Below are 56095 nucleotides of genomic sequence, written 5' to 3' on the forward strand. Positions count from 1 at the left end.
GTGCGGTGCCGCGGACTCGATGAGGGTGGTGAACAGCGAGACCGTGCCGTCGTGGTTGTCGACCAGTTCCAGCAGCCGGGCGTGCTGCGGATAGTCCACGTGCGAGGCGGTGTTGACCTCCCAGAAGGACCGGGCCGGCGTCGGGTGGGGATGCGGAGTGATGCGGTTGACATGGCTGTGCCCGTTGATCCACGCCACCACGTTCGGGAACCGGTTCAGCAGCGCGATGACCTCGGCGCCGTCGTGCCGCGGCGCGTCCGTACGGGCCGCGTCCGGGCGCCGGGTCATGCTCGGACTGTGGTGGTGGCTGAAAACCAGTACGTGGGCGTCGGTCGCGCCCGGGTTGCGCACCGCGCGGCCGTCCGCGTCGTAGTAACGGGAACTGTGCGCCGCCAACGTCCGCTCCAGCCACCGCAGTTGCTCGGTGTCCAGGGACCCTTCGAAGTGGCCGCTGCGATACGTGGTGTCGAGGCTGATGCCGAGCACGTTCTCCGCCACGGGGAACGTGTAGTACATGCGCTCACCGTCGAGGTGGTTCTCGCTGTAGCCGTGCCCGGCCGGCCCCGCGCCGGCGTGGGCCGGATCCAGATGCGCGCGCAGATACGCCTCGGGAGTCACCATCCGCCGCCGCTCATCGGCGACCACACTGCGCGCCCCGGCGGAATTACGGCGCAGAATCTCCTTGAGCACCGTGCTCTTGGGGTCGTCACCGGTGTTGAGCACCTGGGCCAGCGCCGCCACATCGGCGTCCGGGACGGAGAAGATCTTTCGGCCCCCGATGAGGTAGTCGCACAGCCAGGGATCGGCCGGATTCAGGCACCCGCCCGGCAGGTCGTCGTGGTTCCCGGGCGTCGAATACCAGGGAATGCGCAGCCCGGGGCTGGTCACCGGGCGTATCGCGGCATCGAGGAATCCGGGGATCTCCGGAAGCCCGCGCCGCTTGTCCTGGTCGCGCAGACCGGCGTCCGGATGCCAGTAGAGCGGGAGCCCGGAATTCTGGACGCCCTCGTACGAGGTCGGGGCCCCGGTATTCGGCGTGATACGGCCCCCGCTCATCAGCGTGAGGAACCACTCCAGCTCGATCATCTCGTGATTGTCGATGTTGTCGCCGGTGGACATCGCGAAGGCCGGCGCCCGCCCGGTGTGCGGTCCGCCGCGGATCGCATTGACCTGTTCCACCAGCGAGACCGCACCGGTCACCGACAGCGCCTCCTGCACCCGCCAGGACCCCGGTGATCCGGCGCGCAGGAATTCGGTCCGCAGCGGGCTCTGGACGTCGGCCACGTGGAGATCGGTGAGCTGGACGAAACAGGCCAGCGGGGTCCGCCGGTCCTGCCGCCGGGGCCCGGCCGCGGCCAGTTCGTCCCGTACGACCAGGGGCCAGCCGGGCCCGGAGGTCAGCCGCCGGTAGCCGTTGGTGCCGGTGAGTCGGGCGGTGGTCTCCAGGGTCGTGACGCCGTACGGCGCCGGTCGCCCGGGCCGGGCCGACGACGGCGCCGTACCCGTCCGCGCGGGTGCGGGGTCCGCGGCGGCGCTGCTCCGGCGCTGGCCGGGCAGTGCCCATGCGGCGCCGGCCCCGGCGACGGCGGCACCGGAGGAGAAAAGGAATCGACGACGGTTGGTGGGGGTGTGCAAACCGGCCATGGGGCCCTCCGTAGACGGCGGCCGGAATGGCGGGCCACCGCGGTGTCACCAAACGGAACCTCTCGTTCCGAAGAGTGCGCGGTATGCGTGGCCGGAAGTTGAACGGGCCCGGAACGCGGACCACCGATCGCCCGTCGATTCGGAGACGCAAAAATACCCCGCGACGAATTGACGTCCGGGGTATTTCTCTGCGTATATTGAGGGCTTCTGTGTCTTGGTTGCGCAAGAACACTACCCAACGTTCCAGAGCAAACTTTACTTGAGCGGAGTCGAATTGTCAAACGAGGAATTGCGGCAGGAGCAGGAATTCATCGACCTGCTCTACGAGCGCCTCGCAGAAATGCGGGCCGAAGCCGAGACCGAGGTACGAAAGGCCCTGGCGCTCGCGGGGAACAATGCCCAGGCGCGGCTGGAGCGCGATGTCGCGGTGGCCGAGCAGTCCGGCGTACTGGCCGCCGTCGACGCCGGGGAGTCCGGGCTGTGCTTCGGCCGGCTGGTCTTCCGTGACGGCCGCGACCACCACATCGGCCGGATCGGCATCCGCCGCGACGACGCCGACCGCACCCCGCTCGTCCTGGACTGGCGGGCCGAGGTCGCCCGCCCCTTCTACCTCGCGACCGGCCACACCCCGATGGGCCTGCGCCGCCGACGCCACATCAGCACCGAGGGCCGCCGGGTGACCGCACTGCACGACGAGATCCTCGACCTCGCCGACACCGTCCGCACCGGGCACGAGGGCACCGACGCGGACGCCGTGCTGCTCGCCGCGCTGGACAGCGCGCGCACCGGCCGGATGCACGAGATCGTGCAGACCATCCAGGCCGACCAGGACCGCATCATCCGCGCCCCGCACCACGGCGTCCTCGTCGTCGAGGGCGGCCCCGGCACCGGCAAGACCGTCGTCGCCCTGCACCGCGCGGCCTATCTGCTCTACGCCCACCGGGAACAACTCGCCCGCCGCGCCGTGCTGATCGTCGGCCCCAACCCCGCCTTCCTCAGCTACATCGGCGAGGTGCTGCCCGCGCTCGGCGAGACCGGGGTGCTGCTGGCCTCGCCCGCGGAACTCTTCCCGGGCGTGACCGCGACCGGAACCGATGCGCCCCGGGCCGCCGAGGTCAAGGGCGGCGCGGCCATGGCCGAGGCGCTCGCGCGGTTCGTCCGCGACCGGCAGGCCCTGCCCGACCCGGAGATCGTCATCGAGCACGACGACGGCGAACTGCGGCTGGACGCACAGATGGCGGCGGAGGCGCGGCACCGGGCCCGCGAGACCCGGCTGCCGCACAACCTCGCCCGCCCGCACTTCGCGTTCCGCATCATCGACGCACTGACCGCCCAACTGACCGACCGGCTGGGCGCCGACCCCTACGGCGGCCCGAACCTGCTCGGCGCCGACGACATCGCCCAGCTCGGCAAGGCCATCGCCACCAGCCCCGAAGTGCACCGGGCCATCGCCGAGTTGTGGCCGGAGCTGACGCCGGAGCAACTCGTCGCGGACTTCCTCGCCGAGCCCGTCCACCTCCCGGAGGCGGACGCCGAGGCGATCCGGCGGACCGGCGGGGAGTGGACGCCCGCGGACATCCCGCTGCTCGACGAGGCGGCCGAACTCCTCGGCGAGGACGACTCGGCGGCCCGCGCCGCCGCCGAGGCCGAGCGCCTGGAACAGATCGCCTACGCACAGGGCGTGCTCGACCTCTCCTACGGCTCCCGCACCCAGGAGTTCGAGGACCGCGACGACGAGGATTCCGAGGTGCTCGCCGCGCACGACCTGGTCGACGCGGAACTGCTCGCCGAGCGGCACGAGGAGGCCGACCACCGCAGCGCCGCCGAACGCGCCGCGGCCGACCGCACCTGGGCCTTCGGCCACATCATCGTCGACGAGGCACAGGAACTCTCCGCGATGGCCTGGCGGTTGCTGATGCGCCGCTGCCCGACCCGCTCGATGACCCTGGTCGGCGACCCGGCCCAGACCGCGGAACCGGGCGGCTGCGGCGCCTGGGAGACGATCCTCGCCCCGTACGTCGACGACCGCTGGCAGCACACCCGGCTCGGCGTCAACTACCGCACCCCGACCGAGATCATGGAGGTCGCGGCGCAGGTCCCGCGGTCCCTGGACCCGGACTTCGCACCGCCCCGCTCGATCCGTTCCACCGGCGTACGGCCCTGGGCGCAGCGCACCGACGACCTGGCGGGCGCGGTGGCCGAGGCGGTCGCACGGGAGAGCCGGGAGGTCGGCCGGCTCGCCGTGATCGCCCCGCGCTCCCGCCACGCGGAACTGCTGCCGCTGCTCCCGTCCGCGTCGGCCGGCCCGTCCCCGGATCTGACCAGCCCGGTGGTGCTGATCGACCCGCGGCAGGCGAAGGGGCTGGAGTTCGACACCGTTCTCGTGGTGGAGCCGCAGGAACTGGGGGCCAGCGATCTGTATGTCGCGCTCACCCGGGCGACCCAGCGGCTGGGGGTGCTCCACACCGGGCCCCTGCCGGCCGGGCTCGCGGCGGCGCCGCTGGTGGAGACCGTCCCGGCCGACCGGTGACGCCCGGCGCGGACGGTGTGGAACGGGGGGAGCGGCGGCGGCCTGCCCGCGCCGGTCCACCGTCCCACGCCGTTCCCGCGCGCCGGTAACTCCCCGTCAGGCCCGCGGACCACGGCATGAACGCCGCCACCTCCGGCCAGGCACTCTCCGCCCCTCGCGCACCGGCCGGCGAGCGGGCCGTTAGCGGTCACGGTCCCGTTCCGCGGAGGGGAAGTCTCGGCATGCCCGGACCGCTCGGGAAGCATCCGCACCATGCCCCGCGGACGAGGCGTCCGCACCACGCCCCGCGGACGAGGCGTCCGCACCACGCCCTGGCCCTCGTGCTCGCCGCCGCGGTCGTCGCCCTGCCGGCCGGCCCGGCCGGACTCGCCGCGCCGGGCGCCGCTGCCGCCGGGACCGCGCCGGGACCCGCCGCCGAGCGCCCGCCCGCCGCCTCCGTACGGCAGGCCGTCCACCAGGTCGTCCAGCTGGTGAACGGGGAACGGGCGGCCCACGGGTGTCCGCCGGTTCGGTGGCACGCGGCGCTGCGGCGGTTGGCGCAGCGGCACTCGGACGACATGGCCGCCCGCCGGTTCTTCGGCCACACCGATCCGGACGGTGCCGATCCGGGAGCCCGGATCTCCGCGGCCGGCTACTCCTGGTCCGCGTACGGCGAGAACGTCGCGAGGGGCCGGTCCACCCCGGCCGCCGTCATGACGGACTGGATGAACAGCCCCGGCCACCGCCGCAGCATCCTCCGCTGCGACCTGAAGGACATCGGCGTCGGCATCCGGGAGGGCACCGGCGGGCCGTGGTGGACGCAGGACTTCGCCGCCCGCTGAGGTTGAGCGCGGTACGGAGATCGGCGGTCCGGTCCAGCGAGGCGGTGATCCGGACGTCCAGCAGCCGGGCACCGCGGGTGAACACCTTGGTCGCGAGGGCGGTGTTGAGTCGCTCGGCGGCGGCCGCGGACAGGGTGACCGGGGCCTTGAGGCGCAGCACCCGGGTCCTGGTGTTCAGTGCGGACCTGAGGTCGGCGCGCGGGAAACTGCCCAGCCCGATCCGGGTGCCGCGGCCGGTGCCGGCGCTGAGCGTGCCCTGGCCGAGGTCGGCGGTGAAGCCGGTGAGCCGGAGGGTCCGGTGGGCCTTGGCGTGGACGAGGGCCACTCCGGCGGCGCCGAACCGCAGTTCGCCGCCGGCCTTGCCGCCGCTGTTGGTGACCGCACCACCCGAGAGGCGCAGGCTCAACGTGCGGCTGCCGTCGCGGGTGAGGTGCGGGCCGGACTTGCCCTTGGCACCGAGGGCCTTGGGGACCACGCCGTGTGCGGCGAGCCGGGCCAACAGGGCGGACGGGACACGGAGGCGGGCGGTGCCCCGCACGACGGGAACCTCGGTGCTGCCGGCGGGCCGCACGGCGGCGGTCCGGGCCCGGGGCGGGGGCGCGGCGCCCGGCGGAGGAGCGGCGCCGGTGAGTGCGGTCGTCGTGAGCGCGAGAGCTGCGGCGGTGGCGAGACGGCGAGCGTGCATGCGGGACCTCGCTATGTCGGTGATGTACCGATCTGCCACTCTATGTTCCGATCGGACGGCAGTCGTGACCGGATGCCGCCGTGCGGCTGACGGCCGGTCAGTGGCGGCCGGCCGGAAGGGCCGCGGCGTCCTCGACCGCGGTGGCGGCGGCCGCGGTGAATTCCGGGTCCGCTCCAGGAACCGGATCGCGACCGCGGTCAGGAGATGCGGTCCGGCGAAGATCCACTCGGCCGCAAGTCTTCTCGCATTTTGTGCGAAATCAAGTTTGCTCTGCTAAAAAAGAGCGCACATCCTCGACCCGTCAGGGAGCCGTGCCCGCCATGACCGCCACGCCCGCGAAGCCCGCGATCCCCGCCACCATGCGCGCCGCCGTCCTGCACGGCCCCGAGCAGCTGAAGCTCGAAGAGCGCCCCGTCCCCACCCCCGGCCCGGAGGAGCTCCTGGTCCGCGTCGAAGCGGTCGGCACCTGCGGTTCCGACGTGCACTACTACCGGCACGGCCGGATCGGCGACTTCGTCGTACGGGAACCCCTCGTGCTCGGCCACGAGGCGGCCGGCACCGTGGTCGCCTGCGGGCCGGGTGTCGACCCGCGGCGGACCGGCCGGCGCGTCGCCGTCGAGCCCGGCACCCCCTGCGGCAGCTGCGGCGAATGCCGGACGGGCCGCTACAACCTCTGCCCCGGCATGCGCTTCCTCGCCACACCCCCGGTCGACGGCGCCTTCTGCGAATACCTCACCGTCCACCAGGACTTCGCCCACGACGTCCCCGACTCCCTGACCCTTGAGGACGCCGCCCTCCTGGAGCCGCTCTCGGTCGCCGTCTGGGCCTGCCGCAAGGCCCGCGTCGCCCCCGGGGACCGGGTGCTGATCACCGGCGCCGGCCCGATCGGCTTGGTCGCCGCCCGGACCGCACACGCCTTCGGCGCCCGGGAGGTGCTCGTCACCGATGTCGTCCCGCACCGCCTGGAACTCGCCCGCGCGGCCGGTGCCACCGCCCTCGACGTCTCCCGCACCCCGCTGCCGGAGGCCGGCTTCACCCCCACCGTGCTGCTGGAGTGCTCCGGCGTCCCCGCGGTGACCGGCGAGGCGATCCGCACCGTCGGCCGGGCCGGCCGGGTCGTGCTCATCGGCATGGGCGGGGACGAGATCCCGCTCCCGCTCGGCCGGGTGCAGAGCCACGAGCTCGAACTCACCGGCACCTTCCGCTACGCCCATACCTGGCCCACCGCGATCGCGCTGGTGGAGTCGGGTGCGGTCCGGCTCGACTCGCTGGTCTCGCACCGTTACGGTCTTGCCGAGGCCGAGCGCGCACTGACCGTCGCCACCAAGGACGCGACCGCCGTGAAGGCCGTCATCCATCCGCAGCGGTAGGCGCGCCGCTGCCGTTGTGCGACCGGGAAAGGGGCGGCCCCGATGGCTTCCGCACGGTCGTCGCTGGCCGAGGTCGACCGGCGACGACAGGACGTACTGGCCTTCGTCGTCGAACGCGGAGAGGTCCGGATCGACGAACTGGCCAGGCACTTCGGGGTCAGCCTCGCGACCATGCACCGCGACCTGGACCAGCTCGCCGAACGCCGGCTGCTGCGCAAGGAACGCGGCCGGGCCGCACCCTTCCCGACCCTCACCATGGAAACCGCCACCCGCTTCCGCATCGGCGTCCAACGCCCGCTGAAGGAAGCGCTGTGCGCCGCGATCGCCGACGAGATCCGGCCGGGCAGCACCGTCGTCCTCGACGACTCGACCACGCTGTTCCCGCTGGCCGCGCGGATCGCCCGGACCGAGGCGGTCACCGTGGTCACCAACTCCCTCGGTGTGGCCCGGCTGTTCGACGAGACGCCCGGCGCCGAGGTCACCCTGCTCGGCGGCCGCTACCGCGGCGAGTTCGGCTCCTGCGTCGGCCCCGACGTGCTGCGCGGCCTCGGCCGGCTGCGCGCCGACCTCGCGGTGATGTCGGCCGTCTCCGTCCTCGGCGGCCGGCTCTTCCACCCGATCCGCGAGTACGCCGACATCAAGGAGGCCATGCTGGACTGCGCCCAGCGGTCCCTGCTCCTCGTCGACCACACCAAGTTCGGCAAGACCGCCACCCATGCGTACGGCGACGCCGGCCGCTACGACCGCATCGTCACGGACCGCGGCACACCCGCCGCCGAAGTCGCCGCCCTGCGCGACCGCGGGGCGACCGTCGAGGTGGTGGACGCCTGATCCGTTCCCGAGGGGAGCGGAACCGCCGTCACCCGCCGGGGCGGGGACTCTCCCGGGGTGCCGGTTCCCGGCTGCCGGTGCGGGTGGCGCCGATGCCGGCGAGGACGACGCAGACGACCCCGGCCGCCGGGCCCGCACCGGGCAGCTGGCCGAGGGCGACGGCGCCGATGACCAGCGCGATGGCCGGTTCCAGGCTCATCAGGGTGCCGAAGGCGGTGGTGGACAGCCGGCGCAGGGCGAGGAATTCGAGGCTGAACGGGATGACGGGGTGCAACACCGCCAGCGCCAGCCCCGTGAACACCAGCGGCCAGGTCACCGACGCCAGGCCGGACGGTCCGGCGAACAGCGTGGCGACGACGGCGGCCACCGGCATCGAGACCGCCAGGCCGTTCAGACCGGTGACCCGGTCGCCGACGCGCTGGGTCAGCAGGATGTACCCGGCCCAGCAGGCCGCGGCGGCCAGCGCGAGCCCGAGGCCGACCGGGTCGCTCCCACCGTGCCAGGGCTCGGTGAGCAGCACCACCCCCACCGCGGCCAGCGACGCCCAGAGCTTCCGGCCGCCCCTCGCCCCGAACATGGCCACCCCGAGGGGCCCCAGGAATTCCAGTGCGCTGGCCGTTCCCAGCGGGATACGGGCGACCGCGCACATGAACAGCAGCATCAGCCCGGCCGTCACCACGCCCAGCACGAGGCAGGCGAGCAGGTCCCGGCCGGCGAAGTCGGCGCGGCGCGGGCGGACCAGGACCAGCAGGAGCACCCCCGCCCACGTCAGGCGCAGCGCCGTCGTGCCCACCGGCCCGAGCTGATCGAAGAGCTGCACCGACAGCGCGAGGCCCAGCTGGACACAGCTCATCGAGGCGAGGGCCATGAGGACACCGGCGTCGGTCCCGTGGAGGGAGCGGCGCCGGGCGGTTCCGGGGGAGGTCAGGGCAGGTGGCGCGGTCATGGCCGTCAGTAGACGGTCTCGGCATCGTTTCCGTCCACGTGCCGATCATGGACATTCCGTTCGGGAAAGCTGAACAATGGGCGGGTGGAGACGAGGCGACTGGAGCTACTGGCCGAATTGTCCCGGCTCGGGTCGATGCGTGCCGTCGCCGAAACCCTCGGGACGACCACCTCGACGGTCTCGCAGCAGATCGCCGCGCTCGCCCGTGAGACGGACACCACGCTCATCGAGCCCGACGGGCGCCGGGTCCGGCTCACCCCGGCGGGCCGGCGGCTGGCCGAACACGCCGTGACGATCCTCGCCGCGGTCGAGGCGGCCCGGCTCGACCTGGGTCCCGGGGCCGAGCCCCATGGCACCCTCAGGGTCGCCGGATTCGGCACGGCGATCCGTAGGTACCTGCTGCCGATCGTCACCGAGCTCGCGGCGAGCCACCCCCAGGTGCGGATCCTCATCCGCGAGCACGAGCCCGCCGAGGCCCTGCGGGCCCTCGCCGCGGACGAGACGGACCTCGCGCTGACCTACGACTACAACCTCGCACCGGCCACCCTCGACCCGTCCGTCGGCGCCACGCCGCTGTGGACCACGGAATGGGGCTTGGGCGTCCCCGCCGGCACGCAGGTGCCCGACGGCACGGCCCTGGACGTCGTCACGCACTTCCGCGTCGAGAACTGGATCGTCAACTCCCGGAACTCCGCCGACGAGGTGGCCATCCGCACGCTCGCCTCGATGGCGGACTTCATGCCCCGGGTGACCCATCAGGCCGACAGCCTCGACCTGGTGCAGGCGATGATCGCCACGGGGCTGGGCGTCGGGCTGCTGCCCGGGGACCTCGCACCGTTCCCCGGCGTCCGCATCGTCCGGCTCGCGGCCCCGGAGGTCGTCCTGCGCGCCTACGCCGTCGCCCGCCACGGCAGCCGCAACTGGCCCCCGCTGGCGCTGGTGACCGATCTCCTCGCCGGCCGGACCGGTACGGACCCCGGCCCGCCCGGCCGGTAGCCGCCGGGCGGATTCCGTACGGTCGCGTGCCTTCGGGGGAATGCGGGCCCGCGGGCGTTCGGGATCCGCTGCCGGGTGATACCTCCTTTGGGTAGGCACGGGCGCGCGGAGGGCGGTGGCGGCCAGGTGCGGAACCGACCCGGCAGCAAGCGGGGGAGTGCGTCCGCCGCCGCTGGGAGCGGCGGCCGGCGGCGGGGCCGGGCCACGGTCCTGCGGACCGGCGGCGGCCGGCGGGTCGTGACTGTACGCCGGACGGCGGGCGGGGGACCGGAGCGCGGTCCGGCCGGACCCGCCGGGGTGTCCCCGGTGTTGCAGGCCGCCGCCGCGTACGGGTGGCGCCTGATCGTCGTGGGCGCGGTCGTCTACGCCGTCTTCGTGGCGCTCGGCAAGTTCCACCTGGTGACCCTGGCGGTCTTCCTGGGGCTGGTCCTGACGGCCCTTCTGGAGCCGCTGACCAGACTGCTCAACCGCTGGATGCCCCGGTCGGCGGCGGTCGCGGCCGGTCTGCTGCTCGGCATCGTGCTGCTCTTCGGTGTGCTGAGCCTGATCGGTGCGAACGTCGCGGGGGAGTGGGCGGGGCTGCGCCGGGAGTTCGACGGCGGTGTGGCCCGGATCGAGCGATGGCTGGAGGGGCCGCCGGTCCACCTGAGCCGCGACACCCTGGAGCAGCTGCGGACGTGGGTCCGGCGGTTCGTCTCCACGCACCGGTCGGCGCTGATCAGCACCGCGCTGAGCGGTGTGGACCGGCTCGTCGAAGCGGCGACGGTGGGCGTGCTCGCGCTGTTCTGCTCGGTCTTCTTCCTGCACTCCGGCGGCCGGATGTGGCGGTGGTTCGACGGCCAGCTGCCCGGCAACCGGCGCCGCCCCGTCCACCTCGCCGGGCGGGCCGCCTGGACGACGTTCACCGGCTACACCCGCGGCATCGTCGTGGTCGCCGCGATCAATGCCGTCCTCGTGGGCACCGGGCTGTTCATCCTGGGTGTGCCGCTCGCCGTCCCGCTGGCCGTATTGGAGTTCTTCGCCGCCTTCATCCCGCTGGTGGGCTCGCCGATCGCGCTGGCCGTGGCCGCCGTGGTGGCGCTGGCCGCCAAGGGCCCGTTGATCGCGCTGATCGTCGTGCTGCTGATCGTGGTCATCGGCCAGATCGAGGGGCATGTGCTGCACCCGCTCGTGATGAGCCGCGCGGTCCGGCTGCATCCGGTCGTGGTGGCGCTCTCGGTGGTCTGCGGCGCGGTCACCGCCGGTGTGCCCGGCGCGATCGTCGCGGTGCCGCTCGTTTCGGTGGTGTGGTCCGTCTACGGGGTACTGCGCGCGCTCCCGGCCGCGTCCTTCCGGGCCCCCTGAGCGCGGCGTGCGCCCGGACGCCGATTGCGACTTCCGCACCGTCCGGGGCACTCTTGCGTCATGTCATACGTGCGGCTCGAAGCCTGGATCGGTGGGGAATGGGTGGAGGTGGACTCGGTGAGCGTGAGCCTCGTGGAGTCCGCGCTCACGCTCTCCTTCGAGCACCAGCGGACCGAATCCGGCTACCGGGACCTCATCTGGGAGCCGCTGGAGAAATTCCTCCGCGAGTACCGCGACGAACCGCTCGTCGTCGTACCGCGCCGGCGCAACCTTCCGGTGATGTTCGGCCCCGGCGCCGCGGGGCCGTTCCGGCTCGCCGAGGTGTCGGACGGCTGATCTCCGCTGACTCCCTGTCAGCGGCGAGGGCATCTCGCGGCCATCTACGGCACGGCAGGGGGAAGGCTCTTTCAGGGGCCGAGTGTCGTGCGTCAAACCGCGCATGCCGGGGCGGCAGCTACGTTCTCACCGTATTTCCGTCAAGTGGATCGTCGGAAACGAGCAAAACTGGCAACTATTTGACCGGACTGTCGCGTCCTCCGTGCAGAGTCATCAGGTGGGGGCTCCCGTCACCGCACCGCCACGACGGCGGGCGGTCACCGGGTCTTGTAAAGGAGAAAGTATGCGACCGTTTGCGTTGAGCTACGCCCGGCCGGCGGTGACGCCGTCGACCGCGGCTCCCTACACCTATGACGCCACGCGCCAACTCAACGTACTGCCCGACGGGCGCCCGGCCACCTCCAGCCGGGCGGTTCTGCTGGCCACCGGTACCACCGCGTCCACGGCCGGCTCCAAGACCCACTTCGACGACTGAGCGTCCATGACCGTCCTGGTCCTCACCTGCGAGGAGGACTTGACCGCGGACATGGTGGTCACGATCCTCCACGACCGCGGGGTCCCGCTCGTCCGCCTCGACCCGGCCGACCTGCCGGGCCGGGTCGCCCTGTCGGCGGACTACGCCCATCACGCCTTCCACGGCTACCTGAAGGCGGACGAGCGCATGGTGAGCCTGCGCAGCCTGCGGTCGGTGTGGGTCCGCCGGCCCGGGGCCCCCGGCACCCGGGCCGCGGAACAGTCCGCCTGGCTCGCCACGGAGGCCGAGCACGCCCTCTACGGCATGCTCGGCTGCACCCCGGCGCGCTGGATGAACCACCCCGTCGCGGCCGCGCAGGCCCGCTACAAGCCATGGCAGCTGTACCTCGCCCAACAGAGCGGCTTCACCATCCCGCCCACCCTGATCACCACCTTCCCGTCCGTCGCCCGGCAGTTCGCCGCCACCCACCGCGACCTCGTGGTGAAGTCGGTCTCCGGCAAACACCCCGGCGAACCCCCGATGGTGCTGCCCACCACGCGCATCGGCCCGGACGTGGACTTCACCGGAGTGGCCGCCTCCCCCACGCTGCTCCAACGCCACATCCACAAGCAGGCCGACATCCGGCTCACCTGCGTCGGCGGCCGGCTCTTCGCCGCCCGCAAGCAGGCCGATCCGGACGAGGTCGACGGGCGCTTCACCCAGAACGCCGCCTGGAAGCCCACCGAGGTCCCCGACACGATCCGGCGCTCGGTCGCCGCGTACCTGCGTCTCGCCCAACTCTCCTACGGCGCCTTCGACTTCGCCGAGGACCGGGAGGGAAGCTGGTGGTTCCTCGAATGCAACCAGGGCGGCCAGTTCGGCTTCATTCAGCTCGACACCGACCAGCCCATCGCCCAGGCCATCGCCACCTGGCTGGCGGAGGAACCGGAGTGACCGGCCCACGGGCCGTGTCCCGGTGCCGGAACGAAAGGGCTCAGCGGCTCGGCGGCACCCGGCCGAGCGTCCGGCCCGCCGCTTGCCCCTTGCCGCCCGCCGCCCGCCGCCCGTTGCCGGTCCGGGCCCGGCCCTTCCGTACGGCGATTGTCGTCCGTCCGGTGCGGCGCGTGGGGTGGAACGGTACGGCGAGTGTGCCGGTACGGGGTGCCGCCCGGTGCGGAATTTCCCGCGCAGGTCGTCTAGGGTCGTCGCGGCACCGACGAGGGGAGCGGGAATGGCCGGCTGGCCGGCGACACTTGACCGGGCGGGCATCACGGACCCGTCGCTCCGGCGCGACTACACCGAGCAGCGCCGTCTGGTCGCGCGGTTCGCCCGCGCCGAATACATCGCGGTGCGGCTGTTGCTCCCCCCGTCGCTCGTGCCCGACGTCCTCGCCGCCACGGCCTTCATGCACCACACCGACGACCGGATCGACCAGGGCCCGGTGGCGGAGCGGGTCGGGGCGCTCGCCGCATGGGACGGGCAGGTGCGGGCGGCCCTCGCGGGCGGTCCCACGGACGAGCCGTTGTTGCGCGCGCTGCGGCACACCATCACCCGACATCCCCAACTGGAGTCGTACGTAGGGGAGTTCCTGGCCGGGGCGGGTGCGGACGTCGACTGGTCCGGCTTCGCCACCGAGCGGGACTTCCAGGACTACATCGACGCCTATTCGCTGCCCGCCTTCATGCTCCTCACCTGCCTGCTCGCGCCCGACACCGGCACGGAGGCGTACGTGGCGGGCTGCCGCAGCTTCATCGAGGCGATGCAGCGCCTCGACTTCCTCGACGACATCGCCGAGGACCTGTCCCACGGACGGCTCGGCATCCCCCAGGACACCCTGGCCCGGCACGGGCTGACCGACCGCGACCTGGCCGAGGCCGGTCCCGCCGCCCGTACCGCCTTCGCCGCCCTGGTGCCGGAGCAACTGGCGCTGGCTCGTACGGCGTTGACGGCCTCGTACGACCTGGTCGAGCGGGTGGCGGCGCCCGGCCGGCCGCTGGTCCGCGCGCTGCTCACCCTGCAGGAACTCCGGGCCCGCACGGTGGAACGGAAGGGCGCGGCCCTGCTCGGCGGCGCCACCCGCCCGCCGCTCGCCGCCGCGCTCGGCGTCCTGGCCCGCGAATACCGGGCGGCGCGCAGCCGGCGGCTTGCCGTACGGGTCTGAGGCCGGCCGCAGTCCGGGCGGCTACCGCAGCAGCCATGCGCCGGTCATCCTCATCACCTCCGCGCGGCTGCGCGGGCCGTGGTCGGCGGCGATGAAGTGGTTGCCGATCCGCAGGGAGAAGGCGAGCAGACTGCGCGCCTCGACCTCGTCCTCGTCGGCGCAGAGCGCGCCGAACAGCGAACGCAGGTACGCCATGCGCCGGTTGTCGACCCGCCGCAGCCGCCGGGCGACGGCCTCGTCGCGGCGGGCCCAGTCGCGGACCGCGAGGTCGGCCGCGGTGCCCCGCAGTGGCCCCTCCGTGGACGACGAGGCGATCGCGAACAGTCGCTCCAGCTTGTCCCTGGCGTCCCCGCCGCCGCTCTCGACCTGCTCGATCACCCCGTCGGTGACCGCGCGCTCCCAGGCGTCGAGCATCTCGGTGAGCAGGGCGTCGCGATTGCTGAAGTACCCGTAGAAGCCGCCCTTGCTGACGCCGAGGGCCTGCGCCAGCACCTCGATGCGGACGGCTTCCGGGCCGCCCGCGGAGAGCGCGCGCAGTCCTTCCTCGATCCACTTGCCGCGCGGTGTGCGGGTCGCGCCCATGCGGTGTCTCCTCTCGTCTCTCGCACTATCTATACGGTGCCGTACAGACCGGTGTTAGGCTAGATCTGTACGCCACCGTATAGATAGGGGCCTGCCATGAGACTCCCCAGTACAGCGCACACCTCCCGCCCCTGGCGCATCCATGAGATCGCCGGGGACTTCCAGGTCGAGGACGTATGGGCACTTCCGACACCCGGCGGTCCGGACGATCTCGCCCGGCTGGTGCGCCAGTTCACCGGCGACACCCCGCGACGCGGGGCCCACCCCTTCTCCCTCGTGCCGCGGACGCTCTTCGCCGCACGCTGGGCGCTCGGGCAACTCCTCGGGTGGGACAAGCCGGTCGCCGGTCCCGGCAGCCGGAAGTGGACGTTGCGGGACCGGTTGCCGGCCGACCTCCGCGACGGCCCGCGGGGACCCGATCTGCGTGCGGTGCCGTTGACCTCGGTCTACCTGACACACGACGAATGGGTGGCCGAGATCGCCAACCGGACCGTGCGGGCGATCATGCACATCGGCTGGGTCCCGGACGGCGCCGACGGCTACCGCGGCCAGATGGCCGTCCTCGTCAAGCCCAACGGGCTGTTCGGCGCCCTCTACATGGCGGCCATCAAGCCCTTCCGCTACCTGGGCGTCTACCCGGCGATGCTGCGCGGGATCGGCCGGAGGTGGCAGGAGGGCTGACCCTCCGGACCTACGTCTGACACTCCGTCAGTCACTGGTGCGCGGCCCGGCGGTGCGGTCCCGCCGGGCCGGGACGAGCGCACCGAGCATCAGGACCGCGGTGAGCGCGAAGGCCGCCGGGTAGCCCGTCCAGCCGGCGAGCACCCCGAAGCCGGCCGCACCCACCCCCATGCCCGCGTCGTACGCGACGTTCCACAGCGCGCTCACCGTGCCGTAACCGGAAGCGGGCACGCGGGCGTACATCTGCGTCAAGGTGGCGTTCTGCGCGATGCCGAATCCGGTACCGAAGACCGCGGCACCGGCGAGCACGGCGAGTTGACTGCCCGTCAGCGCGAGGCCCAGCGTCCCGGCGGCGGACAGCAGCACACCGGGCAGCACCAGCCGGGCGGGCCCGTGCCGGTCGCCGTACCTGCCGGCGAACCAGCGCGCGACGACCGCGGCGAGCGGCTGCACGAACAGCGCCACCGCGACCACCCCGGCCGAACCGGCCGCCACGGCGAGCGGCAGGAACGTCACGATGATCCCGGCCGCCAGCGCGGTGGTCGCGAAGACCGCCGCGGGCCGCAGCAGCGCCCCGTCGCGCAGCCCGGCGACCACGCCCACCGACGGCCCCGCCGCCACCTCCCGGTCGGGCAGCCCGGGGACCGCGGCGACCGACACCAGCGCGACCAGCCCGGCGGCCACCGCGACCGGGCCGTACCCCACCTGCGCCACCAGCCACACCCCCAGCGGTAGACCGCACAGCGACGGCACCGCCGCGACGATGCCGACCAGCGCCAGCCCCTCCCCGCGGCGCGCCGCCGGTATGAGCGAGGCGGTCAGCGCACCGCCCGCGACGACGGCCGCCGCGAACCCCAGCCCGCGCAGGAAACAGATGACGACGATGCCCGCCATCCCCGCCGAGAGGGGCAGCACCAGCGCGGGCGCCCCGAGGAGGAACAGGCCGCCGCCCAGCACCAGCCGGTACCCGAAGCGGCCCACAAGGCGGGGAGTGGCCAACTCCCCCAGGACCGTGGCCAGCATCAGCGTTCCGGTGGCCACCCCCGGCGCCCCGCCGCCCCCGCCGGACGCCTCGGCGTACCGCGGCACGACCGGCAACAGCAGGAAGAAGCTCGCCGAGGCGCCCACCATGCTCACGAAGCGCAGCAGCAGCGCACGGGTCACCAGCCGCGGCCGCACACCGGCCGTGGCGTCCGGGCAACGGGGGTCCATCGATGTGGTCATGGGGCGACGCTAAAGTCCCGGTGGACCGCCGGTAAGCTCCAATTCCGTGTCGCCACAGTGGTCCGGTCTCTCACCCGCTCTCCTGATAGCCGTCGACCGGCACAGCGGCGAACCGCTGCGCTCCCAGGTGGAACGCCAACTGCGGGACGCCATCCGCACCGGCCGGCTCCAGGTCGGCGAACGGCTGCCCTCCTCCCGCCAACTCGCCCGCGAGGCCGGCCTGTCCCGCGGTCTGGTGCAGGACTGCTACGCCCAGCTCCAGGCCGAGGGCTACCTCGTGACCCGGGTCGGCTCCGCCACCAAAGTCGCCGCCGGGGCCTGCGCACCACCGTCGCCGGCCCCGCCGCCCCGCCCCGAACCCCCGCGCCTGCTGGCCGACTTCCGCTGGGGCGTCCCCGACCTCCGGTCCTTCCCGCTCGGCGACTGGCTGTGGGCCCTGCGCGAGGCGGGCCGCACCCTGCCCACCGCGGAACTCGACTACGGCGACCCGCGGGGCAGCGCCGTGCTCCGCGACGTCCTCGCGGCATACCTCCGCCGCGTACGGGCCGCCGCGGCCGCCCCCGAACGGCTCGTGATCTGCTCCGGCTACGCCCAGGGCCTCGACCTGGCACTGCGCGCGCTGGCCCGTGCGGGCATCCGTACCGTCGCCCACGAGGACCCCGGCTCGCCGGCCACCGTCACCGCGGCCGCGGCATCGGCCGGACTGTCGGCGGTGCCCGTACCGGTGGACGAGCAGGGCATCGACGTCGCGGCGCTGGCCGCCACCGACGCCCGGGCCGTCGTCGTCACGCCCGCCCACCAGTGGCCGACCGGAGTGGTCCTCGCCCCCGAGCGGCGGCTGGCCCTGCTCGACTGGGCGGAGCGCCGGAACGGCATCGTCATCGAGGACGACTACGACGCGGAATTCCGCTACGACCGGGAGCCGGTCGGATCGTTGCAGGGACTCGCGGCCGACCGTGTCCTGGCCATCGGCACCGTCAGCAAGTCCCTCGCCCCGGCCCTGCGCCTCGGCTGGCTGCTCTGCCCGCCCGCCCTGGCCGGACCCGTCACCGCGCTCAAGCACCTGGCCGACCGCGGTTCCCCCACGCTCGACCAACTGGCCCTGGCGAGGCTGATCGAGTCCGGCAGGTACGACCGGCAGCTGCGCCGGATGCGGACCGTCTACGGGGCCCGCAGGGACGCACTGGTGGCGGCACTGGCCGTCCATGCCCCCGGCGTCGCGGTGACCGGGCTGGCGGCCGGCTTCCACGCGGTCGCCCACCTCGCACCCGGGACCGACGAACCGGCCCTGCTCGCCGCCGCCCGCACCCGGTCCGTCGGCCTCTACGGCATGGGCGCCTGCCGCGCGACGCGCGCCGCCGCACCCGCCCAACTCGTCCTGGGCTTCGGCGACCTCGGGGAGCGCGCGATCACCGCCGGTATCGCCGCGATCGGTGACCTGCTGAGCTGCCCCGACTGAGGGCGGTCGACCAGGAGGACTTCCTGCCCGTCCGTCGACCGGACCGCACTCTTCCTGATCGGACCGCCTCGAACGGGGCATCCTGATACGAGACCGCCTCGGTAGCATTGCCGGGCGGCGAGGAAGATCGCGAGCGGCCGGGGGCCGGCTCGCGCGGACCGGACCGGGGCGGTGCCGTCCCGGTAAGTCGTCAGAAGGGACTGGGGTTTGCGTACCACCGAGGCGGCAGCACGGGAGCGCATCGCGGCGGCGCTGCGCACGGAGGCCGACGACATCGCCGACCGCTGGGTGCAGTTGCAGCTGGCGCGGGCGGCCTCGGGGAGCGGGGTCGGGGAGAGCGCACTGCGCGAGGAGGCCGATGCCCTGCTCGGGGCCCTGCGCGACGGACTGGAGGGCGACCTCCCGGTGGAGCGGGTCTTCACCGGCCACCAAGCGTTGCGGCAGGCGGTGTCCGACCTCTCGCTGCGCCGGGCCCGCAACGGCGTGAGCCCCACCGTCACCTCCCTGGCGGTGATGGCGCTGAAGGAGGCGCTGCTGGAGGCCGTACAGCGGCAGACCCGGGACGGCGACGAGCTGTTCGCCGCGTCCCTCCTCGCTAACCGCCTGCTGGACACCGCCGGTGCGCTGTCCTTCGAGACCTACGTCGACGGCCGGGAAGAGATCATCGGCCGACAGAGCCGGCAACTGCTCGAAGTCTCCACGCCCGTGGTGCGGTTGTGGCGCCAGGTGCTCGCCGTCCCCCTCATCGGCACCCTGGACACCACCCGCACCCAGGTCGTGATGGAGAACCTCCTGGAAGCCATCCAGGAGCACGAGGCGCTGGTCGCGATCATCGACATCACCGGTGTGCCCACGGTGGACACGGCCGTGGCCCAGCATCTGATGCAGACCGTCAACGCGGTACGGCTGATGGGCTCGGACTGCGTGATCAGCGGGATCCGGCCGCCGATCGCCCAGACCATCGCCCAGCTCGGCATCGACCTGTCCACCATCCTCACCCGCGCCACCCTCGCCGACGCACTGGCCGCCGCGATCCAGCTCACCGACGCGGCGCCGGCCCTCACCGCGCCGGGAGCGGAGCGATGAGCAGCCCGCCCACCACCGGAGTGCCCATCCTGCGCCTCGGGGACGTCCTGGTCACCGGACTCCTCAACGAGCTCGACGACGAGACCGCGGTGCGCTTCACCAGCGAGCTCACCGAGCGGATCGCCGCCGAAGAGGCCCGCGGGGTCCTGATCGACATCTCCCGGCTGGAGATCATCGACTCCTTCGTCGCCCGCACACTGATGGAACTCGCCACCACCGCCCGCCTGTTGGGCGCCCGGGTCATCGTGGCCGGCATGCGCCCACCGGTGGCCATCACGCTCGCCGAACTCGGCCTGCAGCTGACCGGGGTGGAAACCGCCCTCAACGCGGAACAGGGCATGGCCGCCCTGGGCTGGCACCAGAGCCCGGCGCCGCCCGGGGAGGCACGCCATGACCGGCGCCGGTGAGCCCAGGGGGACGACCGTGCTCGGGGACGAGGAACGCCGCGCGGCCAATGGCAAGGCCGCCGCCCGGCCCGCGACGTACGCCGTGCGCAGCGAACAGGACCTGCTGACGGTCCGTCATGCCGTGCGGGCCGCCACCCGCCGGGCCGGCTTCAGCATCGTCGACCAGACCAGGGTCGTCACCGCCGCCAGCGAACTCGCCCGCAACGCCTACGTCCACGGCGGCGGAGGAACCCTCACCATCGACTACCCGACCCGGCGGGACGCGGTCGGCCTGCGGCTGACCGTCACCGACGACGGCCCCGGCATCGACGACGTCCCCACCGCGCTCGCCGACGGCTACACCACCGGCTCCGGCCTCGGACACGGCCTCGGCGGCGCCCGGCGGTTGATGGACGAGTTCGACATCCGCACCGAAGTGGGCGGCGGGACGACCGTGACGGCAACCCGGTGGGCCGTACGGTGACCGCCCCGCCGCCCACGGCGTGCGTCCCCATCGACCACTACAGCGCCGTCCACCTCGCCGCGGAGACCGCCCGCGTGCTGGCCCGGGACGGCGCGCTGCCCGCTCCGCTGCCCGACCAGGCCGCCGTCCTCGCCTCCGAGCTGGGCAGCAACCTCGCCAAACACGCAGTGAACGGCGCCCTGTACGTGCAGCGGACCCCGCTCGGCGACGGCGTGGAGATCCTCGCCGCCGACCGCGGACCGGGCATGCCGGAGCTCGGGCGGTGCCTGGCCGACGGCTACACCACCACCGACAGCCTCGGCGCGGGCCTGGGCGCGGTCGGCCGGATCGCCACCGCCTTCACCATCCGCAGCGCCGCCTCCGACGGGACCTTCGCCTGCGCCCGACTCACCCCGTCCGCACGACTCGCCACCGACCTGCACGGACTCGGGGCGGTCTGCCTCCCGGCCGCCGGCGAACGGCTCAGCGGTGACGCCTGCGCCGTCGCCGACGGCCCGGACGCCCGCACCGCCCTCGTCGTCGACGGACTGGGCCACGGCCCGCAGGCCGCCGAGGCCGCACAACTCGCGGTGCGCACCTTCCAACGCGAACCGCACGCCCCGCTGCCCGACATCCTGCACGCCCTCCACCGCGCGCTGCGCCACAGCCGCGGTGCCGCCGTCGGACTGCTGCGGCTGCACCCGGACCGCGCCGAGTACTGCGGAGTCGGCAACGTCCGCGCCCTGGTGGTCACCCCGGACGGCGTCCACCACCAGCTCACCGGGCAGCCCGGCGTGGCCGGCCTGAACCTGCCCCGCGCCCACCCCAGGAACCTCCCCATGACGGACGGTGCCACCGCCGTGCTGCACACCGACGGCCTGGACCACCGCTGGACCCGCACCCCGCCGCCGTTCCTGCTGCGCCTGCCGCCGCCCCTGCTCGTCACCGCCCTGGCCCACGGCCACCGCCGTACCAGGGACGACGCCACCGTCCTTGCCGCCCACCGCTACCAGAGACCCTCGTGACCCCACGCGTACTCCACACCCTCCCGGCACTCCAGCAGGCCGTCCGCGGGCTGGCCGAATCCAGCGAACTGCCCGTCGAGACCCGGGCCCGTCTGGTGCTCGCCGTGAGCGAATCGGCCGGTGCCGCGCTCGACGCCGGCCAGGCGGTGACCCTGGAGGTCACCCGCGACAACGGTCGCGGCCGGCGCTCCGCGCCCGCGCTCGTCCTCACCCTCCGTACCCCGGGCGGCGCCCGCCCGCCGCGCGCCGGGCACTCCCCGCTGCCGGCCCGCACCGGACCCGACGGCTCACTGACCTGGCGCGTCCCGCTCACCGAGCCCGGCGGTGGCCCGGCACCGCACCGCCCGCCCGGCACTTCGGACACCGCAACGACCGAGACCGCCGCGCTGGAGGAGGAACTGCGGGCGGCCCTGGCCCGGGTGGACGCGCTGGTGGCCGAAAAGCGCCGACTGACCGAGGAGCTGGAGGAGACCAACACGGGGGTGCTTGCCCTCTACGTCCAGCTCGAAGAGCGCGACGAGCGGCTCCGCAAGGCCCACGGCCAGACGCTCCGCGAACTCGAGGACGCCCTGCGGCCACCACCGCTCACCCTCGACGGTCTGGAACTCGCCGTCCACTACGCACCGGCCGGCACCGACGCCCCCACCGGCGGAGACCTCTACGACTGGTTCCTGCTGCCGGACGGCACCGCGCACATCACCATCGTCGACGCCCTCGGCCACGGCGTGCGCAGCACCCGCAGCGCGCTCAACGTCACCCACGCGGTCCGCACCCTGGCCCTCGAAGGCCATCCGCTGGAATCGATCGTGGCGCGCACCCATGAGATCCTCAGCCCTTTCGACCCCGAGCTGATGGCGACGGTGCTGCTGGCCCGGCTCCACCCCGCCACCGGCGAACTGCACCTGGCCAACGGCAGCCACCCGCCGGCGCTGGTGATCCGGCGCGACGGGACCGCGGAATTCCTGGAGGTACGCGGCCGCGGCGTGGGCTTCCCACTGCCCGGCAGCGAACGGCTGCTGCGCACCCGGCTGGACGAGCAGGACCTGCTCGTGCTCTACACCGACGGCCTCACCGAAAGCCGCCGGGACCCGCTGGAGGGCGAACAACGGCTGATCGAGAGCGTCTTACGGCACCGGCACCGCCCGACACGGGAGATCCCCGGTGCCCTGGCGGAGGACATGCACGCGGTCATCCTGCACTCCGACGACACCCTCGCCCTGACCCTCCGTCGGACCCCGCAGCCGGGATAGGCAGGATGCCGTTCGACGCTCAGCGGTGGGCGTTCACCGGTCCCGTCGGCGGCACGGCATCAGTGCGTGCACCGTCTTGCCCTGGTCCGTCAGGCACACCGACGTGGCGATCGCGAGCCGCTGCACCATCGGCCAGCCGAACCCGCCGCAGTCGCCGTCGACGTCGGGCACCCGCCCCACGGGCGGACGGCAGGACGCGTCGGTCACGCCCACCGCGAGCGCGTCCCCGCAGACGGCCAGCCGCAGCGAACAGGAGGAACCGGCCGCGTGCCGTACGGAGTTGGTGACCAGCTCACAGACCACGAGCACCACCGCCTCGGCGGCGCCGTCGTCCACCGGGGGCCGCAGGCCCGCCAGGAACTTCCGGGTGACGGCGCGTGCGGTGGCGGCCGCCCTGGGCCGCCGGGCCATCGTCGTCACCTGCGCCGACGGCAGGGGGGCCGACGGCGTCATGCCGTGGTGCCGGGCCGTGGTGCTGCTCAACAGGATCACCTCGTTCGCGTCGTCCTTGAGACGGGCCACCGGGCCGCCACATCGTCATCCGCGCACGTCTCCGGTCCGCCGGCCGTTGACCGCCGACCATCCCGTGTATCGCACACGGAGAGTCACTCCTCTCGTGCGTCCGTCGCAGCAGAGGTCATGACTACCGCCCTGACCTGCTGTTCCGTCAGCCTCCTCGATCGCAGATCCTTCCTACCCTGGTCACCCTGCGTTAATCCGCCCGACGGTGACGGATCGCCGGAACCTCCGACCGCCGGGTACAACCGCCGTACGGGCCATGCCCGCTGATGTCTCACCAGAGTGTGTCGATCGTGCCGGGATACAGGGCGAGACGGGTGTGCCGGAACGCGGCGCGGTGCCGTCGGGCCTCGGCGGAGAAGAAGTCGGCCATGGTGACCTTGTCGAAGGGCGGCCGGTCGCTGGGCAGGGGGCACCGCGGAGTGCCGCCGATGAGATGGGTGCCGGGCAGCAGTCGCCAGCCCGCGCTCCGGTAGAAGGGCTCCAGCGGCCGGTCACAGGTGAACACGCCCAGATCCAGGCCGGCATCGGCCATGGCGGTACGGGCGGCGGCCACCAGCCGTCGGCCGTGTCCCCTGCCGCGTGCGGCGGGCCGGGTCACGACGGTGCTCAGCCCGCCCGCGCGGTAGCGCCGGCCCTCGTGCACCAGCGGCTTGGACAGCACGTCCAGCGCCGCCACCACGACGCCGTCGTCGTCGACCAGCAGCATCGAGCGGGGACACAGGGCCGGATCGTGGGTGGGGGCGGTGCCCGGCTCGGGCGAGGGCTCGTCCGGGGGCCATGCCTGGCGCTGGAGGTCCAGGACCTGTGTGCGCAGCGCGGTGGGGGTTTCCGCTTCCGGGAAGGACAGGATCTGCATGTGGTGATCGTGCCTGCCCGCACCCCGCACCGACAGCGCATTTCCGCGCGGGCGGCTCAGGCCCCCAGACAGTCGACGAACGACACCCGCCCGCCGGCACCCTTGATGAAGTCCCGGGTGGAGTGGTTGCGCAACAGGCACATGTCGTAACGGGCCTTGGGGCCGCCGTCGCCGTCCTCCTCGTAGAAGTGCTGCCCGGACAGCTGGCACGAGTCATACCGCACCAACGGGCCCCGGGGGCCGATGCGGTAGCGGTGCGGACGGCTGGACTCCGCGAACGGCTTGAAGGCGTGTGCGGTGTCGTCGCAGTCGTTGAAGTGCACCGTGCCACTGTCCCAGGCACAGTCGATCACGACGGTGTCCGGGCTGCGCACCTCGAAGCGGATGTCCTCGGCGTGGAAGCGCTGGACGGAGTCGTGGTGCGGACCCCGCGGAAAGCGGAAGAAGGTGCTGGTCCGCCCGTAGTCGGCGGAGTCGCCGGGGCGGCGGCCGGTGATGATGTACGAACCGCCGCGGCAGGTGACCGACCCCCCGTAGGGGAATTCCAGGAAGTTCCCCCAGGAGTACTCGACCTTCATATCGGTGAACCAGTAATTGAGGAACTGGTCCTGCTGCGACCGGTCCGGCGACTTCTGCGACAGCCCGGAGTAGAGGAACGCCTTGCGGTAGGAGCCGCCCACCCGGCACGCGTCCCAGCGCATCTCGGAGTTGGTGTTGCTGCCGTCGAGGGCCAGCCCGTAGGTCCACTCGCCGGTCCACTCGCAGTCGGAGAAGCGGTAGTCCTGGGCCTGGCCGGTCGAGAACGAGTAGAAGAACGACGCGCCGGGCGTGCCGGAGCGGAACGCGAGGTGCTCGAACATCACATTCGCCCAGCTGTCCTCGTTGCGGCACAGATAGGCGTCCTCGGAACGGGACGGCGCGAAGATCAGCTGGGTCATCCGCTTCCCGGCGCCGCGGAACCGCAGGCCGTTCGCCTTGAGCTTGCCGGGCGGGGCGTTGAGCAGCGCGTGCGGCGCCCGGATGAGGTACGTGCCGGCCGGAATGTCGATCACGGTCCGGCCGATGTGGTCCCAGACCCGGCCGGCCGCATAGGCGTAGGCGCGGGCGAACGCACGGCTGTCGTCGGTCCGGCCGTCCCCCTTGGCGCCGCAGTCCGCCACCACGTCGATGACGTCCTTGCCCTGGGGCTTACGGCCGGAGACCAGCGGCTCCTGGGGCGCGTTGTCGGACGGTTCCCGGTCGGGCGCGGAGTCGCAGCCGGCCAGGGCGGTCGCCAGTGCGGCGGCCGTACCCGCCAGAACCGTCCGGCGGCCGGCGCCACCGTTTGACGGAGAGGTCCTGCCTGCCATGATGTGCTCCTCCGGGGGTCCATTTCTTCAAGTGGGGGGACATGAGTCAGTTCGGATATGCGCTCAGGGAACTGTCGGCGGCCCAGAAATCCGCGAAGGGGGTGTCCCTGTATTCGCGTTATGTGAACCGGCCGGCCGGCCGGATACTGGCCGCGGCGGGCTACCGGCTGAAACTCACGCCCAATCAGGTCACGCTCATCAGCGCGGCGGTGACCTTCACCGGAGTGGTGCTGATCGCGGCGCTCCGGCCCTCGCCCGCCGCGGCGCTGGGCATCGTCGCGGCACTGGTGCTGGGTTTTGCGCTGGATTCGGCCGACGGCCAGCTCGCCCGGCTGACCGGGACCGGCAGCGCGGCGGGGGAGTGGCTGGACCATGTGGTCGACTGCGCGAAGATGCTCGCCGTCCATATGGCCGTACTCATCGCCTTCTACCGTCACTTCGGATTCTCCGACCCGGTGTTCCTGTTGCTGCCGGTGGCCTTCCAATTCGCCGCGGTGATGGTCTTCTTCGGCGGAATCCTCACCGAACAGCTCAAGCGCGCCGAGCGGCTGCGGACCGGCGCGGACCGGGCCGCCGCGGCACCGGTGTCCACCGTGCGCGCGGTGGCCCTGCTCCCCGTCGACTACGGCGTGTTCTGCGTGGCGTTCCTGCTCTTCGGCAGCCGTGACCTGTTCGTCGCGGCGTACTGCGCGCTGCTCGCCGCCCATCTCCTCTTCATGGTGGCGTTCTTGGTGAAGTGGTACCGGGAACTGTCCGTGCCCCTTCGCTGACGACCTGCGACGAGGCGGCGGGGCATTTCCCGGAAGATTTCCGGGAAATGCCCCGCACACCTCAGCCGGCCTCGCTCACGCCGAATTCGCCAGCCCGTCGAGCGCCTTGCGCAGCAGTGTGCTCGACGTGTGCACGGTGTACGGGAAATAGACCACCTCGACACCGACCGCCGCGAAGTCCCGCTCGAGCTTTTCGCCCTTGCTCGTTCCCCGCCAGTCGTCGCCCTTGAAGAGGACGTCGAACCGGACCTGCTGCCAGGTCACCAATTTGTCCGGCACGGTTTCCACGAATGCCGCGTCCACGAACCGGACGCTGCGCACGATCTCCAGCCGCTCGGTGAGCGGAATGACCGGTGCCGTGCCCTTGGCCTGTTCGGCCATTTCGTCCGAGACGACCCCGGCCACGAGATAGTCGCACTGGCTCCTCGCATGCCGGAGAATGTTCAGATGCCCTATGTGGAACAGGTCGTAGACCCCGGGTGCGTACCCCACGCGGTGCGTCATGTGCTCCCCACTCGGCGAACGGTCAGTTCCTGGCGGTGACGTTGACCGGCCCGTTGCGGCCCGAGACGTTGGTGCCGTCGGTGACCTCCAGCGAGTAACGGTGCGCCGAACCGGGCTGCACGGTGTCCGTGTAGCTCATGTCCGGCCGGTTCCAGTAGCGCGAGTCCTTGGTGAGCGAGGTCAGATACACCCCGTCCCGGTAGAGCTTGTACGTCAGCGCGCCGTTGTCCCGGTCCCAGGAGGCCTTCCAGGTCAGCGTGATCTTCCCGCGGGCCGGGCTCGACCCGCTCATCAGCGGCACCTGCGGCGCACCGGTGTCCGGAGCCGCCGCGAACCGCGTCAGGCCCTGCTGCGGCGCGTCGTTGACGGTGGTGAACTCGCCGCCCGCCCACAGGATCCCGTCCGCCATGGTCAGCGCCCGCGGGCCGATCTGCTCACCGATCCCGTCATTGGTGTCCGGGAACCACGGCAGGATCGTCTTGTCCGCGATCGACTGGGCGAGGAAGTGCTGGCGGTTGCCGATGTCCGGGAAACCGCCCGGGGTGTCGGAGCAGTTGTGCGCGTGCGAGCCGCTGTAGAGGACGCCCTTGTACGGCAGCACGGCCTGGGTGGCGCCCAGGCAGGTGTCCTTCCAGATCTGCCCGCCGTCCGACAGCCGGCCGGCGATGCGCCCGTCGAAGACCCCGCCACCGGTCCCCTCGGCGCCCAGATAGAAGTTGGTGCCGTCGTTGACGAGCGCCTTGACCGCCGACCTGTTGGGGATCCAGCCGGTGAAGGTGTTGACGACCTTGCCGGTGGTCGCGTCGAGTCCGGCCAGCGCGTGCACGCTCAGCAGACTGCCGTTCACCGAGGTGAACCGGCCGCCGATGATGACCTTGTTGAGCTTCGGGGCGACGGTGATCGCGTTCACCCCGGGCGTCGGGTCGTTGGGGATCGACGAGCCCCGGATCGTCGCCTTGAACGGCAGCAGCGCACCCGTCGGACGCAGTGCGGCGACCCGCTCACGGGTCTGGCCCTGGACCGTCGAGAACTGGCCGCCGATGTAGACCGTGTCGTCGGTGACGTCGAGGGCGCGCACGGTCGAGCTGACCGTGGGCTTCCAGTCGTCGCCGATCGTGCAGTTCGCGGTGTTGAGCGAGGCGGTGTTGGAGCGCCCGACCGGGCCGGCCTTGCCGAACGAGCCGCCGATGTAGATCAGCGAACCGTCCGGCGAGGCCTTCATCGCCCGGATGGTGTTCTCTCCGCCGCTGAACGCCGGTGCACACGACAGTGGTTGGCCGGTTTTGGCGTCGAAGGCCGCGAAGTTCTTACGGGCGAGCTCACCGCTGCCGGGGGCCGCGCCGGGCGGCCGGATGTGATCGAACCGGCCCCCCACGTAGACGATGCCCTTGGCGTACGCCAGGGACCACACGATGCCGTCGGTCTGCCAGGTGCTCAGCGGATCGGCGGTCAGCGTGGCCTCGCCGTCGGCCTGGGCGGGACCGGCGGCGAGCGCCGTCGAAGCGGTACCGAGCACCGCGGCCGCGAGGAAGAAATGGACTGGTCTGCTTCGTTGGCGCACAGGTCCCCCCTGGAAGCATGGCGCGAGCAAGAAATGTTGTCGGGACAGGAGACGCGAACGACCGGCTTTTCGTGGGGAATTGCGGCCAGCGTTCACCGTGAGTTTTCCGAACTGCGCTTGCGCAGCGCACCGAAGAACTCCCCTACCCCCAGCGGCAAACGATAGCGCCAGACAAGGGCGCCGAACGGCCCGATTGCCAAAACCGTTGCGAAAAGCGCACCGGGCACGCTGTCACCCCATAATGCCCGCATGCCGAACGCCCCGCACGACACCGCTCCGAGGCCGGTCACCGCGGCCAGCAGATAGCCCCGGTCCACGGTGCGGAACCCCAGCCGCCGGCGGACCAGCAGCGCCGAGACCCCGTTGTCCACGACGATCGCCAGCCCCCAGGACACCGCAGCGCCCAGCACCCCGTACCGCGGCACCAGCCACACCCCGGTGCCCACCTGGACCACGAACGCGGACCCGGCCACCGCCAGGTTCCCCACGCTCCGCCCGGCCATCAACAGCGCCGTCTGGGCGTTGCCGACACCGACGTTGACCATGGCCGCCACCGCCAGCGCCACCAGCGCCGGCGCGCCGCCGGCGAAGCCGGGACCGAACACCGACAGCACGGTGCGCGGAAAGGCCGCGAACAGCACGAACACCGGCCAGGAGAACAGCGCGATCCACCGCGTCGACAGCCGGTGCAGCCGCTGCGCCCCGCCCTGGTCACCGCCCGCCAGCAGCCGGCTGATCTGCGGTGCCACCGCCAGCCGGACCGCCAGCTGCAACAGCGTCCCGGCGGTGATCAGCCGCCCGATCGCCGTGTAGACCCCGGCCTCCGCGCTCGTGCCCAGCACCGACAGCAGGATCACGCCGATCCACACCGCGGCGATGTCGAACAGCGACGACACCGCGCGCGGCCCGGCGAACGCCCAGAACTCCCGGGCCCGCGGCGGCGGCCGGCCCGTTCCGGGATGCGTACGCCGGGACCGACGCAGTGAGAACCCGGCCGCCACCGCACCCAGCACCCCGGGCGCCAGCCAGGCCGCCCAGACCCCGGTCACGCTCGGCGCCCACAGCACCAGCGGCACCGCCAGGAGCACCCGCAGCACCGGCTTGCCGATCTGCTCCACCCCCACGAACGGCACCACCGACCCGTACCCCCGGGTCGCACCGAGCAGCACCAGCGTCACCGTCGTCACCGGCAGGAACACCGCACACAGCCGTAACACGGCACCGGCCTGCCCCGGGTCCAGCTCGGGCAGCAGCCGGCCGGCGAGCCCGGGGGAGCACAGCAGCACCACCGCCCCGGCCCCGCCGGCCAGCAGCGCCGGCGGTACCGCGGTCCGCAGCAGCCCCGGCACCCCGGCCCCACCGGTCAGTTCCAGGTCCCGCGAGACGAAACGGACCAGCGCGGTATCGGCCCCCAGCTTCAGGGCGTTGCTCAGGATCGTGAAGGCCGCGACCGCGGTGAAGACCGCACCGGCCCCGCGGGCCCCGAGCCCCTGGGTGACGACGGCCACCAGCAGGAAGCCGAACACCGCGTTCGCCGCCGAACCGGCCAGCGCGAACAGACTCCCGCGCGCCGTCGTCCGCACATCCGACGCCCCAACTGGATTGGTGCGCACGGTAGTTGGCATCGCTCCGCGGCCCGGCCCCGCCGGGCGGACGTCGGTCACCCGCGCAGCGGACGGGCATCGGCCGACGCACCGTCCGCGCCCACCGGGCCGGTGCGCGGCGCCGGCGGACCGGTCCGTACGGACGGTGCCACCACGGTCGTCCGCGGATGGGTCCGGCCGCGCTTGCCGCGGGCCGGGCCGCCGTCCGTCAGCCGGCGCAGTGACGGGCCGCGGCGACCCTTGTCCAGCACGGCGCCCAGAATGTGCCCGCCGGCCCCGGTGATCAGCTCCCACACCCGGTCCAGATCGTCCCGGCGCACCTCGTTGAGGTCGCAGACCACCACCACGCCGGCGCCCTGCTTGGCGACGGCCAGCCCGTCCGCGTGCGAGAGCAGCGGCCCGGTGACCACCACGACCCGCTCGTCCGGGCCCGACGGTGCGTTGAGCAACTGCGCGAACTGCGGCGAGGACAACACCCGGGCCGGATTGGGGACTTCACGGCCGGGCAGCAGCTCGAACCGGCCGTCCACCCCCGCCTCCACCACGAGCCGTTCGCCCTCCGCCCAGCTGCCCGGCACCGGCCGGCCGTGGCCGGGCCGCAGCGGCAGCCGCTGGGCGAGTCGCGGCGTCCGCAGATCCGCCTCCACCAGCAGGATGTCGTTGCCGATCTCGGCGAACGCGCCGGCCAGGTTCACCGCCACCGACACCGCCTCCGCGTTCTCCCGCGGGGAAACGATCAGCAGGCTGCCCGTACCGGAGAACCGCAGGTCGTGCATGAGCCGGAAGGCGATGGTCCGATAGGCCTCGGCCCGGTTGCCGTGGCCGGAACGGCCCACCTCCAGCACCTGCTCGCCGCCCCGCCGGCGCGGCAGGATGCCCAGCACCGGAGCCCGCAGATTGTCCTGCACATCCGCCACCGACCGGACCCGCGGCTCCAGCACCGAACGGACCCATGCCGCCAGGATCCCCAGTACCAGCCCCGCCACCGCACCGGCGAGCAGCAGCACCGCCAGACCGGGGCTGGACGGGAAGGCCGGCGGATCGCCCTTGCGCACGATGTCGCCCGGCGTGGTGTCCAGCGACTTCAGACTGGAGATCCGGCCCTGCAGATCCGCGATCTGCGACACCAGGTCCCGGCGCTCGGACTCGTCGGCGGCCCGGCCCGCACCGCCGCCGGCGTCCGCGATCCGCCGGTCCAGCACCTTCCGCTGCGCCATGAGCGGCTTCAGCTCGTCCCCGAGCTTGCCGACCGTGGTCCCGATCCGCTGCTTCGCGGTGTCCTGACGGTACGTCAGATATGCCTGGACGAACGCGTTGACCAGCGACGCCGCCCGGTCCGCGGAATCCGCGCTGTATTCGAACAGCAGGGTCTGGGTCTCGGGCGGATTGCTCACCCGCAGATCGCGCTGCAGAACGGCCGGATCCGTACGTTCCCCCAGGGCCTTGGCCGCACCGGCCGCGACCGACGCGCTCTGCGCGATCTGCCGCTCGGTGCCCATGCTGATCTGCTTGTCCGCCGAGACGCCGCCGGCCTCGAACGGCGCGGTGCTGATCGCATGCACCACCACCTCACCCGTCGCCGTATAGGTCGGCCCGGCCAGCACGAACACCGCACCGCCACCGAGCAGGCCCAGTACCAGGCCGAGCAGGATGAACGCCCGGTACCGGAAGAGCTGGCGCAACTGATCACGGATCTGGTCCGGCTCCTCCGCGGGCTCGTCGAAGACGCTCACGTACGTGTTCCTCCTGTGCATAGCGACGGTGCGGTGCGGTCCGCCGGGGCCACCGACTCCGGCGCGGCCGCGGGCGGGGACGAACGCCCCGGTTTGCGGGTGATCAGCAGCGGGATGCACACCAGCAGCGCGAGCGGTCCGACGATCGCCATCAGGCTGCCGCGCAGCAACACCAGCTGGTAGAAGCCGAACGCCGGGACCAGCAGCGCCGCGAGCGTGCCCCGGTGCCGCCGCAGCCGGTGCCGCAGCGCGTCGATCCGCCGCCCCACCGCGCCGATCAGCCCGAAGACCGCGACGACCGAGGGGAACCCGGCCCACAGGTACGACTCGATCCACAGCGGCGCGGAGAGGTTCTCGAAGGTGTACCCCGCGTGCCGGGCGAGCAGGATGCCCGCGTCGTCCGGCTTGCCGGGCCAGGCGGCGCGCGGCACGAAGAACAGCGGCGGCCCGAGCGCGGCCGTCGGCGTGAAGCCATGCGTACGGACGTAGTCCACACCCGTCTCGATCTGCTGGAACGCGTCGTAGTCCCCGTTGGACGTGAACTGCTCGGCGAGCGAGACGATCCGCACCGGCTCCCGCTTGTCGTAACGGAAGTAGTCGCTGTACGGGAACACCACCAGCACCACCGCCGCGACCGCCGCCGCGCCGACCCGGAACGCCCGCGGTCCGCGCAGCCACGACGCGCCGAAGACCAGCGCCAGCAGCACCGTGCCGGCCCAGAACCGCGGCTGGCTGACGGGGTTGTTGACGATCACATTGACCGCGGCCAGCAGCGGCAGCAGCAGCCAGCGCAGCCCGCGCAGAATCCGGTCACCGGCCCGGAACCGCGGCACATGCACCAGCGCCACCAGTGCCCAGAACGCCGGCACCGACAACAACCAGGCCGACATCGCCCGGTCCGCCGACCCCGACGGCTCGGCCAGCGCCGCCGCCTCGTTGGCCGCCTGCCGGCTGAGGAAGAACGCGGCCAGCCCGCCCTGTTGCGGGATCAGCACCACCGCCAGCAGCAGCGCCGCCCCGCACAGCAGCAGCACCCGCCCGGGCGCCAGCCGCCGCGCGAGCACCGGCTCCAGGAGCGCGGAACCCCGGCCGGCCCGCCAGGCGGCCACCGCCGACCCCGCGCTGTACGCCAGAAGTCCCGTCTCCACCAACACCGTTGAGACGAACGCGGTGTGCGCATCGACCACGAACCCGCGCGGATACGCGTCCGTGGCGAGCATCGCCAGCGGCGCCAGCCCCAGCCACACGTAGGAGAACAGCCAGAAACCGAACGCGATCAGCCGGGCCCGGACGTCGGTCAGCACCCGCGCCAGCGCCGCACCGGAGTGCACCACCACGACGCACTGGACGGCGAGCGCGGCACCGAAGCGGGCGTCCAGCGACCGCAGCACCAGCAGCGGCAGCAACACCACCAACAGCAACGCCCAGCAGCCCAGCGCGGCCACCGCACGCCCGGGCCCGCCGGCCGTCCGACGCCCCGCCCTCACCCGCCCACCTCCCCCAACTCCCCTGCAGCGGCCCACAATCTAAGCGACATCGGATGACAAAGTCGGCTTCGGGACACAATCGCAACCCAATTCACAGTCCACAACGCCCTGTCCGCTTCTACGATGACCGGCACAGCCTGAGGGGGGCATCCGTGGAAGACTCGTTCGACGGCCGGTGCGTCCTGGTCGTCTCGACCAACTACGCACCCGAGCACACCGGCATAGGGCCGTACTCGACGCAAGTGGCCGAGCACCTCGCCGCGTCCGGCGCCGACACCCACGTCCTCGCGGGCCTGCCGCACTACCCGTCCTGGCGGGTGGCGGAGGGTTACCGGGGCCGCTGGCGGATGCGGGAACACCGCGGCGGGGTGACCGTGCACCGTCGGCGGCACACCGTCCCGGCCCGGCAGACCGCGGCCCGCCGGGCGCTGTTCGAGGCGAGCATCCTGGCGCACGGCGTACTGGCGCCACCGCCGGTCCGGCCCGATGTGGTGCTCACCCAGATGCCCACCCTGGCCGGGGGAGTGCTGGGCGGCCGGCTGGCCCGGCGGGCCGGGGTGCCGCACGTCGTGGTCGTCCAGGACCTGATGGGCGCGGCCGCCGAGCAGAGCGGCATCCAGGGCGGGGGCCGGGCCGCGGCCCTGGCCGGAGCCGTCGAGGCCCGCGTCCTGCGCGGCGCCGCCGTCGTCGGGGTGGTGCACGAGTCGTTCGTCGCCCGGGTCACCGCGATGGGGGTGCCCCGCGAGCGGATCCAGGTGGTGCCCAACTGGACGCATGTGACGGGCCCGCGCGGCGACCGGCAGCGGACCCGGGACCGGCTGGGCTGGACGGCCGACGAGACCGTGCTGCTGCACGCCGGCAACATGGGCCTCAAACAAGGGCTGGAGGTCCTGGTCGAGGCCGCCCGGCTGGCCGACCGCGAAGCCGCGCCGGTACGCATCGTGCTCATGGGCGACGGCAACCAGCGCGCCGCCCTGCAACGGCTGGGCGCCGGTGTCCGCGCGCTGTCCTTCCTCCCGCCGGCCGGCGCCGAGGAGTTCCCCGAGGTGCTCGCGGCCGCCGACGTGCTGGCCGTGACGCAGAAGGCCTCCGTGCTCGACATGAGCCTGCCGTCCAAGCTGACCTCGTACTTCATGACCGGCCGGCCGGTGATGGCCTCGGTGGCGGCCGAAGGCGGGACCGCCCAGGAGGTCCTCCGCTCGGGCGCCGGCACCCTCGTCGCACCGGAGGACCCCAAGGCGCTGCTGGCCGAGGTCCGCGCGCTCGCCGACGACCCCGCACGGGCCGCCGGGCTGGGCGCCCGGGGCCCCCGGTACGTCGAGGAACGGCTCAGCAGCCGGGCCGGGTTGGCGCGGATCACCGCCCTGCTGCACCTGGCCACGGAAGGCCGGGCCGCCGGCCGCTAGGCACGCGTTCGTGAGGTACGGGCGGCGGGGCCGGGACCCCGCCGCCACCCGGCTCACCCGCCTCCCGCGAGGCACCGGTAGTGCTCCTCCAGCCGGTCGGCCACCGCCGCGAGCGAGAACTCCTCGTCCAGCGCCGCCAGCCCGGCCCGCACCACCCGCTCCCGCAACGCCTCGTCCTCCAGCAGCCGCAGCACCGCATCGGCCAGCTGCTCCGGCGAACCGTCGGTCACCAGGGCCGCCCCACGGCGCCGGAGCGCACCGGCGATCCCACAGCGGTCCGTACAGACCACCGGCGTGCCGACCGCCAGTGCCTCCAGCACGCTCATCGGGAAGGGCTCCTCGACACTCGGCAGCACATACACCGCGGCCCGCGCGGTCCGCGCCACCGCGGCCGCATGGTCCAGCGCACCGCCGTACGTCACCACCTCATCGAGGCCCTCCTCGGCGATCAGCCGCCGGACCGCGTCGAGCCGTCCCTCGTCGGCGCCGTTCATGGGGAACGTCACCTCGGGACGCTTGCGGTGCACCAGCGCCGCCATCCGCACGAACGCCTCGGGCCGCTTACGGGCCTGCAGCCGGGCCAGGAACAGCACCTCGGGCGGCAACCGCACCACCGCCTCGGTCGCCCCCGACCGCACCCCGTTGTGCAGCCTGACCAGCCGCGGACCACGCGGCCCCAGCACCCGCCGCAGCCCGGCCTCCTCCTCGTCCGTGAGCACCAGTGCCACGGCCGCCCGCCGCAGCAGCGGCACATAGACCCGGTCGAACAGCCGGGCCACGGCCGACGACCGCGGCTGGACCATGCCGTGCGTCTGCACCACGAACGGCCGGCGGCGCAGTACGGCGACGGCGAGCGCGGCCAGCGACACCAGATCGCGGCCGGCATGCAGATGCAGGGCACCGGCCCGGCCCGCGGCGCGCCACAGCAACGGCAGCAGCCCCGGGTGGAACAGACCGAGGAACCCCTGCCCAGGGACGAGCGTGCGGGCGGTGCGGGCCCGCAGCGGCACCCCGTCCACGGTGCGCGGCGGGCCGCCCCGACCGCGCCACAGCCCGATCAGCTCGACCTCGTGGCCGCGCGCGGCCAGTTCGGCCAACTGCCCGGTGGCCACGCTCACCGGCCCGCCGTACGCCCCGTCGTCGCTCACCAGGGTCACGACATGGCTGATCCTCACCGGGCACCTCCGGTGGTGTGCACGGCTCCCGCGGGCACGTCCCGGTGGGCGACCGCGCCCGCACCGACCACCGCGCCCGCACCGACGGTCACCCCGCGCAGCACCATGGCACGGGCCGCCACCCACGCGCCGGGCTCCAGACGGATCGGCCCGTTGTCGAACTCGAAGGTGGGGGACCGGCGTTGATGGCTTCCGGTGCACAGCACGGCGCCCTGGGACACACAGACGTCATGGCCGATCGTGATCGGCTCCAGAGTGATCAGCCAGGCGTCCTCGCCCACCCAGACGTCGTCGCCGATGGTGAGCTTCCACGGCCACTGCACCCGCACCCGGTGGCGGATCAGCACCCGGTCCCCGACCCGCGCGCCGAACGCCCGCAGCACCGCGGGGCGCAGCCGCGGCGGGAACCACCACTTGACGAAGAACAGGTTGAGCACGGCGAACCAGAGGGCCTGGGTCAGCAGCCCGCGGCCCTTGTCGTAGCCGGCGCCGGTGAAGCCGCGCAGCCGGCGGGCGGTGGCGGGAGCGATCATCGGTCCACCCGCACCCGGTGGCCGGAGCGCTCGTCCTCCAGCTGCCGTATGTCGGACTCGACCATGATCCGCGCCAGCTCGTCGTACTGCACCTTCGGCGACCAGTCCAGCAGCCGCTTCGCCTTGGACGCATCGCCGATCAGCGCGTCCACTTCACTCGGACGCTCGTACTTCGGGTCGAACCGGACACTGCGCTCCCAGTCCAGCCCCACACAGTCGAACGCGGCGTGCAGGAAGTCCCGTACGGTCGCGGGCACCCCGGTCGCCACCACGTAGTCGTCGGGCTCGTCGCGCTGCAGCATCAGCCACATGGCCTCCACGTACTCGGGTGCGTAGCCCCAGTCGCGGACGGCGTCGAGATTGCCGAGATAGAGGTGCTGCTGCAGACCCGCCTGGATACGGGCCACCGCGCGGGTGATCTTGCGGGTGACGAAGGTCTCGCCGCGCCGGGGGCTCTCGTGGTTGAACAGGATGCCGTTGACCCCGAACAACCCATACGCCTCACGGTAGTTGACCGTCGACCAGTAGGCCATGACCTTGGCGCAGCCGTAGGGGCTGCGGGGATGGAAGGGCGTCGACTCGTTCTGCGGCGGCGGGGTGGCGCCGAACATCTCCGACGACGACGCCTGGTACAGCCGGGTCTGCACACCGCTGGCGCGGATGGCCTCCAGCAGCCGCAGCGCGCCCAGCCCGGTGACGTCGCCGGTGTAGAGCGGGGCGTCGAAGGAGACCCGGACATGGGACTGCGCGCCGAGGTTGTAGACCTCGTCGGGCTGCACGTCACGCAGCAGGTTCACCAGCGCCACCCCGTCGGACAGGTCGACGTGGTGCAGCAGCAGCCGGCGCCCCGGGGTGTGCGGGTCCTGGTAGATGTGGTCGATGCGCTCGGTGTTGAAGCTCGACGAGCGTCTCATCAGCCCGTGCACCTCATAGCCCTTGCTCAACAGCAATTCCGCGAGGTACGAACCGTCCTGGCCGGTGATTCCGGTGATCACGGCAGTTTTGGGCATGGCTTCTGACATGACTTCCCCCCACGAGAAACATTGGTGACTATTTCCTGAAATGGCCGGTGGGCGTCTCGGATCCACTGCCACAATCCGGACCATGGATGACTTGCTGCCCCCGCCCGCCCGGGTCTTCGTCGCCGGCCACCGGGGCCTGGTCGGCTCCGCCGTGGCCCGGCGGCTGTCCGCCCGGGGTTACGACGTACTGACCCGCCCCCGTACCGCACTCGACCTGCGCGACGCCGCCGCCACCGCGGACTGGCTGCGCACCTCCCGGCCCGACGCCGTCGTCCTGGCGGCCGCCAAGGTCGGCGGGATCATGGCCAACAGCACGCAGCCGGTGCAGTTCCTGGAGGACAACCTGAGCATCCAGCTCAGCGTCATCGCCGGCGCCCACCAGGCAGGTGTGCGCCGGCTGCTGTTCCTCGGATCCAGCTGCATCTACCCCAAGCACGCACCCCAGCCCATCACCGAGGACGCCCTGCTCAGCGGGCCGCTGGAGCCCACCAACGAGGCGTACGCGATAGCCAAGATCGCCGGCCTGGTGCAGATCCGCTCCTACCGCAGGCAGTACGGCGCCTCCTTCATCTCCGCCATGCCGACCAACCTCTACGGCCCCGGCGACAACTTCGACCTGGAGACCTCGCACGTCCTGCCCGCACTGATCCGCCGCTTCCACGAGGCGAAGGAGCAGGCCCGGCCCGAGGTCACCCTCTGGGGCACCGGCACTCCCCGGCGCGAATTCCTGCACGTCGACGACCTGGCCGCGGCCTGCGAGCTGCTGCTGCGCCGCCACGACGGCGAGGACCCGGTCAACGTCGGCTGCGGCGAGGACCTCACCATCGCCGACCTGGCCTCCTGCGTCGCCTCCGTCGTGGGCTACCAGGGACGGATCTCCTTCGACCCGTCCCGCCCCGACGGCACCCCGCGCAAGCTCCTCGACATCAGCACGATGCGCTCCCTGGGCTGGTCGCCGACCATCCCGCTCGCGGACGGCATCGCCGAGACCTACGCGGCCTGGCAGTCGCAGCCGGCCGCGGTGTGAGCCCGCCGGGCCCCGGGTGGGCGACCGGCGGACGCTCCCACGAGCGCCCGCACCGGCCGCACACCCGGGCCGGCCGGCCCGCTCAGTACGCACCGCGGCCGTCCAGCACCGCCCGGACCGTACGGGCCAGCACGCCGATGTCCCGGCCGTAGGACCAGTTGTCCACGTAACTCAGGTCCAGCCGGACGGTCTCGTCCCAGGAGAGGTCGGACCGCCCGCTGACCTGCCACAGGCCGGTCAGGCCCGGCTTGACGGACAGCCGGCGCAACTCCGTCCCGTCGTACCGCTCGACCTCCTCGGGCAGCGGCGGCCGCGGACCCACCAACGACATATGTCCGGCCAGGACGTTGAAGAGCTGGGGCAGTTCGTCCAGCGAGAGCCGGCGCAGCACCCGGCCCACCCGGGTCACCCGGGGATCCCGCCGGATCTTGAACATCGCCCCGTCGTGCTCGTTCGCCGACTCCAGCGCCGCCCGCATCCGGTCGGCGGTCACCACCATCGTGCGGAACTTCCACATCCGGAACGGCCGCAGATCGCGGCCGACCCGGATCTGCCAGTAGAACACCGGGCCGGCCGAGGTGAGCCGGATCGCCGCCGCCACCAAGGCGAACAGCGGCGCGAGCAGCACCAGTAGCAGCAGCGCCCCCACCCGGTCCGTGGTCTGCTTCAGCAGTACCGGCAGCCCCCGTCGTGCCGCCGGCTCTATGTGCATCACCGTCAGCCCCGCGGCCTTCGCCAGCCGGACCCGGTGCCGGGACACATCGATCAGCCCCGGCAGTATGGCCAGATCCCGTCCCTCGTCGTGCAACGCCCAGGCCAGCCGGCGCACCCGCGCGGCGGACATCCGGCGGCCGGGCGCCACGAAGACCAGATCGGCGTCGAGTTCGGCCGCACACCGCAGTACGGTCTCGCCGTCCCGCGCACCGTCCGGCCCGTCCCCGTCGAAGGTGAGCCGGGCCGGCACCGGAAGCGCCGAGTCGGTGTCCTCCTCGCCGACCAGGCAGCCCCCGACGACCACGTACTCGTGGTCCGTACGGTGCGCCAGCTCCTCCAACACCAGGTCGACGGCGCCCGGTTCGCCGACGAGCAGCACCCGGCGCAGTGCCTGGGCTCGGCGGCGCACCCGCTGCAGATGGCGGTGCATGAGCTTGCGCCGCAGCACGGCCAGCGCCAGCCCCGGCAGCAGCGCGAGCACACAGATCTGGGTGGCGGCATCGATCCGTGCCGCGACACAGGTGACGGCGAGCACGCCCAGTACCGTCAACCAGTCCCGCAACAGCGGCAGTACCGCACCACTGCCGCCCAACTCATCTTTGGAGTAACGATTCTTTGCCGCTCCCACGGTCAGCCAGGCGGCGCCGGCGAGCACCGCGAGGAGCAGCGGATGCGGTTGCCGGGTCGCGGCACAGACCGCCCCCATCGGCACCACCGCACCGAGGAGGTCGGCGGCCAACGCCACCTGTAACAGCCGCTGTTCGGTGGATCGGTGCCTGCCTTCCTCGCGCCGTCGCGATGTGCGTTCCAGCTCGGCTGTCCCGGCGGATGACGCGATCACCCGTGATCCGGCAGCTTCGAACAACCCCATGGCCCCCCACTTGGTCGTCCCCTCACGTCCCGGCGCGGTCGGACCCCCCGGTACGCGACCGCCTCCGTGTCGGAGGTGAACGCTAGAGCACGATGCGCCCGACTGCTGTGGTTTACCTATTTTGAGTGTTCTTGTGCCTCGTTGTTTACAAGCGGGTGCCGTCATGCTCCACTTCCGGCCCGTGCGGGAGCAAGAGACGCAGGGGCCCCGGGGATGTGATCCAGCCCCGGGGCCCACGCCGTTATCGCGTCAGATGCTCAGCGCCGGTGACACACCAGGTGCGTCCGGTGCCAGGTCCGGGTCCAGTAGCCCTGGTGGAAGCGGCCGAACCGGTCCCGCCCGGCCCGGTGCCAGACCCGGACCCAGTGGCCGTGAACCGTGCGGCAGTGGCTCCGGTAGATGTGCCTGGACACCGTGTGGTCGCCGTGCTGCGGCGCCGCGGCCGAGGCGGAACCCACCGAGGAGAGGGCCATGCCCCCGGTGAGGGCAACGGTGGCGGCGCCCAGTGCGAAGGCGCGCTTGAATCCGTCAAGCATTGAGGATCATGCCTTTCTGCATTGCCATGCTGCGAGATGCCCCGGCTCTGGCCGGGCAGGAAGGAGAATGCACCCGCGGATCGGTACGCACCCGGTCAACACCGAGGGCTTTACCGAATTCAGACATAACGCAAAAGAGGCCGATAATCCGACTGATGAGCCCGGAGGGCGGGGTGTTACTGCAACCCGGTCTGCGACTTGCTGAAGAGCACGCCCTCGGAATAGAAGAACACCGCGTTGCTGCTGCCGTCGGCGCCGTAACACGTCCATGTCACGGGGTAGTTGTCGGCGCGCTCGGTCTTGTTCTCCTGCTGGCAGGTACTCGCGTGGCGGAGCAGGGTTTTCACGCTGCTGCCCGCCTTGATCTCGTTGAATTCGGCGAGGGTCAGCGGGTCACTGGCGATGGCGATGCCTTCGTAGGCGCCGGCGGCCACGAGGAGGCCGAGGGTGCAGAGGCCGGCTATCGCGCTCTTCTTCACGGGTGGGGTCGTCCTTGTGTGGCGGTGGTGACGAGGAGTGTGCGCAAGGAGCGTAGCCGTCCCGCCCGCTTCCCGGCACCGGACCGGCGAGCTGTATCACAACCGGTGTCCTCCGGGGCCCCGGCGCCGTAGCGTGGGCGGGCCACCAGAAAGTTGGCGATATTCCGCACAACGCGGGTAGACGCACGAGTGTTCCAGAAGATCAGCCCGGTTCGGAGAAGGGGGGAAGCGGTGACCCAGGCAGCGTCCCACGTACCGGCCACGGCCGCGCAGGCACGCGATCGCGTCAGCGACCTCTTGAAGGCCCATCCCGGCCCCGTGGAGGCGATGAAATACACCGACGCCCTGCTGATCACGTCCGAACTGGTCACCAACGCCCAGCGCCACACGGACGGCCTGATCGCCTTCACCGCGCGCATCACCGGCAACCGCCTCGCCCTGCTCGTGGAGGACACCAGTCCGCACCGCCCCGTGACGGCCTCCCGCCACGAGCCGGGGGACATCGGCGGCTACGGCTGGCCCATGGTGTGCCAACTCGCCGCCTCCGTCACCATCGTCCCCACGGCTCGTGGCAAGGCCATCAGCGTCACACTTGACCTGATGTGAACCGACATGCCCTGAGTCGATACGACTCGGGCTGACTCAGGTCGACTCGGACCGACTTGGCCTTACCAGGCCTGATACGGCCCGGGTTGGCCCGACGGGAGAGGGGCCCGGGGCGGCCGCGCTCAGGTCCGCCCGGACTGCGGAATCCGTTCGAGCAGCCCGCGCAGATCGTCGGCGTGCTCCTCCTCCTGCGCCAGCAGGTCCTCGAACACGCGCCGGGTGGTCGGGTCGCCGTCGCCCAGCCACTGTGCGATCTCCGTGTACGCGGCGATGGCCACCCGTTCGGCCACCAGATCCTCCTTGATCATCTCCACCAGGTCGGCGCTCGCGTCATAGCCCGCGTGCGCCCGCTGCGTCAGCGTGTCCGGATGAAAATCGGGCTGCCCGCCGAGTTGCACGATGCGCCGGGCAATCTTGTCGGCGTGTTCCTGTTCCTGCGTGGCATGCTCCAGGAACTCCGCCGCGACCGGCTCCGAATAGATCCCGGATGCGGTGTAGTAATGCCTCTTGTACCGCAGCGTGCACACGATTTCGGTGGCCAGCGCCTCGTTCAGCACCTGTAGCACGCGCTCCAGATCGGCGCCGTACGCATCGGTCACCGGGCCCTTCTCGATTTCCTGGCGGGCCCGGGCACGGATGGTTTCGATGTCGGTAAGGAATTCAGTCATGACTTTTCTCCCTTTCCAATGATCGACTTCCGCTGATCGTATTCCGCTGGTCGCCCATTTCAGGTGAGGGGACGCGGCCGGCAAGAAGGAGCCGGCCTTCGCTTCATGCCGGTCTTCGCCATACCGGCCCTCGCCATACCGGCCTAGACGTGCCAGCTCACCGTCCCGGTGGCCGTCGACAGGACGACGAGCAACACGAGGTCGAGCACACCGAAGGCCAGCCCCAACCAGGCCCGCAGCCGGCGGATCGTCCCGCGGCGGAGCGCCAGCACGCCGAAGACCAGCGCGCACGGACCGAAGAAGACATTGAAGACCAGGCTCCCCAGCAGCCCGCAGACGAACGAGGCCACGGCCATGCGGTCGGCCTGCGGGTGCGGACCGGTCTTCAGCGGAATCCAGGTCGACGTCATCGGTGCGCTCCCTTCGACGTGGTCGTCGCCTTGCGGCGCTCGCGGACGAAGAACACCGCCAGCCACGCCGTGATCGCGATCCCGGCGACGACCGTGACGGCCGCGGGGACATGTCCCGCGGTCCCCAGCAGTACGCCGAAGAGGAAGAGTGCTACGACCAGGAAGAGCATGGTGTGCCTGTGCCTTTCCCCAGGGGCCGGCAGACGCACAGCGCGCTGTCGGCGCGGACGGGCACCGGCCGCTCCATTGCGGCGGCTTGCACGAACGCTGGTACCCGGAGATCGCCGAGAAAATCAGCCCGGCGCGGCGGAGATTGCCCCCTCCCCGGCCGGCCCCGGGGGCCCGGCCGCCCTTTCACCCCCACCCCGTACCGGTTGCCCTTCCCGCCCTCGTCCGGGACGCCCAGGCGCTCGTTCACGGCGTCCGTCCACACCGCCCGAACCGGGCCCCGACCGCCATCGGGTCTACGCTCGCCGGAGCGGAATGAGCACCCAAAAGCGGACCGCAAGACGGACCGAAATACGGGCCGAATGACGGCCGCATGACCGGCCGCATGACGGCCGAAAAGACGCACTACAAAGGCGGACGGGAAACGGACCGCGAAGGCGGACGGGAAGGGGAGGGCACATGGGGAAGGAAGGGACGACCGGAAGCGGTGGCCCGGACGGCGGGGGCACCCTGGTGGACCGGCACATTCGGACCGTCGACGACGTACTCCGGCTCCTGGACGGGCTGTTCGCGCCCGAGGCCGATCGCTGGACGGCCGGGGCGGCCTCCTGGTGGGACGGTTTCTACGCCGACCGCTCCAAGCCGGTGCCGTTCTTCGCAGCGAAGCCCGACGAGAACCTGGTCTCGTACCTCGACCGCGGCCTGGTGACGCCTGGACGCGCGCTCGACCTGGGGTGCGGGCCGGGCCGTAACGCCCTCCACCTCGCCGCCCGGGGCTTCCGGGTGGACGCGGTGGACCTCTCCCCGGCGGCCCTCGCCTGGGCCGAGGACCGCGCCCGGGAGGCCGGGGCCGACATCACCTTCCGCTGCGGCGACGCCTTCGCCCTCGTCGGATCCGACGACGCGGCCGAACTCCGGGGCCCGTACGACCTGATCTACGACTCCGGATGCTTCCACCATCTGCCGCCGCACCGCCGCATCAGCTACCTCGCCCTGCTCGACCGCGCCCTGGCCCCCGGTGGCCATCTCGCGCTCACCTGCTTCGCGCCGGACGGTGAGCGCGGCGGCTCCCAGCTGGGCGACGCCGACCTCTACCGCCGGTCCGCCGGCCTGCACGGCGGACTCGCCTACCCCGCGGAGTCCCTGCGCCGGATCTTCGCCGGTCTGACGGAGGTGGAACTCCGCCGTATGCACGACGAGCCGCGGGACTCCCCGCACTTCGGCGAGCCCTTCCTCTGGACGGTTCTGCTTCGCCGCGGCACCCGCCCGTAACGGTCGCCCGGGGGTATGCCCGCTAACAGAGGCTCAGGATCGCCTCGGCGGTGAACTCCGGTGCCTCACGGGGCGGGAAGTGGCCGATTCCGCTGAGGACTTGACGGGTGTAGCCGTCGGCGAACAGCTGGTGCTTGCCGGCGGTGGTGCCCAGGAGGTTGTCGGCGTCGTCCGCGCCGTGCAGCACGATCGTCGGCACCTGGACCGGGGCCGGGGCGGCGAGGCGTTCCTCGACGGTGTCGTACGCGGGGTCGCCGGGGGCCTCGCCCCAGCGGTGGAGGTAGGCGTGCACGGTGACATCCGCCCAGTCGTCGTTGTCCCAGGCCGCGGCCGTCTCCTCGAACTCCTCCTGGGAGAAGTCCCAGCCCGGGGACCAGGCCGTCCACAGGTAGTGGCAGAAGGCACGCCGGTCCTGCACCATGGCCTTCCGGCCGCGGCCGGTGGCGACGAACCACTCGTACCAGTACGCCTGCGCCAGCGCGTAGGGGAGCGGTGCGTCCGGGCGGTGGGTCGCGTACCCGGCCGACATCGCCGCGATGGCGCGTACCCGCTCCGGCCAGAGCGCGCCGACCACGTACGCGGCGCGGGCGCCCCAGTCGTGCCCGGCCAGTACGACGTCGCCGAGGTCCAGCGCGTCGAGGAATTCGCCGAGGTCGGTGCCGAGCGCCGCGATCTGCCCGCTGCGCGGCCGGGCCGGGTCGCGGAACTGCGTCGGGCCGAATCCCCGCAGGTACGGGCGGTAGACGCGGCATCCGGCGGTGTGCAGGGCGGGCAGTACGCCGTCCCAGCAGTGGATGTCGTCCGGCCAGCCGTGCACCGCCACCACGGGGCGCCCGTTCTCGGGGCCGCTGACGGCATAGGCCGTGTCCAGCGTGGGCGTGCGTACGGTCCTGACGTCCAGTTCGGCCCCGGCTCCGCTCGCCGCCGCCGTCCCGGTCTCGCGTTCCGTCACCGATGGGCCTTCCGCAGAGTCGAGTCGTCGGATCACGGGGCTCGCCCCCTGCGACGGTGCGGCGTGCCCCCTGCGACTGTGCCAAGCGGCCCGGCTCCCGCCCGTCATCGACACGCACGGCACGGCGGTGGCCCGGCGGAGGGGGAATCCGCCGGGCCACCGCCTCACACTCTGCGGGCTCTGCCCACCTCGCCGCCGCTGTCGCCGCCGAAGCGGCCGTGCGGCGCGGTCATCGCTCCATGGCGTCCCGGGCCTTCTCGCCGGCCTGACGCAGATCGCCCTTGGCCCGTTCGGCCCGGCCCTCCGCCGTCATGCGCTCGTTGCCCACGGCGCGGCCGACGGTTTCCTTCACGGCGCCCTTGACCTGCTCGGTCTTGGCGGACGTCTTCTTGTCGGCAGTCATGGTCGTGCTCCCTCGCTGTTGAGCCGTTCCTTGACGAAGAGCCGCCTGCCCGGCACGGCCCCGGGCAAACACAGACATCGTTCCGCCCGTACGGGGCACATGTCCGTGGTCGTTCCACGACGGAAGCCGCCCTATGGAGGGAGACGACACCACCGATGAGCGAGGACCACGAGTTCGAGCACGCCCACGAGCGTCACCACGACCGGGAACGCCGGCACGAGTACGAGCAGTGGCAAGCCCGCACGGTCCGCCGCCCCGAGGACGTCCCGGTGACCACACCGCTGTCCTGGATGGCGGAGAAGCACTTCGCCCACGGGGAGCGGCTGGCCGACCGCCGGCTGCCCGCCGCCTACCGGGGTCCCGAGGAACGGGGCGATGCCGGGGACGCGCTGGCGCAGCTGGCGCTCGGCGTCCGGATCGCCCGCACCGTCGAGCAGTACCGCGCGGAGACCCTGCACGAGGCGCTGCAACTCGGCGCCACCTGGCGCCAGATCGCCACCGCCCTCGACCTCGGCACCGACGAGGCACGCGGCATCCTGCGCAGCCACGCGGACGGCCAGCTGCGGCTGTACGAGAGCGAGCACAGCGGGGGAGCCGGGCTGCTCGGCATGAGCCCCGAGCAGCACCGGGCCGCCATGGCACTGACCGAACTGGGCGATGACGAACCCGCGACGGCCCCCGCCTCCGCGGCCCCGGCGATCACCGGGTGACCGTCACCGTCGGCCTCCCGTCACCGTCTCCTCCCAGTCGATGCGGTGGAAGTGGAGCGGGCGGAGCATCTGCTCGGGGGTGGGGAAGGCGGCCGCGGCCCCGAGGTCGGCCTTACCGGCCTTGACCTCGTTGGCGGCGGCCGCGTTCCGCCCGATGGCCTCCACCCGCTCACGGCGCAAGCCGACGTAAGCGGTGAACGCCTCGCCGGGCGTGGGCAGATCGCGCAGGCAGCGGGCCAGTTCGACCGCGCTCTCGATGGCCAGCGAGGCGCCCTGGCCCGAGCTGGAGGACGGGGCGTGTGCCGCGTCGCCCACCAGGACCATGCGGCCGCGGTGCCAGTGCGGTACCGACGGCATGCGTTCCATCCGGCCGACGGCCATCAGCAGGTCGGGGTCGGTGTGGTGCAGCAGCCGCTCGCCCGGTACGTGGCCCGCGAACGCCGCGCGCAGCTCGGCCAGCCACTCGGCGGACGGGACCCGCGCCATGCCGGCCGGCTCCGGCGGGGTGTCGGTCGGCAGTCCGGCGAACCAGATCAACCGGCCGTCCGGGCCCCGCCAGTAGCCGATGAAGGTACGGCCGAAGGCGAAGTACATCGTCCCTGGCTCGGCGTCGACCCCGCTGTCCGTGGCGTACCCGCCGAAGCTCAGCACACCGCCGTACTCCGGCTCGGGTGCCCGCGGGTCGATCAGGGTGCGGACGGTGGAGCGGATGCCGTCGGCGCCGACGAGGAGGTCGGCGGTCGCTGACGTACCGTCGGAGAACCGGGCCGTGACCCCGTCGGGGGTCTCCTCGGCGCCCACCAGCCGTTTGCCGTAGCGGAACGAGATGCCCTGGTCGGCGGCGTGATCGGTGAGGGCCCGGTAGAGCGCGGCGCGGGGCATGGCCAGGGTGGGGGGCAGCTCGGCGAAGCCGTCGAAGGCGGCGAAGCGGTGCCCGGCGCCGTCCGCCATGACCATCCCGGGCACCGGCTGCCCGAGGGCCTCCACCGCCTTGTCCGCGCCGATCGTCCGCAGCGCCGCAAGGCCGTTGGGGGCCAGGGCCAGCCAGGCGCCCACGCCGTCCGCGGCCGTGGGATAGGCCTCGTACACCGTGGCCGTGATGCCCGCCCTGCGCAGCGCGAGGGCGGTGACCGGGCCCGCCACCCCGCCCCCGATGACCAGTGCCGTGCGCACGACCGCGCTGCCGCGTCGGTCCTGGATGCCGTCGAAGCTCATGTTCCCCTCCCAAGGATGCGCCCGCTGGGCAGCGGGCTCCTGAGCTCCATAGTTGCACTGCACCTAGTCTCAGTGCAACTAGTCTCGGCTCCACTACGCTACCGGCATGACCGCTCCCGTGAAGAGTTCGCCGCTCGCCCTCACCGTCCTGGCGCTGCTGCACTACAAGCCGCTGCACCCGTACGGCATCCAGCAACTCATCAAGCAGTGGGGCAAGGAACAGGTGGTCAACGTCGGCCAGCGGGCCGGTCTGTACCGGACCATCGAGCGGCTGCACGCGGGCGGGCTGATCGCCGTCCGGCAGACCGAGCGCGACCAGCAGTACCCCGAGCGCACCGTCTACGAAGTGACGGACGAGGGCCGGGCGGTGGCCCGCGAGTGGCTGGACCAGATGCTGGCGGTCCCCAAGGGCGAGTTCCCCGTCTTCCCGGCCGCCCTGTCCAACCTGCCCATGCTCACCCCGGCCGAGGCGCTGGACGTGCTGGAGCGGCGCGCCGAGCGCCTCGCGGCCCAGCGCGCCGACCTGGCGTCCCAACTGGCCGTCCACACCGGGGACGGCGTCCCGCGCGTCGCCCTCATCGAGCACGAATACCTGCTGGCCATGGTGGAGGCCGAGGAACGCTGGGTCCGCGCGGTGACCGACGACCTGCGGGACGGCGGCCTGACCTGGTCCCCGGAGATGCTCGCCGCCTTCGACGAACAGCAGAACTCAGGGGATTCTTCGGGCGGTTGAGCCGGCCGGAGCCGGCCGTCCTCCCCGCTCGGCGATGAACCGCGGCCCCGGGCCTTGGTCCGCTCACTTGCACGTCTGCCGGTGTTCCCCGGCCGGGCAACGGCTAAGATCGGCGGGATGGTTGGCGGGTGGCCGCCTGGGTCGGCCGCGGCGCGCCGCAGGAACCGACCCGCTGGACGGAGGACCGGTGACCCCCCATTCCCTGGCGTTCTATCTGGACGTCGTGACGTCCGGAACGGTGCTCGGCGCGCAGCCGACCGATCAGCCCGACCGGGTGACCGGCATCCTGGGAAAGGACTTCGCCGAGAACCGCTCCGGTCGTCACCACCTGTGGCGGGACTACGGCCTGGCGGAGTTCTTCTGGCAGCGCGAGTCCGGCAACGGTCCGTGGGCCGGGCACCACTTCACTCTGCAGGTCCACCGGCTCGCCCATGGCGGAAAGGTCGTCAACGGAGAAATCCTGTCCCGGTACGGGCGGTTCGCCCGCCGACTGCGGTTCGGGAAACTGCAGCGGCTGCTGGCGAACCGCGGAACGGCGCTGCGGGAGATTCCGCCGGGCCCGGGTCAGGATCCCTGCTACCGCCTGTTCTGGAACCCCGTTTCCTGGACGTGCGTCACCGTGATCGCTGCGAAGGAGCGGTACCGGACGCCGGACGACCTGCAGGTCGGGGATGTCTACAGCATCACTGCGCCGATGACTCCCGAAGAGGTGGCGTGGCGGGCTGCCCGGTAGTGCCGGTGGTCTCGCGGTCGTAGGCCGCGACCGCGGCGCGGTCGACCTTGCCGTTGGTGTTCAGCGGGAGTTCGGCGAGGTGGGTGAAGGAGCCCGGGATCATGTAGACGGGCACCAGGCGGCGCAGGAAGGCGGTCAGTTCGGCGGCCGTGGTGGGCTCGCCCGAGTAGTAGGCGACCAGGACGGAGTCCTCACCGGTCTCACGGACCAGCGCGACCGCGTCCCGTACGGCGGGGTGCCGGGCCAACGCGGCGTCCACGTCGCCGAGTTCGATGCGCTGGCCCCGGACCTTGACCTGATGGTCGAGGCGGCTCAGGAACACCAGGGCACCGTCCTCGACCCGGACCCGGTCACCGGTCCGGTACCAGTGCTCCCGGGTCAGCGGCGTGGTCCCGTCGTGGATCACCGCGCGTTCGCCCGGGCGCCACTCCAGGAACCGGCCGATGTTGTCGGCCGGTTCCAGATAACCGTCGAAGCGCTGGCTGCCGCGGAGGCACAGCTCACCGGTCTTCGCGGGCTCGCCGGCATCGTCGAGGACGATGTAGTCCAGGTGGTCCGGCACCCGGCCGATCGGCAGCGTCCCGTTGGAACCGGCCGGTCGCAGCGAGCTGCCGCTGCCCAGCTCGTGTGCCGTGGAGACGATCGCGACCTCGGTGGGGCCGTACAGGTTCCACAGCCGCGCGCCGGGCGCGGCCGCCGCCCACTGCTCGGCCTGCTCGCTGAGCAGCCGTTCGCCGCCGAACATCACCCCGGCCATGGTCGGCATCGAGTCCGGGACCAGCGCGTTCGTCCGGGCCGCGATGCTGCCGACGGACGGTACGCAGAACCAGCGGGTGATCCGCTTGGCGCTGACGAAGGCCGACGGGCGCACCACGTCGTTCGGCCGCGGGACCACCAGCGCCGCACCGACCGACCAGGTCGTGAACAGTTCGAGCACCGCCACGTCGAAGGAGAGCTCGACGTTCTGCGACAGGCGGTCCTCGGGGCCGAAGCCGTGCTCCTCGACCAGCCACCGGAGGGTCGGCAGGACGTTGGCGTGCCGGATGGGAACGCCACGCGGCCGGCCGGTCGACCCGGAGGTGTAGAGGACGTAGGCGATGTCCTGGGTGGAGAGGGGGGCGACGGGGGAGGGGAGCCCGTCGTCGGGCCCGTGTGTGCGCAGCCGGGTCAGCTCGGCGGAGGTGAGGGCGAGCACGGGCGGCAGCGGCGTGCCGTCCTCCGCCGCCTGGGCGGTGAGGAGTTGGGCCGCCCGTGCGGACTCCTCGTCGGTGACGATGAGGTCCAGATCCGTGGTGGCCGTGATGGCCAGGATGCGGGAGGCCGGGAACGACGGGTTCAGCGGTACGACGGCGGCGCCGGCGCGCAGGGCCGCCAGATATCCGGCGTAGGCCGTCAGACTGCGGGCCGCCAGCAGGCCGACCTTCGCGGGGCGCCCGGCACCGCGCTCCGTGGCCGCGGCGGTCAGCCGCTGCGACAGACCGGCCGCCAGCCGGTCCAGTTCGGCGTAGGTGAGGACCTCGTCGCGGACCTCCAGCGCGATCCGCTGCGGATGCCGCTCGGCGCTGGCGGCGAACAGTCCGAAGAGGGTGGGGGCGAGCGGGTGCGGCGTCGTGGGGGAGGGGGCGGCGGAGGTCATCGGAGGGTCCTGTTCGTCGGCCGGTGTGCCAAGGGGCAGGGCGGGGGCGGGAGGGGCGCGGCGGTGCTCACAGCAGCTCCTCGATCGTCCGCCACACCTCGTCCCAGTGGTCCGTCAGATACATGTGGCCGCCAGGGAACTCCGCCGTCCGGAAGGCGGCCGAGGTGAACGCCGACCAGTCCCGCCACTCGTCGAGGGGCGCCAGATGGTCGGCGTCACCGCGGAGGGCGGTGAGCGGCAACGGCAGCGGGGTGAGCGTCGCGGGGGTGTAGTCGGCCAGCAGGTCCACGTCGGCGCGCATCGCCGGCAGCAGCAGCGACCGGGCCAGTGGATCGGCGAAGATCTCGATCTCGCGGCCCGCGATGGCGGCGGCCTGGGCGGCCGCGACCTCGTCGTCGGGGTCGAGCCGCTCGGCCTGGCGGTGCCGCGGGCTGGTCGAGCCGCTCACGACGAGGTGGGACGGGAGCGGGCCCCCGGTCGCCACCAGGTGCTGGACGGCCTCGTAGGCCAGGATCGCGCCGAAGCTGTGCCCGAAGACGACGAACGGTTCCTTGCCGGCCGCCGCCCGGAAACGCTCGGCGGTGCCGGCCGCGGCCTCGGCCATCGTCCGGTAGAACGGCCGGTTGAACTCCTCCTCCCGGCCCGGCACCTGCACGGGCACCGCACGCAACACCTCGGACTCCTGGCGCCGCCAGGGACGGTAGACGCCGGCTCCCGCTCCGGCGTAGGGCAGGCACATCAGCGTGGTCGTCATGCGGGACCTTCCGGGACGAGGGGGTGCGGTGGGGCGGATTCGGGTGCCAGCAGGGCGAGTTGGGCACGGAAGGCGTCCGTCAGATCGGCGAGGGGGGGCGCCCAGGCACCGGTCGTCGGCGCCTGGACCACGCACTTCAGGGTCCCGTCGGGCAGCTCGCACACCTGGAGCTGGACCTCGGCGACCGCACCCACCGGCGGTACGGGGACGGTGTGCATCCGCACCGGACCCGCCGGATGCTCGACCCGGCGCCAGCTCTCGAAGGCGAACACCGCCTGGAACACCGGCATCCGGCGGCCCGCGACGGTACGGGCGGCCCGCACGATCTCCTCGCAGGGGAGCGCGGAACCCAGGATGGTCTCCCGGACCGAGGCCCAGACCCGTTCGACCGCTCCGGGCGCGGACAGCTCCGGCATCCGGACCGGCACGGTGTTGATCAGACAGCCGAGTTCGTCCTCCTGCCCGGCGGAACGGGCGACCACCGGAGTGCCCACGCAGAAGTCCGCACCCCCGGTGAGCCCGGCCAGCGCCCTGCCGTACGCGGCCAGCAGCACCACGAACGGGGAGCAGGCGCGGCGCCGGGCCTCGGCGCACACCGCCTGCCAGACGGCGGGCGGACAGGCGGTCCGCCGCTCCGTGAGGCCGGCCCGGGCCAGGGCGCGCTGGCCCGGCGCCGGCCCGTCGTCCGGAACGGGCAGGTCGGCCGCGCCCGCCAGCACGGTCCGCCAGTGCGCGGCGAGTTCGGTGCGCCGGGCGGCAGCGGGCTCCACGGGCGCCGGCCGCTCCCGCACCGGCAGATCGGGTGTCCGGCCCTCGGCGGCCAGGCCGTACGCCCGGGCCAGATCGGTGGCGAACACCTCCTGGGAGAGACCGTCGAAGGCGATGTGGTGCACGGCGAGGAAGACCGTGGCCCCCTCGTCGTCGGGGGCGATCGCGGCGCGGTGCACCCGGCCCGCGGCGATGTCGAAGGTGTCCGCACCGAGCAGCGCGGCGGCCGCGCCCGCGAACCCGGTGCCGGCGGCCAGGCGCAGCGGCGGCTCGGCCACCGGCTCGGCGAGGACGGTGCGGACCACCTGTCCCCGCTCGATGACGAAGGCGGTGCGCAGCGACTCATGACGGCGGGCGACCGCGGACAGTGCCGCATCCAGCGCGGCCGGATCCACCGGGCCGTCGGCGCGGACCTCGGCGAGCACCCAGTTGGCGGGGCTCGCCGGGGCGATCTGCTCACCGAGCCAGAACTGCCGCTCCAGCGCGGAGGCCGGCTGCACCCGCAGCACCGTGCGCTCAGTCACGGGCCAGCTCCTTGTCCGTGCCCGCGGCGCCGTCGCCGTCGGCGGCCTCGGACGGCTCCGTCAGGTTGTCCATCTCCCGCAGCGCACGGTTCCGCAGCGACACCAGGACCAGCACGACATAGGTCGCGCCGAAGGCCAGCAGGGTCCAGCGCAGCCCGATGCCGTGGATCGCCCAGCCGGCCACCAGGATGCCGATCGGCGCGGCGCTCATCGCGACGGCCGAGGTGAGCGCGAAGACCCTCCCGAACAGGGCCTGCGGCACCTTGTTGAGCATCACCGTCGACAGCACCGGGTTGAGCGGTCCGGCGGCCAGGCCCAGCAGGAACGAGATCGCGATGGACAGCACCGCGCCCGGCTGCCCGCCCAGGGCCAGCCGCAGCCCCCCGATGACGAGGAAGGCGCCCAGCAGCGTCCAACGGCGGCTGGTCAGCAGCCGCTTGCTGGCGGGCCCGTAGAGGAACGTGCCGGCCACCGCGCCGCAGCCGGAGGCGGCCACCAGCCAGCCGAGGTACTGGCCGCCGCCCAGCACCTGGTCCGAGTAGACCGGCAGGATGACCGGCGTGAAGGCGTCGTCGAGGAAGTTGGTGACGAAGACGAACGAGGTCATCGCGCCGATCACCGGCAGCTGCTTGACCAGCCGGAGGCCCTCGGTGAGCTGCCGGACGAAGCCCTGCCGCTCGGCGGCCGGAGCCACCGGCCCGCCCGGTACGGCCACCCCGATCAGCAGCGCGGAGAGCAGGAAGGTCGCGGAGTCCACGTACATGCCGATCACCGGACCGGACACCGCGGCGAGCAGCCCGCCGAGCGGCGCACCGACCAGCAGACCGAGCCGCGGGGCGCCCTGCATCCAGGAGTTGGCGCTCTCCAGCCGCACCCCGGCCCGGTCGGCGAGCCCCTTGAGCAGGCTCTGCCGGGCGGCACCGGTCGGTGTCGAGCCCAGGCTGCGGACGAACAGCAGGCCCATCAGCACCGGCAGGGCGAGCCCCACCGTGTCGTTGAGCAGCGGAATCAGCCCGATGACGGTACCGGCGAGCAGATCGCAGAGCACGCTCATCCGCTTGCCGCCGATGCGGTCGATCCAGACCCCGCCGACCGCGCCCGCGAAGATCAGCGGCAGCGTGTTGGCGAAACCCGCCAGACCGGTGGAGACGGAACTGCCGGTGACCCCGAGCACGTACAGCGGGATGGTCACCACGGTCACCGCATTGCCGAACGACGACAGGTAGTGGGCCAGCAGCAGGACCACCAGCGGCCGGCGTGCCGGCGTCGTCGCACCGGTTCCGGGGGGTGAGGTCATCGAATCTCCTGTTCCGCACGGCGCGTGCTGGCGAAGAGCTGCTCCAGGTACTCCTCCGAAACCCCGGCCCGCCCCGGGACGTCGGCGTCCGCGAGGCCGGTCGGTGCCAGCGGGTTGCCGCGTCGCAGCAGCAGCTCGGTGAGGGCGGAGAGGGTGGTGTGCTCGGTGATGTCCCGGGGCCCGGCGGTGAAGCCCCGCGCCGTCAGCAGCCGGACGAGCCGCACCGCCAGCAGCGGGGTGCCGCCGCGGCCGGCGAACTCGTCCTGCGGGTCCGCGGAGGGCACGTCCAGCGCCTCGCACCACGCCGCGGCCACCAGCTCGGCGGCGCGCCCGGCCGGGCTGCCCAACGGGGTGTCGGGCGAGGTGGCGAAGGCCTCGACCAGCTGCAGCAGCCGCCGAGCCAGCCGGTCGATGGTCTCCGGCTCGAAGAGCGCGGTCCGGTACTCGAACCGCCCGTAGACCAGGTCGCCCAGATGCCACCAGGCGACCGTCGCGTCCATCGAGGAGATCCCCTCGGGCACCGCGTTGGCGTAGACGGTGGCGCCGGGCACCGAGTACGACACCGTCTCGGCGAGGTCGAGATGGACCAGCATGGTCCGCAGCAGCGGATAGCCGTGCACCGACCGCTCGGGGGCGACGGCCCGGACGATCTCGCCGAACGGCGTCTCGTGGTGCTCGGCGACGGCGGCCCCGGCGGCCTGGGTGGCGGCCATGAAGTCGTGCGGGGTCGGGTTCTCGGGCACCCGGATCCGCAGCGGCACATTGGTGAGCAGGAAGCCCACCAGGTCCTGGACGGCCGGTTCGCTGCGGGTCACGCTGGGCACGCCGAGGAGGATGTCCCGCTCGCCGCTCTCCTCGTACAGCAGCGCCACGTAGACCGCGGCCATCGCGTTGGCGACCGTGCTGCGGGCCTGCTTGGCGCGGGCGATGAAGGCCGCGGCGGTCCCCTTGTCCAGGACGAAGTTGTACTGCCGCCCGGTGCGGTCCTCGGTGTCGTCGGAGTGGTCGTAGGGCAGCAGCGGCCGGTCCGGGAGGTCCGCCAGATAGCTGCGCCAGAACGCCCGGTGACGCTCACCGTGCTCGCTGTCGAAGTACTCCCGCTGCCACTGCGCATAGTCGCCGAACTGCACCGGAAGTACGGGGAGTTGAGGCTCGCGGCCCTCGCGGACCGCCCGGTAGGCCTCCAGCAGCTCGCCGTTGAGCCGCACGTAGGACCACTGGTCGGTGAAGGAGTGCGGCATGGTCTGCACGATCTGGTGGTCACCGCCGCCGAGGTCGGCCACCCCGATCCGCAGCACCGGGTCACGGGCCAGGTCGAACGGTCGCCGGACCTGCTGCCGGATGAACTCCGCCCGGCGGCGTTCCCGTTCGGCGTCCGGCCCGGCCGAGAGGTCGGTGAAGGTGAGGTCGGCGCCCCGGTCCGGGTGCAGCCGCAGCACCGGCCCGGTGCCGTCCGTCTCGATGGCCGAGCGCAGCAGTTCGTGCCGGCCCACCACGACGGCCACCGCCTCGGTGAAGGCCGCCCGGTCGAACTCCCCGAGGAAGCGCAGCCCGAACCCCAGGGTGTAGGTCGTGGTGCCGGGATAGAGCTGGTCGAGGATCCACAGCCGCTCCTGGTCCATGCCCACGGGGAAGGTGTCCCGCGGCCCGGGCCGGGGCCGCAGCGGGCGCTTGCCGGAGCGCTGCTGCGACAACTTCGCCAGGAGGGCGGCGCGTTTGTCGGGGTCCAGCGCGGCGAGCCGGGCCGCGAGCGCCGACTCGGCCCCGCTCATCGGGCCCGCTCCGCGGGGAGGCAGCCGAACAGGGCGGGCAGCGCGGCCAGGACGTCGTCGGTGGGCAGCCCGAAGTCCACCAGGAACCCGACCTCGTCCGCGCCCGCGGTACGCAGCAGACCGAGCACCTCCGCGGCCTTGCCGGGCGAGCCCAGCAGCGAGGGACCCTGCAGGAAGTTGAGATAGGCGCTCTCCAGCAGCACCGTCTCGTCCTCGCCCGGCCCGGTCGTCTGACTGCGGTAGGCGCGCAGATAGCCGTGCATCGCGGGACGCAGATAGTCCTCCAGATCGGGCCGGTCGCTGACGTAGGCGTGCACCATGACCACCACATCACCGTCCCCGGGGTGCCCGGCCTGCCGCCAGGCCGCACGGTAGCGGGCGATGTTCTCCCGCAGCACCGGCAGCGTCTGGCCGAGCAGCGCGGTCATCACACCGCAGCCGGCCCGCCCGGCCGCCTCGAAGGTCTCGCCGTGGCCGGCCGAGGTGAGCCAGACCGGCAGCTCCGGCTGCACCGGGCGGGGACCCGTACGGACCTCGGCCGTGCCGCCCGCCGTGGTCGGGTGGCGCAGCGTCTCGCCCCGCCAGTGCGCCCGCACCTGCTCGATGATCCGCAGGGTGTCCGCACGCCGATCGGCGTAGTCCGTACGGGCCAGCACGAAGTCGTCCGGGTGCCAGCCGCTGGCGAACGAGATACCGGCCCGGCCGTCCGACAGGTTGTCGACCACCGACCAGTCCTCGGCGATCCGGGCCGGGTGGTGCAGCGGCGCCGCCACGCTGCCGGCCCGGATCCGCAGCCGTTCGGTGCGCACGGCGACCGCGGCGGCCAGCACCGACGGGTTCGGCGAGTGCCCACCGAAGTCCACGAAGTGCCGTTCCGGCAGCCAGACGGCATCCAGCCCGGCCGCGTCCGCCCGCTCCGCCGCTTCGAGGACGAAGCGGTAGTACTCGCGCGCCGGGACCGTGTCCGCGCTGGCGAAGAAGTACAGGCTCTGCCGGGCGGGCGCACCGCCGGCCGCCCCGTCCGTGGGCGGGGTACCGGTACGGGCGGCCC

The 56095-nt window shown here is 72.6% G+C and carries 55 protein-coding genes and 1 pseudogene (2 of these 56 running past the window's edge); 25 read left to right on the forward strand and 31 right to left on the reverse strand.

The window, feature by feature from the left end; translation table 11 throughout:
* Window positions 1–1644, reverse strand: partial view of a TIGR03767 family metallophosphoesterase gene (locus ACFV1J_RS00555; RefSeq protein WP_385854982.1) — the 5' portion only. 171 nt of this gene lie to the left of the window's left edge; the window shows 1644 of its 1815 coding nt (coding positions 1–1644); its start codon is at window positions 1642–1644; its stop codon lies off the left edge, out of view.
* A gap of 289 nt (window positions 1645–1933) precedes the next feature.
* Here ACFV1J_RS00555 and ACFV1J_RS00560 point away from each other — a divergent pair, with 289 nt between their 5' ends.
* Window positions 1934–4174 (forward strand): HelD family protein, encoded by a 2241-nt coding sequence (locus ACFV1J_RS00560; protein ID WP_385855416.1) that lies wholly within the window; start codon window positions 1934–1936, stop codon window positions 4172–4174.
* Between the two features lie 221 nt (window positions 4175–4395).
* A pseudogene (locus tag ACFV1J_RS00565) lies at window positions 4396–4923 on the forward strand (CAP domain-containing protein); the annotation flags it as partial.
* On the opposite strand, the gene ACFV1J_RS00570 reads toward ACFV1J_RS00565, so the two are convergent.
* Window positions 4865–5680 (reverse strand): hypothetical protein, encoded by an 816-nt coding sequence (locus ACFV1J_RS00570; RefSeq protein WP_385854983.1) that lies wholly within the window; start codon window positions 5678–5680, stop codon window positions 4865–4867. The pseudogene ACFV1J_RS00565 and the gene ACFV1J_RS00570 sit on opposite strands and share 59 nt — an antisense overlap.
* Before the next feature lie 320 nt (window positions 5681–6000).
* Here ACFV1J_RS00570 and ACFV1J_RS00575 point away from each other — a divergent pair, with 320 nt between their 5' ends.
* Window positions 6001–7050, forward strand: a complete 1050-nt coding sequence (locus tag ACFV1J_RS00575) for an NAD(P)-dependent alcohol dehydrogenase (RefSeq protein WP_385854984.1) — start codon at window positions 6001–6003, stop codon at window positions 7048–7050.
* Between the two features lie 42 nt (window positions 7051–7092).
* Window positions 7093–7881 carry a DeoR/GlpR family DNA-binding transcription regulator gene (locus tag ACFV1J_RS00580; protein WP_385854985.1) on the forward strand — a complete coding sequence of 263 codons (789 nt, stop codon included), beginning with the start codon at window positions 7093–7095 and terminating at the stop codon, window positions 7879–7881.
* Window positions 7882–7909: 28 nt separating this feature from the next.
* On the opposite strand, the gene ACFV1J_RS00585 is transcribed toward ACFV1J_RS00580, so the two are convergent.
* Window positions 7910–8827, reverse strand: coding sequence for a DMT family transporter (locus tag ACFV1J_RS00585; RefSeq protein ID WP_385854986.1), 918 nt, complete (start codon window positions 8825–8827; stop codon window positions 7910–7912).
* Window positions 8828–8911: 84 nt separating this feature from the next.
* Here ACFV1J_RS00585 and ACFV1J_RS00590 point away from each other — a divergent pair, with 84 nt between their 5' ends.
* The 6 genes from ACFV1J_RS00590 (at window position 8912) to ACFV1J_RS00615 (ending at window position 14118) form a co-directional block, all read left to right on the forward strand.
* Window positions 8912–9823 (forward strand): LysR family transcriptional regulator, encoded by a 912-nt coding sequence (locus ACFV1J_RS00590; protein ID WP_385854987.1) that lies wholly within the window; start codon window positions 8912–8914, stop codon window positions 9821–9823.
* Between the two features lie 297 nt (window positions 9824–10120).
* Window positions 10121–11167 carry an AI-2E family transporter gene (locus ACFV1J_RS00595; protein WP_385855417.1) on the forward strand — a complete coding sequence of 349 codons (1047 nt, stop codon included), beginning with the start codon at window positions 10121–10123 and terminating at the stop codon, window positions 11165–11167.
* Window positions 11168–11227: 60 nt separating this feature from the next.
* The gene (locus ACFV1J_RS00600; protein WP_385854988.1) at window positions 11228–11503 is read left to right on the forward strand and encodes a hypothetical protein; all 276 of its coding nucleotides are present in this window, start codon (window positions 11228–11230) and stop codon (window positions 11501–11503) included.
* Between the two features lie 283 nt (window positions 11504–11786).
* The gene (gene tgmA / locus ACFV1J_RS00605) at window positions 11787–11978 is read left to right on the forward strand and encodes a putative ATP-grasp-modified RiPP (protein WP_261953374.1); all 192 of its coding nucleotides are present in this window, start codon (window positions 11787–11789) and stop codon (window positions 11976–11978) included.
* Window positions 11979–11984: 6 nt separating this feature from the next.
* Window positions 11985–12911 carry an ATP-grasp ribosomal peptide maturase gene (gene tgmB, locus ACFV1J_RS00610; protein WP_385854989.1) on the forward strand — a complete coding sequence of 309 codons (927 nt, stop codon included), beginning with the start codon at window positions 11985–11987 and terminating at the stop codon, window positions 12909–12911.
* A 277-nt stretch (window positions 12912–13188) separates the two neighbouring features.
* Window positions 13189–14118 carry a phytoene/squalene synthase family protein gene (locus ACFV1J_RS00615; RefSeq protein WP_385854990.1) on the forward strand — a complete coding sequence of 310 codons (930 nt, stop codon included), beginning with the start codon at window positions 13189–13191 and terminating at the stop codon, window positions 14116–14118.
* 21 nt (window positions 14119–14139) lie between these two features.
* Here ACFV1J_RS00615 and ACFV1J_RS00620 read toward each other — a convergent pair whose 3' ends face one another.
* Window positions 14140–14700 (reverse strand): TetR/AcrR family transcriptional regulator, encoded by a 561-nt coding sequence (locus ACFV1J_RS00620; RefSeq protein ID WP_385854991.1) that lies wholly within the window; start codon window positions 14698–14700, stop codon window positions 14140–14142.
* A gap of 96 nt (window positions 14701–14796) precedes the next feature.
* On the opposite strand from ACFV1J_RS00620, the gene ACFV1J_RS00625 reads away from it, so the two are divergent.
* Window positions 14797–15381, forward strand: coding sequence for a DUF2867 domain-containing protein (locus ACFV1J_RS00625; protein WP_385854992.1), 585 nt, complete (start codon window positions 14797–14799; stop codon window positions 15379–15381).
* 27 nt (window positions 15382–15408) lie between these two features.
* Here ACFV1J_RS00625 and ACFV1J_RS00630 read toward each other — a convergent pair whose 3' ends face one another.
* The gene (locus ACFV1J_RS00630; protein ID WP_385854993.1) at window positions 15409–16605 is read right to left on the reverse strand and encodes an MFS transporter; all 1197 of its coding nucleotides are present in this window, start codon (window positions 16603–16605) and stop codon (window positions 15409–15411) included.
* Between the two features lie 46 nt (window positions 16606–16651).
* Here ACFV1J_RS00630 and ACFV1J_RS00635 point away from each other — a divergent pair, with 46 nt between their 5' ends.
* The 6 genes from ACFV1J_RS00635 (at window position 16652) to ACFV1J_RS00660 (ending at window position 22274) form a co-directional block, all read left to right on the forward strand.
* Entirely contained in the window at window positions 16652–18064 is a 1413-nt protein-coding gene (locus ACFV1J_RS00635; RefSeq protein WP_385854994.1) for a PLP-dependent aminotransferase family protein, read from the forward strand.
* 207 nt (window positions 18065–18271) lie between these two features.
* Window positions 18272–19150: an STAS domain-containing protein gene (locus ACFV1J_RS00640; protein WP_385854995.1), complete on the forward strand. Its 879-nt coding sequence runs from the start codon at window positions 18272–18274 to the stop codon at window positions 19148–19150.
* Complete coding sequence (locus tag ACFV1J_RS00645) at window positions 19147–19557, forward strand: STAS domain-containing protein (RefSeq protein WP_385854996.1); 411 nt, start codon at window positions 19147–19149, stop codon at window positions 19555–19557. The genes ACFV1J_RS00640 and ACFV1J_RS00645 overlap by 4 nt, the downstream gene beginning before the upstream one ends.
* Window positions 19541–20020, forward strand: coding sequence for an ATP-binding protein (locus ACFV1J_RS00650; RefSeq protein ID WP_385854997.1), 480 nt, complete (start codon window positions 19541–19543; stop codon window positions 20018–20020). The genes ACFV1J_RS00645 and ACFV1J_RS00650 overlap by 17 nt, the downstream gene beginning before the upstream one ends.
* Window positions 20005–21024 carry a SpoIIE family protein phosphatase gene (locus ACFV1J_RS00655; RefSeq protein WP_385854998.1) on the forward strand — a complete coding sequence of 340 codons (1020 nt, stop codon included), beginning with the start codon at window positions 20005–20007 and terminating at the stop codon, window positions 21022–21024. The genes ACFV1J_RS00650 and ACFV1J_RS00655 overlap by 16 nt, the downstream gene beginning before the upstream one ends.
* The gene (locus ACFV1J_RS00660) at window positions 21021–22274 is read left to right on the forward strand and encodes a PP2C family protein-serine/threonine phosphatase (protein WP_385854999.1); all 1254 of its coding nucleotides are present in this window, start codon (window positions 21021–21023) and stop codon (window positions 22272–22274) included. The genes ACFV1J_RS00655 and ACFV1J_RS00660 overlap by 4 nt, the downstream gene beginning before the upstream one ends.
* A 33-nt stretch (window positions 22275–22307) precedes the next feature.
* Here ACFV1J_RS00660 and ACFV1J_RS00665 read toward each other — a convergent pair whose 3' ends face one another.
* The 3 genes from ACFV1J_RS00665 to ACFV1J_RS00675 form a co-directional block, all read right to left on the reverse strand.
* Entirely contained in the window at window positions 22308–22796 is a 489-nt protein-coding gene (locus ACFV1J_RS00665; protein WP_385855000.1) for an ATP-binding protein, read from the reverse strand.
* Window positions 22797–23067: 271 nt separating this feature from the next.
* A complete protein-coding gene (locus tag ACFV1J_RS00670; protein ID WP_385855001.1) occupies window positions 23068–23652 on the reverse strand; it encodes a GNAT family N-acetyltransferase in 585 nt (194 codons plus the stop codon).
* Window positions 23653–23708: 56 nt separating this feature from the next.
* Window positions 23709–25001: a glycosyl hydrolase family 28-related protein gene (locus ACFV1J_RS00675; RefSeq protein ID WP_385855002.1), complete on the reverse strand. Its 1293-nt coding sequence runs from the start codon at window positions 24999–25001 to the stop codon at window positions 23709–23711.
* A gap of 41 nt (window positions 25002–25042) precedes the next feature.
* On the opposite strand from ACFV1J_RS00675, the gene ACFV1J_RS00680 reads away from it, so the two are divergent.
* Window positions 25043–25771, forward strand: a complete 729-nt coding sequence (locus tag ACFV1J_RS00680; protein WP_385855003.1) for a CDP-alcohol phosphatidyltransferase family protein — start codon at window positions 25043–25045, stop codon at window positions 25769–25771.
* A gap of 75 nt (window positions 25772–25846) precedes the next feature.
* Here ACFV1J_RS00680 and ACFV1J_RS00685 read toward each other — a convergent pair whose 3' ends face one another.
* The 5 genes from ACFV1J_RS00685 to ACFV1J_RS00705 form a co-directional block, all read right to left on the reverse strand.
* The gene (locus tag ACFV1J_RS00685; RefSeq protein WP_385855004.1) at window positions 25847–26275 is read right to left on the reverse strand and encodes an adenylyltransferase/cytidyltransferase family protein; all 429 of its coding nucleotides are present in this window, start codon (window positions 26273–26275) and stop codon (window positions 25847–25849) included.
* 22 nt (window positions 26276–26297) lie between these two features.
* Window positions 26298–27836, reverse strand: a complete 1539-nt coding sequence (locus ACFV1J_RS00690; protein ID WP_385855005.1) for a fibronectin type III domain-containing protein — start codon at window positions 27834–27836, stop codon at window positions 26298–26300.
* A gap of 92 nt (window positions 27837–27928) precedes the next feature.
* The gene (locus ACFV1J_RS00695) at window positions 27929–29461 is read right to left on the reverse strand and encodes an oligosaccharide flippase family protein (RefSeq protein WP_385855006.1); all 1533 of its coding nucleotides are present in this window, start codon (window positions 29459–29461) and stop codon (window positions 27929–27931) included.
* Window positions 29462–29496: 35 nt separating this feature from the next.
* Window positions 29497–31173, reverse strand: a complete 1677-nt coding sequence (locus ACFV1J_RS00700; protein ID WP_385855007.1) for a lipopolysaccharide biosynthesis protein — start codon at window positions 31171–31173, stop codon at window positions 29497–29499.
* Window positions 31170–32660 carry a hypothetical protein gene (locus ACFV1J_RS00705; protein ID WP_385855008.1) on the reverse strand — a complete coding sequence of 497 codons (1491 nt, stop codon included), beginning with the start codon at window positions 32658–32660 and terminating at the stop codon, window positions 31170–31172. The genes ACFV1J_RS00700 and ACFV1J_RS00705 overlap by 4 nt, the downstream gene beginning before the upstream one ends.
* A 152-nt stretch (window positions 32661–32812) precedes the next feature.
* On the opposite strand from ACFV1J_RS00705, the gene ACFV1J_RS00710 reads away from it, so the two are divergent.
* Entirely contained in the window at window positions 32813–34066 is a 1254-nt protein-coding gene (locus ACFV1J_RS00710; protein WP_385855009.1) for a glycosyltransferase, read from the forward strand.
* A 53-nt stretch (window positions 34067–34119) separates the two neighbouring features.
* Here the strand turns inward: ACFV1J_RS00710 and ACFV1J_RS00715 are convergent, their stop codons facing one another.
* From ACFV1J_RS00715 to gmd, 3 genes are read right to left on the reverse strand one after another with little or no spacing between them, the layout of a single operon-like run.
* On the reverse strand, window positions 34120–35223 hold the full coding sequence (locus ACFV1J_RS00715; protein ID WP_385855010.1) for a glycosyltransferase: 1104 nt from the start codon (window positions 35221–35223) through the stop codon (window positions 34120–34122).
* A gap of 14 nt (window positions 35224–35237) precedes the next feature.
* Window positions 35238–35774: a DapH/DapD/GlmU-related protein gene (locus ACFV1J_RS00720; RefSeq protein WP_385855011.1), complete on the reverse strand. Its 537-nt coding sequence runs from the start codon at window positions 35772–35774 to the stop codon at window positions 35238–35240.
* Complete coding sequence (gene gmd, locus ACFV1J_RS00725) at window positions 35771–36784, reverse strand: GDP-mannose 4,6-dehydratase (protein WP_385855012.1); 1014 nt, start codon at window positions 36782–36784, stop codon at window positions 35771–35773. The genes ACFV1J_RS00720 and gmd overlap by 4 nt, the downstream gene beginning before the upstream one ends.
* Window positions 36785–36878: 94 nt before the next feature.
* Between gmd and ACFV1J_RS00730 the strand changes: the two genes are divergently transcribed.
* Entirely contained in the window at window positions 36879–37823 is a 945-nt protein-coding gene (locus ACFV1J_RS00730) for a GDP-L-fucose synthase family protein (RefSeq protein ID WP_385855013.1), read from the forward strand.
* Window positions 37824–37905: 82 nt separating this feature from the next.
* Here ACFV1J_RS00730 and ACFV1J_RS00735 read toward each other — a convergent pair whose 3' ends face one another.
* The 3 genes from ACFV1J_RS00735 to ACFV1J_RS00745 all read right to left on the reverse strand — a co-directional run bounded on the left by ACFV1J_RS00735 (window position 37906) and on the right by ACFV1J_RS00745 (window position 40423).
* Window positions 37906–39243, reverse strand: a complete 1338-nt coding sequence (locus ACFV1J_RS00735; protein WP_385855418.1) for a sugar transferase — start codon at window positions 39241–39243, stop codon at window positions 37906–37908.
* Window positions 39244–39665: 422 nt separating this feature from the next.
* Window positions 39666–39944, reverse strand: coding sequence for a hypothetical protein (locus ACFV1J_RS00740; RefSeq protein WP_385855014.1), 279 nt, complete (start codon window positions 39942–39944; stop codon window positions 39666–39668).
* Window positions 39945–40120: 176 nt separating this feature from the next.
* A complete protein-coding gene (locus ACFV1J_RS00745; protein WP_385855015.1) occupies window positions 40121–40423 on the reverse strand; it encodes a hypothetical protein in 303 nt (100 codons plus the stop codon).
* Window positions 40424–40654: 231 nt separating this feature from the next.
* Here ACFV1J_RS00745 and ACFV1J_RS00750 point away from each other — a divergent pair, with 231 nt between their 5' ends.
* Window positions 40655–41029 carry an ATP-binding protein gene (locus tag ACFV1J_RS00750; protein WP_385855016.1) on the forward strand — a complete coding sequence of 125 codons (375 nt, stop codon included), beginning with the start codon at window positions 40655–40657 and terminating at the stop codon, window positions 41027–41029.
* A gap of 122 nt (window positions 41030–41151) precedes the next feature.
* Here the strand turns inward: ACFV1J_RS00750 and ACFV1J_RS00755 are convergent, their stop codons facing one another.
* The 3 genes from ACFV1J_RS00755 to ACFV1J_RS00765 form a co-directional block, all read right to left on the reverse strand.
* Window positions 41152–41697 (reverse strand): bacterioferritin, encoded by a 546-nt coding sequence (locus tag ACFV1J_RS00755; RefSeq protein WP_385855017.1) that lies wholly within the window; start codon window positions 41695–41697, stop codon window positions 41152–41154.
* A 143-nt stretch (window positions 41698–41840) separates the two neighbouring features.
* On the reverse strand, window positions 41841–42107 hold the full coding sequence (locus ACFV1J_RS00760; protein ID WP_385855018.1) for a DUF4190 domain-containing protein: 267 nt from the start codon (window positions 42105–42107) through the stop codon (window positions 41841–41843).
* A complete protein-coding gene (locus ACFV1J_RS00765; RefSeq protein ID WP_385855019.1) occupies window positions 42104–42277 on the reverse strand; it encodes a hypothetical protein in 174 nt (57 codons plus the stop codon). The genes ACFV1J_RS00760 and ACFV1J_RS00765 overlap by 4 nt, the downstream gene beginning before the upstream one ends.
* Before the next feature lie 511 nt (window positions 42278–42788).
* Between ACFV1J_RS00765 and ACFV1J_RS00770 the strand changes: the two genes are divergently transcribed.
* Window positions 42789–43547, forward strand: coding sequence for a class I SAM-dependent methyltransferase (locus ACFV1J_RS00770; protein ID WP_385855419.1), 759 nt, complete (start codon window positions 42789–42791; stop codon window positions 43545–43547).
* A 22-nt stretch (window positions 43548–43569) separates the two neighbouring features.
* Here the strand turns inward: ACFV1J_RS00770 and ACFV1J_RS00775 are convergent, their stop codons facing one another.
* Entirely contained in the window at window positions 43570–44499 is a 930-nt protein-coding gene (locus ACFV1J_RS00775) for an alpha/beta fold hydrolase (RefSeq protein ID WP_385855020.1), read from the reverse strand.
* Between the two features lie 229 nt (window positions 44500–44728).
* A complete protein-coding gene (locus ACFV1J_RS00780; RefSeq protein WP_385855021.1) occupies window positions 44729–44902 on the reverse strand; it encodes a CsbD family protein in 174 nt (57 codons plus the stop codon).
* 155 nt (window positions 44903–45057) lie between these two features.
* Here ACFV1J_RS00780 and ACFV1J_RS00785 point away from each other — a divergent pair, with 155 nt between their 5' ends.
* On the forward strand, window positions 45058–45612 hold the full coding sequence (locus tag ACFV1J_RS00785; protein WP_385855022.1) for a hypothetical protein: 555 nt from the start codon (window positions 45058–45060) through the stop codon (window positions 45610–45612).
* Between the two features lie 3 nt (window positions 45613–45615).
* Here the strand turns inward: ACFV1J_RS00785 and ACFV1J_RS00790 are convergent, their stop codons facing one another.
* Entirely contained in the window at window positions 45616–46827 is a 1212-nt protein-coding gene (locus ACFV1J_RS00790) for an FAD-dependent monooxygenase (protein ID WP_385855023.1), read from the reverse strand.
* A 106-nt stretch (window positions 46828–46933) separates the two neighbouring features.
* Here ACFV1J_RS00790 and ACFV1J_RS00795 point away from each other — a divergent pair, with 106 nt between their 5' ends.
* Window positions 46934–47560, forward strand: coding sequence for a PadR family transcriptional regulator (locus tag ACFV1J_RS00795; protein ID WP_385855024.1), 627 nt, complete (start codon window positions 46934–46936; stop codon window positions 47558–47560).
* 187 nt (window positions 47561–47747) lie between these two features.
* Window positions 47748–48293 carry a hypothetical protein gene (locus tag ACFV1J_RS00800; protein WP_385855025.1) on the forward strand — a complete coding sequence of 182 codons (546 nt, stop codon included), beginning with the start codon at window positions 47748–47750 and terminating at the stop codon, window positions 48291–48293.
* Here ACFV1J_RS00800 and ACFV1J_RS00805 read toward each other — a convergent pair.
* From ACFV1J_RS00805 to ACFV1J_RS00830, 6 genes are all read right to left on the reverse strand, one after another.
* Window positions 48244–49929, reverse strand: a complete 1686-nt coding sequence (locus tag ACFV1J_RS00805) for an amino acid adenylation domain-containing protein (protein ID WP_385855026.1) — start codon at window positions 49927–49929, stop codon at window positions 48244–48246. The two genes, ACFV1J_RS00800 and ACFV1J_RS00805, sit on opposite strands and share 50 nt — an antisense overlap.
* A 67-nt stretch (window positions 49930–49996) precedes the next feature.
* Window positions 49997–50683, reverse strand: a complete 687-nt coding sequence (locus ACFV1J_RS00810) for a thioesterase II family protein (protein WP_385855027.1) — start codon at window positions 50681–50683, stop codon at window positions 49997–49999.
* A complete protein-coding gene (locus ACFV1J_RS00815) occupies window positions 50680–51975 on the reverse strand; it encodes a condensation domain-containing protein (RefSeq protein ID WP_385855028.1) in 1296 nt (431 codons plus the stop codon). The genes ACFV1J_RS00810 and ACFV1J_RS00815 overlap by 4 nt, the downstream gene beginning before the upstream one ends.
* Window positions 51968–53272 (reverse strand): MFS transporter, encoded by a 1305-nt coding sequence (locus tag ACFV1J_RS00820; protein WP_385855029.1) that lies wholly within the window; start codon window positions 53270–53272, stop codon window positions 51968–51970. Before ACFV1J_RS00820 ends, ACFV1J_RS00815 begins: the two co-directional genes overlap by 8 nt.
* On the reverse strand, window positions 53269–55044 hold the full coding sequence (locus ACFV1J_RS00825) for a condensation domain-containing protein (protein WP_385855030.1): 1776 nt from the start codon (window positions 55042–55044) through the stop codon (window positions 53269–53271). The genes ACFV1J_RS00820 and ACFV1J_RS00825 overlap by 4 nt, the downstream gene beginning before the upstream one ends.
* Window positions 55041–56095: the 3' portion of a MupA/Atu3671 family FMN-dependent luciferase-like monooxygenase gene (locus tag ACFV1J_RS00830; protein ID WP_385855031.1), read on the reverse strand. The gene runs 76 nt beyond the window's last position; the window shows 1055 of its 1131 coding nt (coding positions 77–1131); its start codon lies beyond the right edge, outside the window; it ends in the stop codon at window positions 55041–55043. The genes ACFV1J_RS00825 and ACFV1J_RS00830 overlap by 4 nt, the downstream gene beginning before the upstream one ends.

It is taken from the genome of Streptomyces sp. NPDC059649 (assembly GCF_042734445.1).
Taxonomy (GTDB): domain Bacteria; phylum Actinomycetota; class Actinomycetes; order Streptomycetales; family Streptomycetaceae; genus Streptomyces.

Excerpts from the sequence above, each read along its gene's own strand:
- ACFV1J_RS00760 (WP_385855018.1), bottom strand. The coding sequence starts at position 42,107 with ATGACGTCGACCTGGATTCCGCTGAAGACCGGTCCGCACCCGCAGGCC.
- ACFV1J_RS00820 (WP_385855029.1), bottom strand. The coding sequence starts at position 53,272 with ATGACCTCACCCCCCGGAACCGGTGCGACGACGCCGGCACGCCGGCCG.
- ACFV1J_RS00765 (WP_385855019.1), bottom strand. The coding sequence starts at position 42,277 with ATGCTCTTCCTGGTCGTAGCACTCTTCCTCTTCGGCGTACTGCTGGGG.
- ACFV1J_RS00620 (WP_385854991.1), bottom strand. The coding sequence starts at position 14,700 with ATGGGCGCGACCCGCACACCGCGCGGCAAGTGGATCGAGGAAGGACTG.
- ACFV1J_RS00795 (WP_385855024.1), top strand. The coding sequence starts at position 46,934 with ATGACCGCTCCCGTGAAGAGTTCGCCGCTCGCCCTCACCGTCCTGGCG.
- ACFV1J_RS00790 (WP_385855023.1), bottom strand. The coding sequence starts at position 46,827 with ATGAGCTTCGACGGCATCCAGGACCGACGCGGCAGCGCGGTCGTGCGC.
- gmd (WP_385855012.1), bottom strand. The coding sequence starts at position 36,784 with ATGCCCAAAACTGCCGTGATCACCGGAATCACCGGCCAGGACGGTTCG.
- ACFV1J_RS00685 (WP_385855004.1), bottom strand. The coding sequence starts at position 26,275 with ATGACGCACCGCGTGGGGTACGCACCCGGGGTCTACGACCTGTTCCAC.
- ACFV1J_RS00740 (WP_385855014.1), bottom strand. The coding sequence starts at position 39,944 with ATGCTTGACGGATTCAAGCGCGCCTTCGCACTGGGCGCCGCCACCGTT.
- ACFV1J_RS00575 (WP_385854984.1), top strand. The coding sequence starts at position 6,001 with ATGACCGCCACGCCCGCGAAGCCCGCGATCCCCGCCACCATGCGCGCC.
- tgmA (WP_261953374.1), top strand. The coding sequence starts at position 11,787 with ATGCGACCGTTTGCGTTGAGCTACGCCCGGCCGGCGGTGACGCCGTCG.
- ACFV1J_RS00675 (WP_385855002.1), bottom strand. The coding sequence starts at position 25,001 with ATGGCAGGCAGGACCTCTCCGTCAAACGGTGGCGCCGGCCGCCGGACG.
- ACFV1J_RS00825 (WP_385855030.1), bottom strand. The coding sequence starts at position 55,044 with ATGAGCGGGGCCGAGTCGGCGCTCGCGGCCCGGCTCGCCGCGCTGGAC.
- ACFV1J_RS00785 (WP_385855022.1), top strand. The coding sequence starts at position 45,058 with ATGAGCGAGGACCACGAGTTCGAGCACGCCCACGAGCGTCACCACGAC.
- ACFV1J_RS00570 (WP_385854983.1), bottom strand. The coding sequence starts at position 5,680 with ATGCACGCTCGCCGTCTCGCCACCGCCGCAGCTCTCGCGCTCACGACG.
- ACFV1J_RS00670 (WP_385855001.1), bottom strand. The coding sequence starts at position 23,652 with ATGCAGATCCTGTCCTTCCCGGAAGCGGAAACCCCCACCGCGCTGCGC.
- ACFV1J_RS00630 (WP_385854993.1), bottom strand. The coding sequence starts at position 16,605 with ATGACCACATCGATGGACCCCCGTTGCCCGGACGCCACGGCCGGTGTG.
- ACFV1J_RS00585 (WP_385854986.1), bottom strand. The coding sequence starts at position 8,827 with ATGACCGCGCCACCTGCCCTGACCTCCCCCGGAACCGCCCGGCGCCGC.
- ACFV1J_RS00720 (WP_385855011.1), bottom strand. The coding sequence starts at position 35,774 with ATGATCGCTCCCGCCACCGCCCGCCGGCTGCGCGGCTTCACCGGCGCC.
- ACFV1J_RS00645 (WP_385854996.1), top strand. The coding sequence starts at position 19,147 with ATGAGCAGCCCGCCCACCACCGGAGTGCCCATCCTGCGCCTCGGGGAC.
- ACFV1J_RS00805 (WP_385855026.1), bottom strand. The coding sequence starts at position 49,929 with ATGACCTCCGCCGCCCCCTCCCCCACGACGCCGCACCCGCTCGCCCCC.
- ACFV1J_RS00580 (WP_385854985.1), top strand. The coding sequence starts at position 7,093 with ATGGCTTCCGCACGGTCGTCGCTGGCCGAGGTCGACCGGCGACGACAG.
- ACFV1J_RS00680 (WP_385855003.1), top strand. The coding sequence starts at position 25,043 with ATGAGTCAGTTCGGATATGCGCTCAGGGAACTGTCGGCGGCCCAGAAA.
- ACFV1J_RS00810 (WP_385855027.1), bottom strand. The coding sequence starts at position 50,683 with ATGACGACCACGCTGATGTGCCTGCCCTACGCCGGAGCGGGAGCCGGC.
- ACFV1J_RS00730 (WP_385855013.1), top strand. The coding sequence starts at position 36,879 with ATGGATGACTTGCTGCCCCCGCCCGCCCGGGTCTTCGTCGCCGGCCAC.
- ACFV1J_RS00755 (WP_385855017.1), bottom strand. The coding sequence starts at position 41,697 with ATGACTGAATTCCTTACCGACATCGAAACCATCCGTGCCCGGGCCCGC.
- ACFV1J_RS00650 (WP_385854997.1), top strand. The coding sequence starts at position 19,541 with ATGACCGGCGCCGGTGAGCCCAGGGGGACGACCGTGCTCGGGGACGAG.
- ACFV1J_RS00695 (WP_385855006.1), bottom strand. The coding sequence starts at position 29,461 with ATGCCAACTACCGTGCGCACCAATCCAGTTGGGGCGTCGGATGTGCGG.
- ACFV1J_RS00735 (WP_385855418.1), bottom strand. The coding sequence starts at position 39,243 with ATGGGGGCGGTCTGTGCCGCGACCCGGCAACCGCATCCGCTGCTCCTC.
- ACFV1J_RS00780 (WP_385855021.1), bottom strand. The coding sequence starts at position 44,902 with ATGACTGCCGACAAGAAGACGTCCGCCAAGACCGAGCAGGTCAAGGGC.
- ACFV1J_RS00625 (WP_385854992.1), top strand. The coding sequence starts at position 14,797 with ATGAGACTCCCCAGTACAGCGCACACCTCCCGCCCCTGGCGCATCCAT.
- ACFV1J_RS00600 (WP_385854988.1), top strand. The coding sequence starts at position 11,228 with ATGTCATACGTGCGGCTCGAAGCCTGGATCGGTGGGGAATGGGTGGAG.
- tgmB (WP_385854989.1), top strand. The coding sequence starts at position 11,985 with ATGACCGTCCTGGTCCTCACCTGCGAGGAGGACTTGACCGCGGACATG.
- ACFV1J_RS00615 (WP_385854990.1), top strand. The coding sequence starts at position 13,189 with ATGGCCGGCTGGCCGGCGACACTTGACCGGGCGGGCATCACGGACCCG.